Origin of the sequence: Ferranicluibacter rubi (assembly GCF_011603255.1) — a bacterium.
Lineage (GTDB): Bacteria > Pseudomonadota > Alphaproteobacteria > Rhizobiales > Rhizobiaceae > Ferranicluibacter > Ferranicluibacter rubi.
The window spans coordinates 230,687-287,427 of the sequence record NZ_JAANCM010000006.1; the positions used below are offsets into that span (position 1 = coordinate 230,687).

50 protein-coding genes and 7 pseudogenes (2 of these 57 running past the window's edge) are annotated in these 56,741 nt (G+C 60.2%); 29 read left to right on the forward strand and 28 right to left on the reverse strand.

Annotated features, from left to right (window positions below; all coding sequences use genetic code 11):
* Together G8E10_RS25980 and G8E10_RS13920 are read right to left on the reverse strand one after the other, a co-directional pair.
* A protein-coding gene (locus G8E10_RS25980) for an ABC transporter substrate-binding protein (protein ID WP_281517571.1) crosses the window boundary here: on the reverse strand, window positions 1–57 show its beginning. It extends 1,023 nt beyond the left edge of the window; only the first 57 of its 1,080 coding nucleotides appear in the window; its start codon is at window positions 55–57; the stop codon falls past the left edge of the window.
* A gap of 23 nt (window positions 58–80) precedes the next feature.
* A complete protein-coding gene (locus G8E10_RS13920) occupies window positions 81–1,010 on the reverse strand; it encodes a TauD/TfdA dioxygenase family protein (protein ID WP_167129753.1) in 930 nt (309 codons plus the stop codon).
* A 450-nt stretch (window positions 1,011–1,460) separates the two neighbouring features.
* Here G8E10_RS13920 and G8E10_RS13925 point away from each other — a divergent pair, with 450 nt between their 5' ends.
* From G8E10_RS13925 to G8E10_RS13955, 7 genes are all read left to right on the forward strand, one after another.
* Window positions 1,461–2,882, forward strand: coding sequence for an LLM class flavin-dependent oxidoreductase (locus tag G8E10_RS13925; RefSeq protein WP_167129755.1), 1,422 nt, complete (start codon window positions 1,461–1,463; stop codon window positions 2,880–2,882).
* Window positions 2,882–3,649 carry an ABC transporter ATP-binding protein gene (locus G8E10_RS13930; protein ID WP_110802011.1) on the forward strand — a complete coding sequence of 256 codons (768 nt, stop codon included), beginning with the start codon at window positions 2,882–2,884 and terminating at the stop codon, window positions 3,647–3,649. Before G8E10_RS13925 ends, G8E10_RS13930 begins: the two co-directional genes overlap by 1 nt.
* Before the next feature lie 9 nt (window positions 3,650–3,658).
* Window positions 3,659–4,540 carry a branched-chain amino acid ABC transporter permease gene (locus tag G8E10_RS13935; protein WP_092938088.1) on the forward strand — a complete coding sequence of 294 codons (882 nt, stop codon included), beginning with the start codon at window positions 3,659–3,661 and terminating at the stop codon, window positions 4,538–4,540.
* 26 nt (window positions 4,541–4,566) lie between these two features.
* The gene (locus tag G8E10_RS13940; protein WP_425530842.1) at window positions 4,567–5,595 is read left to right on the forward strand and encodes a branched-chain amino acid ABC transporter permease; all 1,029 of its coding nucleotides are present in this window, start codon (window positions 4,567–4,569) and stop codon (window positions 5,593–5,595) included.
* 78 nt (window positions 5,596–5,673) lie between these two features.
* On the forward strand, window positions 5,674–7,008 hold the full coding sequence (locus G8E10_RS13945; protein ID WP_167129757.1) for an ABC transporter substrate-binding protein: 1,335 nt from the start codon (window positions 5,674–5,676) through the stop codon (window positions 7,006–7,008).
* Window positions 7,009–7,047: 39 nt separating this feature from the next.
* Complete coding sequence (locus G8E10_RS13950) at window positions 7,048–7,818, forward strand: ABC transporter ATP-binding protein (RefSeq protein ID WP_167129759.1); 771 nt, start codon at window positions 7,048–7,050, stop codon at window positions 7,816–7,818.
* A gap of 20 nt (window positions 7,819–7,838) precedes the next feature.
* On the forward strand, window positions 7,839–9,068 hold the full coding sequence (locus G8E10_RS13955; protein WP_167129761.1) for an acyl-CoA dehydrogenase family protein: 1,230 nt from the start codon (window positions 7,839–7,841) through the stop codon (window positions 9,066–9,068).
* A 176-nt stretch (window positions 9,069–9,244) separates the two neighbouring features.
* Here G8E10_RS13955 and G8E10_RS13960 read toward each other — a convergent pair whose 3' ends face one another.
* Window positions 9,245–10,150: a LysR family transcriptional regulator gene (locus G8E10_RS13960; RefSeq protein WP_167129763.1), complete on the reverse strand. Its 906-nt coding sequence runs from the start codon at window positions 10,148–10,150 to the stop codon at window positions 9,245–9,247.
* Window positions 10,151–10,296: 146 nt separating this feature from the next.
* On the opposite strand from G8E10_RS13960, the gene G8E10_RS13965 reads away from it, so the two are divergent.
* The 5 genes from G8E10_RS13965 (at window position 10,297) to G8E10_RS13985 (ending at window position 16,052) form a co-directional block, all read left to right on the forward strand.
* Window positions 10,297–10,926, forward strand: a complete 630-nt coding sequence (locus G8E10_RS13965) for an RraA family protein (protein ID WP_110729065.1) — start codon at window positions 10,297–10,299, stop codon at window positions 10,924–10,926.
* Between the two features lie 48 nt (window positions 10,927–10,974).
* Complete coding sequence (locus G8E10_RS13970; protein WP_167129765.1) at window positions 10,975–12,504, forward strand: ABC transporter substrate-binding protein; 1,530 nt, start codon at window positions 10,975–10,977, stop codon at window positions 12,502–12,504.
* A gap of 78 nt (window positions 12,505–12,582) precedes the next feature.
* The gene (locus G8E10_RS13975) at window positions 12,583–13,500 is read left to right on the forward strand and encodes an ABC transporter permease (protein WP_110802004.1); all 918 of its coding nucleotides are present in this window, start codon (window positions 12,583–12,585) and stop codon (window positions 13,498–13,500) included.
* A 1-nt stretch (window position 13,501) separates the two neighbouring features.
* On the forward strand, window positions 13,502–14,428 hold the full coding sequence (locus G8E10_RS13980; RefSeq protein ID WP_167129858.1) for an ABC transporter permease: 927 nt from the start codon (window positions 13,502–13,504) through the stop codon (window positions 14,426–14,428).
* Window positions 14,421–16,052, forward strand: a complete 1,632-nt coding sequence (locus G8E10_RS13985; protein WP_167129768.1) for an ABC transporter ATP-binding protein — start codon at window positions 14,421–14,423, stop codon at window positions 16,050–16,052. Before G8E10_RS13980 ends, G8E10_RS13985 begins: the two co-directional genes overlap by 8 nt.
* 697 nt (window positions 16,053–16,749) lie before the next feature.
* Here G8E10_RS13985 and G8E10_RS13990 read toward each other — a convergent pair.
* On the reverse strand, window positions 16,750–17,400 hold the full coding sequence (locus G8E10_RS13990; RefSeq protein WP_167129770.1) for a TetR/AcrR family transcriptional regulator: 651 nt from the start codon (window positions 17,398–17,400) through the stop codon (window positions 16,750–16,752).
* A gap of 99 nt (window positions 17,401–17,499) precedes the next feature.
* Here G8E10_RS13990 and G8E10_RS13995 point away from each other — a divergent pair, with 99 nt between their 5' ends.
* The 4 genes from G8E10_RS13995 to G8E10_RS14010 all read left to right on the forward strand — a co-directional run bounded on the left by G8E10_RS13995 (window position 17,500) and on the right by G8E10_RS14010 (window position 21,530).
* Window positions 17,500–18,327 carry an alpha/beta fold hydrolase gene (locus G8E10_RS13995; protein ID WP_167129772.1) on the forward strand — a complete coding sequence of 276 codons (828 nt, stop codon included), beginning with the start codon at window positions 17,500–17,502 and terminating at the stop codon, window positions 18,325–18,327.
* Between the two features lie 294 nt (window positions 18,328–18,621).
* Window positions 18,622–19,911: an MFS transporter gene (locus G8E10_RS14000; RefSeq protein WP_165917039.1), complete on the forward strand. Its 1,290-nt coding sequence runs from the start codon at window positions 18,622–18,624 to the stop codon at window positions 19,909–19,911.
* A gap of 68 nt (window positions 19,912–19,979) precedes the next feature.
* Window positions 19,980–20,738, forward strand: coding sequence for an SDR family oxidoreductase (locus G8E10_RS14005; protein ID WP_167129774.1), 759 nt, complete (start codon window positions 19,980–19,982; stop codon window positions 20,736–20,738).
* Between the two features lie 27 nt (window positions 20,739–20,765).
* Window positions 20,766–21,530 (forward strand): SDR family NAD(P)-dependent oxidoreductase, encoded by a 765-nt coding sequence (locus tag G8E10_RS14010; protein WP_110808181.1) that lies wholly within the window; start codon window positions 20,766–20,768, stop codon window positions 21,528–21,530.
* Between the two features lie 86 nt (window positions 21,531–21,616).
* On the opposite strand, the gene mce is transcribed toward G8E10_RS14010, so the two are convergent.
* The 4 genes from mce to G8E10_RS14030 form a co-directional block, all read right to left on the reverse strand.
* Window positions 21,617–22,027 carry a methylmalonyl-CoA epimerase gene (mce, locus tag G8E10_RS14015; protein WP_167129776.1) on the reverse strand — a complete coding sequence of 137 codons (411 nt, stop codon included), beginning with the start codon at window positions 22,025–22,027 and terminating at the stop codon, window positions 21,617–21,619.
* Between the two features lie 6 nt (window positions 22,028–22,033).
* Window positions 22,034–24,175, reverse strand: coding sequence for a methylmalonyl-CoA mutase (gene scpA, locus G8E10_RS14020; RefSeq protein WP_167129778.1), 2,142 nt, complete (start codon window positions 24,173–24,175; stop codon window positions 22,034–22,036).
* The gene (locus G8E10_RS14025) at window positions 24,175–26,178 is read right to left on the reverse strand and encodes an acetyl-CoA carboxylase biotin carboxylase subunit (RefSeq protein ID WP_167129780.1); all 2,004 of its coding nucleotides are present in this window, start codon (window positions 26,176–26,178) and stop codon (window positions 24,175–24,177) included. Before G8E10_RS14025 ends, scpA begins: the two co-directional genes overlap by 1 nt.
* A 182-nt stretch (window positions 26,179–26,360) precedes the next feature.
* Complete coding sequence (locus G8E10_RS14030) at window positions 26,361–27,893, reverse strand: acyl-CoA carboxylase subunit beta (RefSeq protein WP_167129782.1); 1,533 nt, start codon at window positions 27,891–27,893, stop codon at window positions 26,361–26,363.
* Window positions 27,894–28,094: 201 nt separating this feature from the next.
* Between G8E10_RS14030 and G8E10_RS14035 the strand changes: the two genes are divergently transcribed.
* Window positions 28,095–28,505 carry a Fic/DOC family protein gene (locus G8E10_RS14035; RefSeq protein WP_110801990.1) on the forward strand — a complete coding sequence of 137 codons (411 nt, stop codon included), beginning with the start codon at window positions 28,095–28,097 and terminating at the stop codon, window positions 28,503–28,505.
* A gap of 653 nt (window positions 28,506–29,158) precedes the next feature.
* Window positions 29,159–29,923 (forward strand): BID domain-containing protein, encoded by a 765-nt coding sequence (locus G8E10_RS14040; protein ID WP_343289794.1) that lies wholly within the window; start codon window positions 29,159–29,161, stop codon window positions 29,921–29,923.
* A 69-nt stretch (window positions 29,924–29,992) separates the two neighbouring features.
* Here the strand turns inward: G8E10_RS14040 and G8E10_RS14045 are convergent, their stop codons facing one another.
* Entirely contained in the window at window positions 29,993–30,247 is a 255-nt protein-coding gene (locus G8E10_RS14045; RefSeq protein ID WP_110808186.1) for a hypothetical protein, read from the reverse strand.
* Between the two features lie 556 nt (window positions 30,248–30,803).
* Here G8E10_RS14045 and G8E10_RS14050 point away from each other — a divergent pair.
* Window positions 30,804–31,397, forward strand: a complete 594-nt coding sequence (locus G8E10_RS14050) for a DUF6088 family protein (protein ID WP_110803134.1) — start codon at window positions 30,804–30,806, stop codon at window positions 31,395–31,397.
* Window positions 31,390–31,590 (forward strand): annotated as a pseudogene (locus tag G8E10_RS25985) (nucleotidyl transferase AbiEii/AbiGii toxin family protein); the annotation flags it as partial. The gene G8E10_RS14050 and the pseudogene G8E10_RS25985, both read left to right, overlap by 8 nt.
* A gap of 42 nt (window positions 31,591–31,632) precedes the next feature.
* Here G8E10_RS25985 and G8E10_RS14055 read toward each other — a convergent pair.
* The 5 genes and pseudogenes from G8E10_RS14055 to G8E10_RS14075 all read right to left on the reverse strand — a co-directional run.
* On the reverse strand, window positions 31,633–31,932 hold the full coding sequence (locus G8E10_RS14055) for a hypothetical protein (RefSeq protein ID WP_343289795.1): 300 nt from the start codon (window positions 31,930–31,932) through the stop codon (window positions 31,633–31,635).
* A gap of 166 nt (window positions 31,933–32,098) precedes the next feature.
* Window positions 32,099–33,283, reverse strand: coding sequence for a GGDEF domain-containing protein (locus G8E10_RS14060; protein ID WP_132664661.1), 1,185 nt, complete (start codon window positions 33,281–33,283; stop codon window positions 32,099–32,101).
* A gap of 43 nt (window positions 33,284–33,326) precedes the next feature.
* On the reverse strand, window positions 33,327–35,114 hold the full coding sequence (locus G8E10_RS14065) for a methyl-accepting chemotaxis protein (protein ID WP_167129861.1): 1,788 nt from the start codon (window positions 35,112–35,114) through the stop codon (window positions 33,327–33,329).
* A gap of 309 nt (window positions 35,115–35,423) precedes the next feature.
* Complete coding sequence (locus G8E10_RS14070; protein WP_110808404.1) at window positions 35,424–36,155, reverse strand: helix-turn-helix transcriptional regulator; 732 nt, start codon at window positions 36,153–36,155, stop codon at window positions 35,424–35,426.
* Window positions 36,156–36,406: 251 nt separating this feature from the next.
* A pseudogene (locus G8E10_RS14075) lies at window positions 36,407–36,537 on the reverse strand (integrase); the annotation flags it as partial.
* 19 nt (window positions 36,538–36,556) lie between these two features.
* Here G8E10_RS14075 and G8E10_RS26295 point away from each other — a divergent pair.
* The 4 genes and pseudogenes from G8E10_RS26295 to G8E10_RS14095 form a co-directional block, all read left to right on the forward strand.
* Window positions 36,557–36,631: pseudogene (locus G8E10_RS26295) on the forward strand (hypothetical protein); the annotation flags it as partial.
* Window positions 36,632–36,968: 337 nt separating this feature from the next.
* Window positions 36,969–37,436 (forward strand): DUF2269 family protein, encoded by a 468-nt coding sequence (locus G8E10_RS14085; protein WP_167129784.1) that lies wholly within the window; start codon window positions 36,969–36,971, stop codon window positions 37,434–37,436.
* Window positions 37,433–38,800, forward strand: a complete 1,368-nt coding sequence (locus tag G8E10_RS14090) for an SDR family oxidoreductase (RefSeq protein WP_110803138.1) — start codon at window positions 37,433–37,435, stop codon at window positions 38,798–38,800. The genes G8E10_RS14085 and G8E10_RS14090 overlap by 4 nt, the downstream gene beginning before the upstream one ends.
* 79 nt (window positions 38,801–38,879) lie before the next feature.
* On the forward strand, window positions 38,880–39,305 hold the full coding sequence (locus G8E10_RS14095) for a thiol-disulfide oxidoreductase DCC family protein (RefSeq protein ID WP_110803148.1): 426 nt from the start codon (window positions 38,880–38,882) through the stop codon (window positions 39,303–39,305).
* A gap of 59 nt (window positions 39,306–39,364) precedes the next feature.
* Here G8E10_RS14095 and G8E10_RS14100 read toward each other — a convergent pair.
* Window positions 39,365–39,490, reverse strand: a pseudogene (locus G8E10_RS14100) (ATP-binding cassette domain-containing protein); the annotation flags it as partial.
* A gap of 408 nt (window positions 39,491–39,898) precedes the next feature.
* Here G8E10_RS14100 and G8E10_RS14105 point away from each other — a divergent pair.
* Window positions 39,899–41,824: a methyl-accepting chemotaxis protein gene (locus G8E10_RS14105; RefSeq protein WP_167129787.1), complete on the forward strand. Its 1,926-nt coding sequence runs from the start codon at window positions 39,899–39,901 to the stop codon at window positions 41,822–41,824.
* Window positions 41,825–41,866: 42 nt separating this feature from the next.
* On the opposite strand, the gene G8E10_RS14110 is transcribed toward G8E10_RS14105, so the two are convergent.
* Both G8E10_RS14110 and G8E10_RS14115 read right to left on the reverse strand, forming a co-directional pair.
* A complete protein-coding gene (locus G8E10_RS14110; RefSeq protein ID WP_110803139.1) occupies window positions 41,867–42,319 on the reverse strand; it encodes a type II toxin-antitoxin system VapC family toxin in 453 nt (150 codons plus the stop codon).
* The gene (locus G8E10_RS14115) at window positions 42,316–42,564 is read right to left on the reverse strand and encodes a FitA-like ribbon-helix-helix domain-containing protein (RefSeq protein ID WP_110803140.1); all 249 of its coding nucleotides are present in this window, start codon (window positions 42,562–42,564) and stop codon (window positions 42,316–42,318) included. The genes G8E10_RS14110 and G8E10_RS14115 overlap by 4 nt, the downstream gene beginning before the upstream one ends.
* Window positions 42,565–42,804: 240 nt before the next feature.
* Here G8E10_RS14115 and G8E10_RS14120 point away from each other — a divergent pair, with 240 nt between their 5' ends.
* Complete coding sequence (locus G8E10_RS14120) at window positions 42,805–43,083, forward strand: type II toxin-antitoxin system Phd/YefM family antitoxin (RefSeq protein WP_167129789.1); 279 nt, start codon at window positions 42,805–42,807, stop codon at window positions 43,081–43,083.
* Window positions 43,070–43,524, forward strand: a pseudogene (locus G8E10_RS14125) (plasmid maintenance toxin (PemK-like)). Before G8E10_RS14120 ends, G8E10_RS14125 begins: the two are co-directional and overlap by 14 nt.
* A 325-nt stretch (window positions 43,525–43,849) precedes the next feature.
* Here G8E10_RS14125 and G8E10_RS14130 read toward each other — a convergent pair.
* The 4 genes and pseudogenes from G8E10_RS14130 to G8E10_RS14145 all read right to left on the reverse strand — a co-directional run.
* Window positions 43,850–44,494 (reverse strand): DUF6904 family protein, encoded by a 645-nt coding sequence (locus G8E10_RS14130; RefSeq protein WP_110803142.1) that lies wholly within the window; start codon window positions 44,492–44,494, stop codon window positions 43,850–43,852.
* A gap of 35 nt (window positions 44,495–44,529) precedes the next feature.
* The gene (locus tag G8E10_RS14135; RefSeq protein WP_110803143.1) at window positions 44,530–44,952 is read right to left on the reverse strand and encodes a type II toxin-antitoxin system VapC family toxin; all 423 of its coding nucleotides are present in this window, start codon (window positions 44,950–44,952) and stop codon (window positions 44,530–44,532) included.
* Entirely contained in the window at window positions 44,949–45,215 is a 267-nt protein-coding gene (locus tag G8E10_RS14140) for a type II toxin-antitoxin system prevent-host-death family antitoxin (RefSeq protein WP_110803150.1), read from the reverse strand. Before G8E10_RS14140 ends, G8E10_RS14135 begins: the two co-directional genes overlap by 4 nt.
* Window positions 45,216–45,297: 82 nt before the next feature.
* Window positions 45,298–45,588: pseudogene (locus tag G8E10_RS14145) on the reverse strand (site-specific integrase); the annotation flags it as partial.
* Between G8E10_RS14145 and G8E10_RS14150 the strand changes: the two are divergent.
* Entirely contained in the window at window positions 45,577–45,906 is a 330-nt protein-coding gene (locus G8E10_RS14150; protein WP_281517592.1) for a transposase, read from the forward strand. The pseudogene G8E10_RS14145 and the gene G8E10_RS14150 sit on opposite strands and share 12 nt — an antisense overlap.
* Before the next feature lie 342 nt (window positions 45,907–46,248).
* On the opposite strand, the gene G8E10_RS14155 is transcribed toward G8E10_RS14150, so the two are convergent.
* The 6 genes and pseudogenes from G8E10_RS14155 to G8E10_RS14180 form a co-directional block, all read right to left on the reverse strand.
* Complete coding sequence (locus G8E10_RS14155) at window positions 46,249–47,415, reverse strand: site-specific integrase (protein ID WP_167129791.1); 1,167 nt, start codon at window positions 47,413–47,415, stop codon at window positions 46,249–46,251.
* Complete coding sequence (locus tag G8E10_RS14160; protein ID WP_110802934.1) at window positions 47,405–47,824, reverse strand: type II toxin-antitoxin system VapC family toxin; 420 nt, start codon at window positions 47,822–47,824, stop codon at window positions 47,405–47,407. The genes G8E10_RS14155 and G8E10_RS14160 overlap by 11 nt, the downstream gene beginning before the upstream one ends.
* The gene (locus G8E10_RS14165) at window positions 47,824–48,066 is read right to left on the reverse strand and encodes a type II toxin-antitoxin system Phd/YefM family antitoxin (protein ID WP_110802933.1); all 243 of its coding nucleotides are present in this window, start codon (window positions 48,064–48,066) and stop codon (window positions 47,824–47,826) included. The genes G8E10_RS14160 and G8E10_RS14165 overlap by 1 nt, the downstream gene beginning before the upstream one ends.
* A 278-nt stretch (window positions 48,067–48,344) precedes the next feature.
* The gene (locus G8E10_RS14170) at window positions 48,345–51,734 is read right to left on the reverse strand and encodes a DEAD/DEAH box helicase (protein WP_167129793.1); all 3,390 of its coding nucleotides are present in this window, start codon (window positions 51,732–51,734) and stop codon (window positions 48,345–48,347) included.
* A gap of 94 nt (window positions 51,735–51,828) precedes the next feature.
* A pseudogene (locus tag G8E10_RS14175) lies at window positions 51,829–52,749 on the reverse strand (site-specific integrase); the annotation flags it as partial.
* A gap of 34 nt (window positions 52,750–52,783) precedes the next feature.
* On the reverse strand, window positions 52,784–53,524 hold the full coding sequence (locus G8E10_RS14180) for a hypothetical protein (protein WP_167129795.1): 741 nt from the start codon (window positions 53,522–53,524) through the stop codon (window positions 52,784–52,786).
* 755 nt (window positions 53,525–54,279) lie between these two features.
* Here G8E10_RS14180 and G8E10_RS14185 point away from each other — a divergent pair.
* A complete protein-coding gene (locus G8E10_RS14185) occupies window positions 54,280–54,720 on the forward strand; it encodes a hypothetical protein (protein WP_167129797.1) in 441 nt (146 codons plus the stop codon).
* A 1,247-nt stretch (window positions 54,721–55,967) separates the two neighbouring features.
* Here the strand turns inward: G8E10_RS14185 and G8E10_RS14190 are convergent.
* A protein-coding gene (locus G8E10_RS14190) for a DUF4365 domain-containing protein (protein ID WP_167129799.1) crosses the window boundary here: on the reverse strand, window positions 55,968–56,741 show its 3' portion. 420 nt of this gene lie beyond the right edge of the window; 774 of the gene's 1,194 nt are visible here — the last part of the coding sequence; its start codon lies off the right edge, out of view — the gene reads right to left on this strand; the stop codon is at window positions 55,968–55,970.

Sequence of the window (56,741 nt, forward strand, 5' to 3'; positions counted from 1 at the left end):
GGCGAATGCCGAGGTGGCGACGAGCGCGGCGAGCGCCGCGACAATGAGACGTTTCATGGATCTGTTCCCTTTCCCGGCGCTCAGGCGGCTTTTGCCGAGGGCTTGGCGGCCTTCACATGCGTCACGCTGCGGCGGCCATCGACGCTGACCGGAACATCGCCATCCACCGTGGCGCGGCGCACGACGCGATGCTGGTCACCGTAATCGTTGACGGCGTAATGCTGGGTGGCGCGGTTGTCCCAGATGGCGACGTCTCCGGTCTGCCAGTGCCACCGCACGGTGTTTTCAGGGGCGGTGACATAGGACTGGAACACCTCGTAGAGCTTTGCAGAATCGCTCTTGGAGAGGCCAACAAGGCGCTGGACGAAATTGCCGAGCAGCAGCGAGCGCTCGCCGGTTTCGGGATGCACGCGCACGACGGGGTGCTCGGTCTCGTAGACCGTGGAGGTGAAGACTTCCTCGAAATGCTTCCTCTCGTCAGCGGTCGCGCGGGGGCGAACGGCCGCGTAATCGTAGGCATTGCTGTGGATGGCCCACAGCGTGTCGGCCAGCGACTTCAGCGGTGCCGGCAGGTTTTCATAGGCCGCATGCGTGTTGGACCAGATCGTGTCGCCGCCCGCCGCCGGAATGACCACGCCGCGCAGGACCGAGAACTTCGGATAGGCATCGACGAAGGTCACATCCGTGTGCCACTGGTCCGCCCGCCCGCCGCCACGGCTGGAGTCGAGATTGAGGATGGAGGCCGTGCCGGCCACCGGTCCCTGTGTCGGGTGCGGTACGAGATCGCCCAGACGCCGGGCAAACAGTTCTTGCTCCTGGTCGTCGAGATGATCCTGACCGCGGAAGAAGATGACCTTGTGCTTCAGAAGAAGCTGGTTGATGGCAGCGACCGTTGCATCCGAAAGATCTCCGCCGAGACGGATGCCCCAGATTTCAGCGCCGACACGGCCGGTCAGGGGCAGGATATCGGAGGTGGGGATGGTCTGGTTGACAAGGACTGGATTGCTCATGAAATCACTCCTGTTGATCTGGATAAAGGACAGCACATCGCGTCGGCCCCACGGCATCCGCCGGGCGTTGAACGTCTCATCGCTCGAAGTCGATGGCTTCATGAAATCAAGTAATCTATAAAAACTATAGATAAAATATTCTAATTATTCGGGAAGGGACGAAACATGTCGCTCCCGTTTCTGCAGTCCCGCCTTGGAATTCTCTCATTATTCGGTTCTCGGGAGAAACTGGCAGGAGCGGGTGCTCCGCAAGCCACCGACGGATCAACGTTCGGAACAGTCGCGCTGCTAGGCTCCGCGACAGGCTTCGATCTGCCGGGAACTGAAAAAACCGTCTTTGTTAGCAAAAAAATTCATTATTAAATCGGTAGACAATAGCGAATTTCTCGCGCCCATTCGCCCTGCTGCTAGATTGCCCGGCATCACTTACGTGCATCCCGGAGCGGATCGATGACCAGGCAGATACGGTTTAACGCCTTTGACATGAATTGCGTAGGGCACCAGTCGCCGGGTCTCTGGAAACATCCGCGGGATCGGTCCTGGAAGTACAAGGACCTCGATTACTGGCAGGATCTTGCGAGAACCCTGGAACGCGGCATCTTCGACGGGATCTTCATCGCGGATGTCATCGGCTATTACGATGTCTACAAGGGCTCGAATTACCATGCGATCGAGCAGGCGGCGCAGATCCCCGTCAACGATCCGATCCAGCTTGCCGCTCCGATCGCCCTTGCGACCGAGCATCTCGGCATCGGCATCACCGCTTCGACCTCCTTCGAGCATCCCTACACATTCGCCCGTCGGCTGGCGACGGCCGACCACCATACGAAGGGACGGGTCGGCTGGAACATCGTGACGTCCTATCTCGAAAGCGGCGCGAAGAATGTCGGCCAAGGCGGCCTGCGCAGCCATGAAAACCGCTACGAGGTCGCCGCCGAATATGTCGAGGTGCTCTACAAGCTGTTCGAGGGGAGCTGGGAGGAGGGCGCCGTGCAGCGCGATCCCGTCCGCGGGATCTTTACCGATCCGACCAAGGTTCACGAAATCGGTCACAAGGGCACGTTCTTCGACGTGCCGGGCTACCATCTGTCCGAGCCCTCGCCACAGCGCACGCCGGTTCTCTATCAGGCCGGGGCCTCCGGTCCGGGCAAGGCCTTTGCCGCAGCACATGCCGAATGCGTCTTCGTCGGCGCGCCCACCAAGGCGCTGCTAAAGGCCTATGTCTCCGAAATCCGGCAAAAGGCGGCGGCCAGCGGCCGCGATCCGAAGAAGGTGCTGATCTACAATCTGACGACGCTCATCATCGACGAGACGGACGAAAAGGCCCAGAAGCGGTTCGAGGAATATCAGAGCTATACATCCTATGACGGCTCCCTCGTCTTCATGTCGGGATGGAGCGGCATCGATTTCGGGCAGTACGCACCGACGGACGCACTCAAGAAGGTCGAGACCAACGCCATCGTCTCGATGGTTGAGCACTTTGCCGGCAAGGATAAGACCTGGACGGTGGAAGAGCTTGCCAAATGGGGCGGTATCGGCGGCGTCGGTCCGGTCTTCGTCGGCTCGCCCGGCACGATCGCCGATATCCTTCAGGATTGGGCGGAGGAAACGGATGTCGACGGGTTCAATCTTGCCTATGCCGTGACACCGGAAAGCTTCGAGGCGGCGGTCGATCTGCTCGTGCCGGAACTGCAGAAGCGCGGCGTCTATCCCACGGCCTACAAGCCCGGCACGCTGCGGGAGAAACTTTTCGGCGACGGACCCTACCTACCGAAGAACCACCCTGCCGACGCTTACCGCGACATCGAAGCCGTCAAGCGCCGGAATGCCGAACGCGCATCGGCCTCTGCGCTGCGGTCGGTCGTCGCCTGATGAGCGATCTCCTCCAGCTTCGCGACGTTTCGCTGTCCTTCAAGGGCGTGAAGGCGGTGAATGCCTTGAGCTTCAGCGTCGCCACCGGCGAGATCTGCGCCCTGATCGGCCCCAATGGGGCCGGCAAGAGCTCGCTCCTGAACGTCATCAACGGCGTCTACCGGGCCGATACCGGCGATATCGTTTTCAACGGCGCACGCTTCGGGGCGATCCATCCGCAGAAGGCGGCCTTGCTGGGTATCGGGCGAACCTTCCAGCACAATGCGCTCTTCCACCGCCTGACCGTGCGGGAAAACGTGCTGGCCGGCCTCTCGCGGCGGGGCACCGCGACGTTCCTCGAAAACATCTTCCGCTTCGGCCGGGATGGCGCGGAACGTCGCCGGTTCATCGACCGGGCGGACGAGATCATCGCCTTTCTCCATCTCGATCGGCATGCCGAGACGGTCGTGTCGAAACTCTCCTACGGCATGCAGAAGCGCGTCGATCTCGCCCGCGCGCTGGCGGCTGCGCCGAAACTCCTGCTGCTGGACGAGCCGATGGCCGGCATGAACCAGGAGGAAAAGCAGGAGATGAGCCGCGTCATCGCCGAGGTCAACCGCTCCTTCGGTACGACGATCGTGCTGATCGAGCACGACGTCGGCATTGTGCTGAACCTCGCCTCGCATGTCGTCGTCCTCGACTACGGCCGCAAGGTTGCAGACGGTACGCCGGACGAGGTGCGCAACAATCCCGATGTCATCGCCGCCTATCTCGGCACCGTTCATTAGAGATTTCCCATGTCCTTTTTTCTGGAAACCCTGATCACCGGCCTCTTCGCCGGGCTGATGTATGCGCTCGTCGCCATTGGGTTCGTGCTGATCTACAAGGCGTCGGGCGTCTTCAACTTTGCCCAGGGCGCAATGGTCTTTCTGGCGGCGCTCGCCTTCGTCACCCTCGTGGAGCACGGATTTCCGTTCTGGATCGCGTTCCTCGCGACGGCGGCGCTGATGGTCGTGGTGGCGATCCTGGTCGAGGCTCTCGTTCTCCGACCCTTGCGAAACCGGGATTCGCTGACCCTCTTCATGGCCACGCTGGGTCTCAGTTTCGTCATCGACGGCACCGCACAGTTCTTTCTCGGCACCGACGTGCACATGCTCGATCTCGGCATCGACGATATCGCCGAGGATTACGCCGGGATCCTGATCAGCCATTTCGACATCGTTGCCTCCCTGATCGTCGTCACCCTGGTCGCGGTCCTCGCCATCGTCTTCAGCAAGACCCGGATGGGCGTCTCGCTCAGGGCCGTGGCGGACGACACGCTCGCTGCCCAGTCCATCGGCATCCGGCTGCCGGTGATCTGGCGCATCGTCTGGAGCGTCGCGGGCCTCGTCGCGCTGGTCGCCGGGCTTCTCTGGGGCGCGCGACAGGGTGTGCAGTTTTCGCTCTCGCTGATCACGCTCAAGGCTCTCCCGGTGCTGATCATCGGCGGATTCTCCTCGATCCCCGGGGCGATTGCCGGCGGGCTGATCGTCGGCGCAAGCGAGGCGCTCGCCGATATCTATCTCGGGCCGTTGGTCAACGGCAGCGTCTCCACCTGGTTTGCCTACATCCTCGCCGTCGCCTTCCTCCTCATTCGGCCCGCCGGCCTGTTCGGCGACCGTGACATCGAAAGGGTCTGACCGTGACCTTGCTTCAGGATCGAACGTTGCCGTCCGGCCTCCTCTCGCGCCTCGACGCGCCCCTGTTGCCGATCGTCGCCGGGCTACTCGTCACGTTCGCCGTCATCCCGGCCATGGCGGACGACTATTGGCTCAGCTCCATCATCATTCCGACACTGGTCATGGGGCTTGCCGGCATCGGACTCAATCTGCTGCAGGGCTATGCCGGTCTCGTGTCCCTGGGCTCGGCGGCCTTCATGCTGATCGGCGCGTTCTCGGCCTATAATCTTATTCTGCGCGTACCCGGGCTGCCGCTACCCCTCGTGCTTTTGATCTCCGGGCTGATCGCTGCGGCGGCCGGCGTCGTCTTCGGCCTGCCGTCGCTGCGGATCAGGGGCTTCTACCTTGGCGCCTCGACGCTGGGCGCGCAGTTCTTCTTCGAGTGGCTGTTCAGCAATTTCACTTGGTTCTCCAATGACAGCCAGTCGCTGACCATATCGGCGCCACGGCTCGAGATCCTCGGCTACAGCCTGCAGTCGCCGCTCGGCCGCTATTTTCTCGCCGCCAGCGTCACGGTCCTGCTCATCGGCCTCGCCTTCCTCATCGTTCGCAGCCGGCTCGGGCGTGAATGGATGGCCATCCGGGACATGGAAACGGCAGCCTCCGTTCTCGGCATCCGGGTCGCCCGGCGCAAGCTGCAGGCTTACGCGATCAGCTCGTTCTTCCTCGGCGTCACGGGCGTGCTCTGGGCCTTTGCCTATCTCGGTACGTCGGATGCGCACACCTTCAACCTCGACAAGTCTTTCCAGGTTCTTTTCATCGTGCTCATCGGCGGCGTGGCGACGATCTTTGGCAATTTCCTTGGCGCCGCGTTCATCGTGCTGACGCCGATCCTGCTCGACCGCGTCGTGCTGGCGGCCGATCTCTCCTTCCTCGGCGATCAGGGCGCGCTGACCAACCTCCAGCGCATCATCTTTGGCGCCATCATCATCCTGCTCCTGATCAAGGAACCGGATGGCCTCTCCGCGCTGCTGCGGCGTGCGCGACAGGCCGTCCGAAACAGATACGCCGGATAACGACCCGAGCGGCGACGAGGCCTGCTCCATCCTCCCGAATCTCTCCCAACGCTCCATCAACGAACCCAAAGGACCGCCATGTCTCTTCTCTCGAAAACTCTTGCACTCGCCACCAGCGCCCTCATCGCTGCCGCCACGCTCACAAGTGTCGCACAGGCGGACGAGGCGACGGGTCAGCAACTCTTCCCGCTCTTCTCCTATCGTACCGGCCCCTACGCGCCTTCGGGCATTCCGCAGTGGGCGGGATACCGCGACTATTTCAACTACATCAACGAAAAGGGCGGCGTGAACGGCGTCAAGATCTTCGTCCAGGAGTGCGAGACGGCCTATACGCTCGAGCGCGCCTTCGAATGCTACGAGCGCTACAAGAACGGTTATGCCGGAGCACCGGTCGCCGTTCTCTTCACCACGTCCAGCGGCTTCGATGCCGCCATTTCCGACAAGGCGCGGCTCGACAAGCTGCCGATCATCTCGGTTGCCGGCGGACGGGGCGATGCGGTGGACGGGAGCGTCTTTCCCTACCAGTTCCCGCTTCTCTTCGATTACTGGACGGAAGCCTCGATCGTCATCGAGCACATAGCCAATCAGGCCGGTGGCTATGACAAGCTCAATGGCCTGAAGATTGCCACGCTCTACCACGACTCCGGCTATGGTCGCGAAACGATCCAGCCGATGGCCATCCTCTCGGAAAAATACGGGTTCGAGAACATCCAGATCGCGGTTCCGCATCCCGGCGAGCAGCAGCAGGCACAATGGCAGCAGATCAAGCGGGCCGGCGTGGACTGGGTGTTCTTCCGCGCCTGGGGCGTAATGTCGCCGGTCGGACTGAAGACCGCGGCGCGTGTCGGCTTCCCGGCGGATCGCATCATCGGCGACATCTGGACGGGATCCGAAGAGGATGCGCGGCCTGCAGGTGCCGCCGCCAAGAACTATCTCGCCGTGTCGGTTTTCCCGTCGGGCACGGATTTCGAGATCACCAAGGAACTGAAAAAGAACGTCATCGATGCCGGCAAGGGTGACCTGAAGGACGTCTCGAAATTCGGCTCGGTCTACTACAATGCCGGTCTCGTCCAGGCGATCATCTACACCGAGATCCTGCGTACCGGCCAGAAGAAGTTCGGAAACCGTCCCCTGACCAAGGAAGAGGGCCAGTGGGCCGCCGAGCATCTCGACATCACCGCTGAACGCATCGCCGAGCTTGGCGCGACAGGCCTGCTCAGCCCCCTGAAGATCACGCCGCAGGACCATGAAGGCGATCCGGCCGCCAAGATCGTTCAGTGGGACGGGCAGAAGTGGAATGCGGTGACCGACTGGCTGAAGGGCGATCGTCCCCTGTTCCGTGACGCGATCTACGCGCGCGCAGCCGCCTACGCCAAGGAAAAGGGCATCGAGCCGCGTCAGGCGCAGAACTGATCCCCCTACACGGACGGGCCAACATACGGAAACGATCATATGACCCTTCAGGACACCGGCTTTCTCGAGGTCAGGAATATCGAGGCCCTCTACGGTTCTGCGATCCTGGCCGTTCGTGACGTCTCCCTGACCGTCGGGAAGGGCAAGATCGTCGCCCTCCTCGGCGCGAACGGCGCGGGGAAAACCACGACGTTGAAGGCCGTCTCCAACCTGCTCGGGCCGGAACGCGGTCATGTCAGCAAAGGCACGATCCTCTGGCGCGGCATCCCGGTCGGGGCGCTCTCGGCCTCCAGGCTGGTGGCGCAAGGCGTCGTGCAGGTTCTCGAGGGCCGGCATTGCTTTGCACAGCTGACCGTCGAGGAGAACATTCTCTCCGGCGGCTACGTCCGCAAGCCCGGTCGGGCCGAACTCGCACGCAGCCTCGAGCAGGTCTATGCGTGGTTTCCGCGTCTAAAGGAGAAGCGCAAGGTCAAAGCCGGACTGACGTCCGGCGGCGAGCAGCAGATGGTGGCGATCGGCCGGGCTCTGATGACCAGGCCGCGCCTCGTCCTTCTCGATGAACCCTCCATGGGGCTGGCCCCGATCATCGTGCAGGAGATCTTCGAGATCATCCGGACGCTCAACACGCAGGCCGGCGTCAGCTTTCTCCTCGCGGAACAGAACGCCAACCTGGCGCTTCGCTATGCCGACCACGCCTATATTCTGGAAAACGGTCGTGTGGCCCTGTCGGGAACGGCCGAAGAGCTGCGCCGTCGCGAGGACGTTCACGACTTCTATCTCGGAGGGGCCCCGGCCTCCAGACCGAACTGACCCTTTCAAGGAATACATCGATGTCACAGATTGATCTGGCCTGGGGCGCAGGCCCGAGCCCGCGTTACGAAGAGCTTGCCGCCCGGTTCCGCCCGCTGTTTTCCGAGATCGCCAAGGGCGCGATCGCACGGGAGCTTTCGCGCACCCTGCCGGTCGATGAGATCCGGACGCTGAAGCAAGCGGGCTTCGGCGCGCTCCGCCTTCCGGAGGCCGAAGGCGGCTTCGGCGCCTCGATACCGGAACTCGCCAACCTCCTGATCGAGCTTTCGGAAGCGGATTCCAACATCACGCAGGCCCTGCGCGGTCATTTCGGCTTCGTCGAGGACGTCGTCGGCAAGCCGCAGGGTGACAGCCGCAAGCGCTGGGCGCAACGCATCGCGGCCGGCGAGATCGCCGGTAATGCCTGGACGGAGATCGGCGATGCCAAGCAGGATGCCTTCTCGACGCGCGTGTCGAGGAAGAACGACGGACTGGTCATCAACGGCACGAAATACTACACCACCGGCTCGCTGTTTGCCGACTGGATCGACGTCGGCGCCACCGGTCTGGAGGGGGAGGGCGTCGTGCTTCAGGTGCGCCGGGACGACCCCGGGGTCGATGTCGTCGATGACTGGGACGGTTTTGGGCAGACCTTGACCGCCAGCGGCACCACGACCTTTACGGATGTCGCCGTGGATCCCAAGGACATCGTGGCCGATCAGGAGAAATTCCGATACGGCGCCGCGTTCTACCAGATCGTGCATCTGGCGACGCTTGCCGGTATCGGCCGGGCCATCGCAGACGAGACGGCGGCGGCCGTCGGCGCACGCAAGCGTCATTACTCGAACGCGGCCGGCCCGAGTTCGCGCGAGGACCCGCAGGTGCTGCAGGTGGTCGGCCGTATCCGCAGCCACGCCTATTGCGCCGGCGCCATCGTGTTGCAGGTCGCAGCCGCGATCGAACGTGCATACCAGGCCCACTTCGCCGGTGACGCAGACGCCGAGGAACGCGCCAACGCCATTGCGGAACTTGAAACGTCGCAGGCCCTGAACGTCGTCACCAATCTCGTTCTCGAGGCATCGACGCTCCTCTTCGACACGCTCGGTGCCTCCGCGGTCAAGAAGCCCGCCGGTCTCGACCGCCATTGGCGCAACGCCCGTACCCTGTCCTCGCACAACCCACGCATCTACAAGGACCGCATCATCGGCGACTACGCCGTCAACGGTACGCCTCCGCCCTACCAATGGCGGATCGGGAAGGCGCCAAGCTGAGGTGACGGAAGCAGGCGGGGCAAACCTAAGGCATTGAATCCCGTCTCGCGCGTCAGTCGGACACCACACGCCGTGCGCCAGAACGCTCCAGCCCTCGCGTGCGATCTTGAGCGCGTGGGCCGACAGGGACCCGTCAACGCGGGCCGGGTTAAGTTTCAACCCAGTATCTGCTGGAGCTATGCCGTGGCTGCCAAGCTGTGTTCGAAGTCGCAAAGCTCTATCCCCAGCTGTGCAATCTCCTCGAAGAACAGGCTGTTGTAGTCGTTGCGGTAGGTGATGAAATATTCGAGCTTCGGCAGGCGGAGTGCGGATCTGATAATCCGCAGACGACCATCCGTGACGTAGCGGCTGAAGAAGGCCTTGGGCAGGATGGTGATGCCCAAGCCGTGGGCTGCAAGCTCGGCAAGGGCTGCCATGTTGTTGCATGAGATCGTCTTCGTGAACGGCATGCGCGGGTTGTCTATGACGTCCTGCAGGATGGGGCGCAGCATGGAGCCAGCCGACTGGATGAGCAGCGGGAACTTCAGCATGTCCTCGCGGCTGAGCTCGGCGCTGCCGCTGTAGAGCTTCGGGCTGCACATCCACACCAGCTCGATTTCCCCCAGCGGCATGTTCACGAATTGCGGATGCTGGATGAGGCGCGGGCAGATGACGAAGTCGATACGGCGCTCGTTCAGCCGCTCCAGCAGACCCGATGTCAGGTCGATTTCCGGTTCGAGCGAGATGCCGGGATAGCGTTCCATGATCGTTGCCAGAAGCTGCGGCAGCCACGAGAGCGCCACAAGGTCGGTCACGCCGAGCCGGAACCGGAAGGGCGGCGCATTGGCGGTGCGCGCGGTGAGCGTCAGCCGGTCGTTCAGTCGCAGCATCTGTTCGGCAATGTCACGAATGTCCTGCCCCTTGCTCGTCAGGATCGACTGGCGGCTGGACCGATCGAACAGCGGCACCGGGAACTTTCCCTCCAACTCTCCGATACGTTTGGAGATCGTCGATTGGGTCACGTTCAGATAGGATCCGGCGGCCTCGAAGCTGCCGAGCGTCGAGACCCAATAGAGAGCTTCCAACTGCTTCAACGTGAACATGGGCACCTCGCATGAAGAAAAGCGATATGGATAGAGGCAATTTTATCGCTTTTTTTCGGGATAGCGCAAGTTTAGGTTTTCGGCTGTCGGAGGGCCTTGGGAGAGGCCTTCATAAAGGTCCAGGCACCGAGCCTTCAGGAGGAGACATGACGATCGAAGAAAACGCAGCCCCGCAACCGGTAGATCCTAGCCTGATCACCGAGTATCGCGGCGTCGCCACGTCCATTATCAGTGACAACCTTTCCCGCCTGCCGGGTGCGACCGGCGTGCTGCCTTATCATGCCGGCGGCCCGCTCATCGGAACGGCGCTGACGGTGAAGACGCGCAACGGCGACAATCTCGCCATTCACGCCGCACTGAAGATGGCCCGTCGCGGCGATGTCATCGTGGTCGATGGTGGCGGCGATGTCAGCCAGGCGCTGATCGGCGAAATCATCCTGACGCATGCCGAGTCCATCGGTGTCGCCGGCTTCGTGATCGATGGCGCCATCCGCGACGTCTCGGCGATCCGCGCGTCCGACCTGCCATGCTATGCCCGGGGCGTGACCCACAAGGGACCTTACAAGAATGGTCCGGGATCTCTCAACGTTCCCGTGTCGATCGGCGGGCTGGTTGTCCATCCCGGCGATCTCATCGTGGGCGACGACGACGGCGTGGTTGCGCTGTCGCCACAGGTGGCCGTGGATCTGCTGCCGGGCATCCGAGCGCAGGAGGAGCGCGAACGGGTGAAAATCGCCAAATTCAAGGAGGCGCGGCTGCAGCTTGTGAGAGCCTGAGCCGTCTCACCGAACAGGTCCATTCGAACGACAATGAGGAGAACGTCGTTGAATTTCTGGAAATCCATCGCGCTGGTCGCGTCGACCGCTCTGATCGCCCCCGCCAGCCTTGCGCATGCGCAGGATGCGACGGCCGTCACCATCGTGCTTCCCGCAGGTCCCGACCGGCTCGACCCCTGCGAGACGCCTCGCTCCGTTATTGGCCGCATTATCAAGCAGAACGTCGTGGAGACATTGGTCGAACTGGACTATGCCAACCAGAAGACGCTGCCGCGGCTGGCGACAAGCTGGGAGCAGACGACACCGACCGAGTGGGTGTTCAAGCTTCGGCCCGGCATTGCCTTCCACGACGGTACGCCCTTCGACGCCAAGTCCGTCGTCCACTCGCTGGAGCGCACCAACGATCCGGCGCTGACCTGCATCACCCGCACCAAATATCTCGACGGTATCGACATCAAGGCCGTGGAGGTCGATTCGCAGACGGTGAAGTTCACGACCAAGACGGCGGTGCCAATCCTGCCGACGCTGCTCGCGCAGCTCACCATTTCCTCGGTCAACACACCGAAGGGCGAATACACCGCGAAGCCGATCGGCACGGGCCCCTACACCTTCGACCACTGGACGCAGGGCGAGAATGTCGGCCTGGTCAGAAACGATGCCTATTGGGGCGACAAGCCCGTGATCGACAAGGCGACCTATGTCTGGCGCACGGAGTCCTCCGTGGCGGCCGCCATGGTGGAGACCGGCGAAGCCGATCTCGCCTTCTCCATCGCGCCGCAGGATGCGACCAATCCGGAGACGGACAAGGTCTATCCGAACTCCGACAGCGCGCTGTTCCGCCTCTCCGTCGATATTCCCCCACTCAACGACGTCCGCGTGCGCAAGGCGATCAACCTGGCCATCGATCGCAAGGCGTTCCTTGGCAGCGTCATCAGCGACAAGGCGGAACTCGCCATGCAGCAGGTCGGCCCGAGCGCGCTCGGCTTCAATCCCAACCTGAAGCCCTGGGCTTATGATCCGGAACAGGCACAGAAGCTGCTCGCCGAAGCCAAGGCGGATGGCGTGGATGTCGATCGCGAGATCCGCATGATCGGCCGCCCGGCCATGTTTGCCAACTCGAACGAGTTCGTGGAGGCGTCCGCCGAAATGCTGCGGGCGGTCGGCTTCAACATCAAGCTCGAAAACCTCGAAATGACGCAATGGCTGAAGATGGCGAACAAGCCCTTTTCGCCGGACCGGGCGCCCAACATCTTCCTGACCATGCACGACAACAACAGCGGCGACGCTGCCTTCACGGCCTTCTTCAAGTATCACTCCAATGGCCGACAGAGCGAGTTGCACGACCCGGCGCTGGACGCCCTGATCGTCAGCGCCGGCACGAAATCCGGCGACGAGCGGGTGAAGGAATACAACGAGGTCTTCCGCAAGATTTATGAGGACGTCGTCGCCGACGTGCCGCTGTTCCACATGGTCAACTACATGCGCGTGGGCAAACGGCTGGATTTCACACCGACGATCGCCAATGCCGTCGAGCTGCAGTTGGCCCGGTTGAAACTGGCCGACAAGGCGACTGACTGATTATCCGGCGGCGTGCCTCCCTTCCAAGGGGGCGCGTCGTGTCCGACCATCGATCCACATCCGGCGGAGGAGGCTGATATGGGTTCTTTCATCTTCAAGCGATCGTTGCAGAGCGTGTTCTCGCTCGTGGCGCTGATCATTCTCATCTTCTTTCTGGCCCGCATGACGGGCTCGCCCGCGGACCTCTATCTGCCACAGGACGCATCCGCGCAAGCGCGCTTCCAGTTCAACGAACAGTACGGGTTCAACGACCCACTGATCGAACAGTTCGGTCGCTTCCTGTGGGGCCTCCTGCATTTCGACATGGGACAGTCGCTGCAGTTCTCGCGTCCCGCCGTGGATGTCGTGCTGCAGGCCTTTCCGACGACGCTGGCGCTGGCCGCCATCACCATGCCGCTCGTTCTGCTGGTGTCGATCATCACCGGCTCGCTCGCAGCCTACCGCCCCGGCGGCATTTTCGACCGGCTCGCCAGCATTCTCTCGCTGATCGGGGCAAGCACGCCGAACTTCTGGGTGGCGATCGTCGGCGTCCTCGTCTTCGCCGTCACGCTGCGGGTGCTGCCGACGTCCGGCACGGGAACGGCCCTCCATTGGATTCTGCCCGTCGGTGTTCTCATGCTGCGGCCGACCGGCGTGCTCGTTCAGGTCGTGCGGACGTCCATGATGACGGCCCTGTCCTCCACCTACATCAAGACGGCGCGCGCCAAGGGCGTCGGCTCCCGCGCCATCGTCTTCGTGCATGCGCTTCGCAACGGCCTGCTCCCCGTCATCACGGTGGCGAGCGACCAGGCGGCCGGCATCGTCAACGGCGCCGTCATCGTGGAAACCGTGTTCGGCTTTCCCGGCATCGGCAAGCTGATGATCGACTCGGTCCTGCTGCGGGACTTCGCCGTCATCCAGGCCGCTGTGCTCGTGACGGCGCTCGCCGTCTTCGTCATCAACATCATCGTGGATATCGCCTATGCCCTCGTCGACCCGCGCATTCGGTACAGCTGAGATGGCCGCGCCCGTTTCGCTCACCGTCAGGCCCGCCGCGCCATCCTCCGGCGTCCGGGAGATCCTCGGCCTTCTCTGGCAGGACAAGGTGGCCACCGTCTCGGCCGCGCTCCTGACCCTCGTCCTCGCCTGCGTCCTTCTCGGACCCTGGCTGCTCGCCGATCAGGCGCGCGCCCTCAATCTCATGGCGCGCAACGCCCCACCGTTCTCGATCGACAAGGGATGGCTGTTCGTGCTCGGGGCCGACGCGCTCGGCCGCAGCCTGCTCGCCCGTATCGTCGTTGCCAGCCAGAACACGATGCTGATCGCGGTCAGCGCGGTCGCCATCTCCGTCGCCATCGGCGGCATTCTCGGCCTGATCGCCGGCTACAAGGGCGGATGGGCGAGCGCCGTGCTCTTGCGGCTCGCGGATGCGATCATGAGCTTTCCGTCCATGCTTCTGGCGGTCATCGTGCTCTTCGTATTCGACCCCGGCGTCGTCAACGTCATTCTCGTGCTTGCCGTCTCCCGCATCCCGATCTTCCTGCGCACGGTGCGCGCCGAGGTGCTGGAGATCAAGGAGCGCATGTTTGTGGTCGCCGCCCGCGCCATGGGCGCCCGGACCGACCGCGTGCTCTTGCGCCATGTCGCGCCGATGATCCTGCCGACCATCATCAACCTCGCGGCCCTCGAGATCGCCTTCGTGATGCTCGTGGAGTCCGGCCTTTCCTTCCTCGGCATCGGCATCCAGCCGCCCGAGGTGACCTGGGGCCTGATGGTGGCCGACGGCCGCAACTATCTGGGCTCGGCCTGGTGGCTCGCCTTCTGGCCCGGCGTCGCGATCATGCTCGTCACCATGGCCCTCAATCTTCTTTCCAACTGGCTCCGCGTCGTCACCGATCCGGTCGAACGCTGGCGCCTCCAGACATCGGTAGGCAGACATGACTGATCAGCCGCTTCTCGACATCCGCAATCTCTCGATCGATTTCCCCAACCGCCACGGCGTCGTCCATGCCGTTGCCGACGTCAGCTGGTCCGTTAATTCCGGCGAAACGCTGGCGATCCTCGGCGAAAGCGGCTCCGGCAAGAGCGTCAGCGCATCGGCGGTGATGGATCTGGTCGATGCGCCGCCGGCGCTCATCACCAGCGGCGAGATCCTCTATCGCGGTCGCGATCTTTTGAAGACGCCGCGCGCGGAACGCCGCAAGATCAACGGGAAGAACATCTCGATGATCTTCCAGGATCCGCTGGCGGCCCTCAATCCGGTCTATCCCGTCGGCTGGCAGATCGCCGAGACGCTGCGGGTCCACGGCGTCGACAAGGCGACGGCCCACGCCCGCGTGATCGATCTTCTCGGCCGCGTCGGCATTCCCGACCCGGAACGTCGGGCGAAACAATATCCGCACCAGTTCTCCGGCGGCCAGCGCCAGCGCATCATGATCGCGTCGGCCATCGCGCTCGAGCCCGACCTGCTGATCGCCGACGAGCCGACCAGCGCACTCGACGTGACGGTCCAGGCGCAGGTTCTAAAGCTTCTGAAGGAGTTGCAGGCGGAAAGCGGCATGGGTCTCGTGCTGATCACCCACGATCTCGGCGTGGTCGAGAAGGTGGCCGACCGCGTGGTCGTCATGCAGAACGGCCGGATCGTCGAAGCGGGTACGGCAACCGCCATCATGACGACGCCGCAGCATCCCTATACCCGCAAGCTGATCGACGCGATGCCCGGGCGCCATGGCTTCCAGCCGCAACCGGCTGTTGCCGGAAGCGAGCGTCCCCTGCTGGAGGTACGCAATGTCTCACGGGTCTACGGCGTGTTACCCGGTGGGAAAGCCGAGATCGGCCCGAATGCCGTCAAGGCGGTGGACGATGCGAGCTTCGTGCTGAACAAGGGGGAGACGCTCGGCATCGTCGGCGAATCCGGCTCGGGCAAATCGACGCTCGCCCGCATGCTGCTCGGCCTCGACAAGCCGACGCTCGGCACGATCCGCTTCGACGGCCACGACCTCAACGCCATGTCGTCGGAGGAAACCTTCCGGGTGCGGCGGCGGATGCAGTTCGTCTTCCAGGACCCCACGGCCTCGCTCAACCCGCGCATGACGGTCGGCCAGATCGTGTCGGAGCCTTGGGCGATCCATGCCGACGTTCTGGAAAAGCCGCTCTGGCGCGACCATGCGATCGATCTTCTGGAGCGCGTCGGTCTGAAAGCCGACCAGATCGACCGGCATCCCCACCAGTTTTCCGGTGGCCAGCGTCAGCGCATCGCCATCGCCCGGGCGCTGGCGCTCCAGCCGGATGTCATCGTCTGCGACGAGGCGGTGTCGGCGCTCGACGTTTCGGTGCAGGCGCAGGTGATCGACCTCCTCAAAACGCTTCGTCGCGATTTCGGCCTCTCCTACATCTTCATCGCCCACGACCTTGCGCTGATCCGCGACTTCGCAACCTCTACCATCGTGATGTATCGGGGACAGATCGTTGAACAGGGACCAACGGAGGCCGTCTATCGAGATCCGCAGCACGCCTACACGAAGCGTTTGCTTCAGGCGAGCGACGCAAAACTCCCGAACGCGGCCTGAGCGTCGATGGCCGTTAAAAGGCGCAGAGCCTCCCCTCCGTTCGCTTGGCCCTCTGAGACCGAATGTCACAGCGAATTAACTTGGAATGTCGATTTTTTCGAAAAGATCCCGCTGCGGTTTTTCATTGACCTGACAGCCGCACTGATGGCTTCCTCTTCCGGATCCGAATGAATGGCGGGAGGGCCCAAGATCTATGTGGGGCAATGGGAAGCGGCCTTCAGCCGAGCCAGGTAACATATGGTAAGGGACAAGTGGTTCTGGGTATGGCTCTTGGTGCTCGCCGTACCCGTCACCTCGCTGATCACCGTTCAGATCGATACTCATTCCGGGGCCTCGATTGGCGGCGGAAGCTACGATCTCGGGCCATTCCTGTATTCCTGGGCGTTGATCATCGTAACGGCGGTATGGTCGCTCTGCGCTTTCATAGCGGCATTCCTTCATCGCAACCCGGCAGCGTCGAGACGGTCCTTCTGCTTGACAGCGATAGGGGGCGTGACATTCGGCGTTGTTCTGCTTCTTTATCGAAAGAACCTTTCTTAGAATGATCGGTAATCCGGCATTCGATCCGCGCTTGTATCTCCCGCGTCACCTTGCAAACCCAGATCGTGTCCCCGCTGCCGTTCATCTCGGCCGTCACGGTTGATCGCGCGCGGGCGCCGGATGCTGTGATGCGCCATCAACGTCGGGGACCAAACACCTAAAGCAGCCCCAGCCGCTTCTTCACGGCATCACGCGAAACCAGCAAAATGTCGCTCGCGCTGTCCGTGTCCAGGGTTGCGCGCGCCACGATCATCGCTCCCAGCAACTCGGAAACGGCCGAACGCGCGGCCCTGCGCGGATCCTCGTGGCCGATCTCGCGCAGCAAGCGCTCGATGCGGGCTGGAAAACGCTCAAGCCCCTCGGCGAAGCGTTCTCTTGCGAGAGAGGGAAACCGCGGCGCGTCGTTGGCGAGCGATGTCGATGGGCAGGATTTCTCGACGCAGTTCCGGCTTTCCAGGGATGCATACTGGTCGATTGCGGCGATCAGAGCCTCCCGCGGAGATCGGCCTTCCGTTGCTTTTACCATCGTGGCCGAGATCTCATCGAACGCATAGGTCACCGCCTCCGCAGCCAGATCGTCCTTCGATTTGAAATGCGCATAGAAACCACCATGCGTCAGATTCAGGCTCCCCATCAAAGAGGCGACCGACAGCCGCTCAAGGCCGAGCCGCCTCAGTGATGCGGAGGCCTCGGCCAGGATATTGCGTCGCGTCACTTCGGACTTTCTCAGTGTTGCGGGTTTGACCATCCACAATGCTCCATCGTCGTCAGGAATATGATGACTATCACATTCCGTTGTGAAAATCATCCTCACAAATTCAGAGGCTTGTCTTTGGCTATAAGATTTCTCTTGCCATAAAATATGATGAGCATCATATTATTGATATTAGAAACTTCGGGAGGACCCATGACCCACGACCCCATTCAGTACGCAGAAACGGCATTCGGCAAACTCGCCTATCGCATCGACGGTGCTGCCGATGCGGAGCCCTTGCTCCTGCTGCAACGATTCCGCGGCACGATCGAGGACTGGGATCCGCTGTTCATCGAGCGGCTTGCCCGGGACCATAAAGTTGTTCGCTTCGACAATGTCGGCGTTTCCCGTTCGCAGGGCGAAACGCCCGACAATGTTCCGGATATGGCCAAAGGCGCCCTCGCGCTGATGGATGCGATCGGGCTCGGCTCCGTCCACACGCTGGGATGGTCGCTCGGTGGCTATGTGGCGCAGGCCCTGGCGCTGCTCGCTCCGGACCGGGTCAAACGACTGGTGATCGCCGGTTCCGGACCGGGAGCCGTGACGGAGGGAACGCAAAAGCGTCACCCGCGGGTCAACGAGATCGCCCAGAAGAAAACGATCGAGGACGCCGATACGGTGTTTCTGTTTTCCGCCGATAGCGACAGCAGCCGGGCAGCCAGCCAAGCGAGCCTCGATCGTATCGCCAAGGCACGCACGGGAGACCTCGCCACGCAGGCGACGGCCGGCGCCCAGCTGCAGGCCATCATAAACTGGTCGGGAGGGCGGGATGCCGCAAGGCCGCGGCTTGGCGAACTGACGATGCCGATCTTGGTGGCCAACGGCACGACCGATGTCATGGTGCCGCCCTATGGCGCGTTCGTCATCTCGCAGGAAGCGCCGAACGCCAAGCTGGTTCTCTATCCAGACTCCGGCCATGGCTTTCTCTTCCAGCATATCGACGCCTTCGTCGACGAGCTGAAGGCGTTCTTTACCGCCTGATGGCAGTCGCCTGAAGAGAGTGTGGTTTCGGGAGAACACCGTGCCTCGGTAAATGAAGACGGCGCGGACATCGAGCCGCGCCGGACACTCGCCCGGGAGGAGCCGGCGACGAGAACGGGGCGCGTTGACCGCGCCGGATCAGCCTATCCAAAAACGAAGTTACGGATCGAGGCGCCTTGGCGCCTGAGCGAACCCTGGGAGGGGAAAATGGAACGCACGGACGGTCGATCGACGCTGAGAGCATCGGCTCAGCACATACTGGACAATCACCCGATGGGGAGACAGCGATGGCTCATGCTCATCGCATGCTTTCTGATCATCGCGCTCGATGGAGCAGACGTCCAATCCGCAAGCTTCATCTACCCGGAATTCGTCCGGCTATGGGGCGTGGAGAAGCCCTTTATCAGCGCCATCGTCGTCGGTGGATTGATCGCCATGGTCATCGGGGCCTCCATCGCCGGGCCGCTTGCCGACAGATACGGGCGCCGCAGCGTGGTCGGCTGGGGCGTGGCGCTTGTCTCCACGGGCACGTTTCTGGGCGCCTTCGCATGGGACGCCAACATCTTCCTGGTCATCCGGGCGTTCACATGCCTGGGGCTGGGCGCCATCATGCCGATCACGGTGGCCTTGATCAGCGAATTTGCCCCAACACAGAAGCGGGCACGGGTGGTGACGACGGTCTTTGCCGGCTACACGGCTGGCGCCGCCATTTCCGGTTACCTCGCAGCCGTGCTGATCCCGATGCTGGGCTGGCGCTGGTACCTCGTCGCCATCGGCGGGCTTTCTGCCGTTATGCTTCCTGTTTTCCTCAAGCTGGTGCCGGAATCCATCGGCTGGCTGGCGACGCAGCGCGATGGCGAAAGACGGGTTCGCGAGATCGTCCAGCGGGTTCTACCCGGCGCTGATATCGCAACCCTGAAGGGTACAGGCGGCGAACGCACCGAAGCGAAGGTCGGGGGTATCAAGCTGATCACCTCCAAGCGTTATCTGCCGATCATGGTGGGCATTGCGACCTGCTACTTCATCGGCCTGGCCGTCATCTATCTCTTCCAGACCTATTTTCCCTTGGTCATCACGCAGTCCGGGTTGCAGCTATCGCAGGCGGGCATCCTCGTTGCCGCCTTCAGCGTCGGCGGCGTTCTCGGCGCCTTGTTGATCGGTTCGGCCATGGACACGTTCGGACGGTTCAAGGTTCTCGCTGTCGCATGGCTGATCGCGATCCCGGCCATCTGGGCCGTCGCTTTCTCGACGCTGGATTACCAGACCCTGATCGTTCTCTCGTTCATTTGGGGCATCCTGCTGCAAGGCGTCAATTCCGGCCTGAACGCCCTTGCCGCCACCCTGTTTCCGGCGGACGCAAGAGCTACAGGCGTATCGTTCATGCATGCGCTGGGCCGTTTCGGTGCCATTCTGAGCGGCCTGGTCGGCGGCGTCGCGATCAGTCTGGGATGGTCGATCGGGAAGATCTTCTTCATCCTCGGATGCCCGCTCATCGTCGGTGTGGCCGCAATCATCTTCCTCAGTGTGGTCAGCGGACGAAAAGATGACGTCGTGATCGAAGATCCCGCCTTCCTCAAAGCCTAAACAGCCCCTTCAAACACGCAACGAACCCGGCGCTGCCGGCTTCGTTCGCCCATCATCAGGATGAAACAATGTCAGTGGATTTCAACGGAGCAGTCGTCCTCGTCACTGGAGCCAATGGCGGTCTGGGGCAGGAATGGATACGCCAGTCGCTTGAGCGGGGTGCAACAAAGATCTATGCCACCGACCTGCAACAACGCGAGTGGAACGACGAGCGGATTGTTTCGCTCGTGCTGGATATCACGGACAACGCATCGGTGACTTCCGCCGCACAGACGGCGCTGGATACGACCATCGTGATCAACAATGCGGGCGTGGCCTTTCGCGAGCCGCTGTTGACCACCGACGAGGAGACGATGCGGCGGGTCTTCGATATCAACTTCTTCGGTCCCGTGGCGGTATCGAAGGCATTCGCCCCTGTTCTGAAGAACAATGGCGGCGGCGCGATCCTCAATGTAACGTCCGTGCTGAGTTGGCTCGTCGTGCCCCCCGTTTACAGTTCCGCCAAGGCAGCGCTGTGGATGGCGACGAACGCCTTGCGCCTCGAGCTCCTTCCGCAGGGAACCGCGGTGGTGAGCCTGCATATGGGCTACACCGACACGCCGATGACGAAGGCGCTGAACGTTCGCAAGAACGATCCGGTCGATGTCGTGCGGGCCGGTCTCGATGGCATAGCCAATGGCGCATATGAGGTGCTGGCCGACAAGCTGTCCGTGCAGGTCAAGCGCGCGCTGTCGGAGCCGGTGGAGGTGCTCTATCCGCAACTGACGGGTTCTGCACTGCGCTTCGACCAACAGCCGCACATACTGGCCGAACAGGCCTCGGCTTAGGTGCAGCGCGTAAGGAGGGCAGCGAAGATGTACAAGGGCTTCGATTTGACGGGCAGAGTTGCGGCGCTGACGGGCTCGTCGAGCGGCATGGGGTTCGCGATCGCACGAGCATTGTGCGAATGCGGCGCGAAAGTGGTTCTTTCGGGTCATCTCGAGCCGGAGCTGGACGACGCGGTCGCGACATTATCCCGCGAGGGCTACGACGTTGCGGGCGTCGTCTGCGACATTACCCGCCCCGAGCACGTCGCCACGTTCGGAGAGCGCTCGATGTCCGCCTTCGGCAAGGTGGACATCCTGTTTGCGCTCGCGGCTCCCCAAGCGCCTGTCGGCCCGTTGCAGGCGATGACGCCGGACGCGTTCGAGAAACTATTGTCGGGCACGGTCGTCTCGAATTTCGCGCTCGTGCGTCAAATCCTTCCTGCGATGGTCGAGCGGCGCGACGGCAGTATCGTCTTCATGTCGAGCATAGCGGCAGAGCGCGCAAACCCGGTTCTCGGCGGATATGGCGCCGCAAAAGCGGCGTTGAACAGCCTCGTTCGCAACATCGCCGTCGAGGTCGGCGCCTTCAACGTCCGCGCCAACGCGATCTCACCGTCGATTGTTCGGACGGCGTTTTCGAAAGACATATGGAGCGACGAGGAGCGGGAAAAGGCGCTGCTGGCAAAAATCCCGGCGGGCCGCATCGCAACGGTTGATGACATCGTCGGCGCCGCTATCCTGCTCGCCTCACCGGGCGGCTCCTACATTTCCGGCCAGACCTTGTTGATCGATGGCGGGCGCTCGGTCTGGTAGGAGGGATCGTTCGTTCGTACGGGCCCCGAGGTATGGGCCTAAACGGATCCCGCGACCCAGACTGGCGGACTCGAACAGCGTTATCCTTACGGTCTTGCGACCTCTTCGAACTCCACCAGCGTTCCGAAGAAATCCTTGGGATGTGCAAACAAGACGGGAAGGCCATGCGCGCCGATCTTCGGCTCACCGGAGCCGAGGATGCGAACCCCGATGTCGTTCATTTCTCGGCCTGCGCCATCGATGTCGCTGACCTCGAAGCAAAGGTGGTGAATGCCACCCGACGGGTTCTTGGCAAGGAAAGACGCTATCGGCGAGTTCTCACCGAGCGGATACAGAAGCTCGATCTTCGTATTCGGCAATTCGATGAAGACGACGGTGACCCCATGTTCGGGCAGATCCTGTGGCTTGGATACCTGCGCCCCCAGAGCCTCGTAGAGCGCGATGGCCGCATTGAGGTCCGGGACCGCGATCGCGATGTGATTGATGGGTCCTAACATGCTGCCTCACTGGTTGCGCAATTTGCCCTGCATCAGATCGATCACCGTGCGGGCCGCCTCAAGAACGTTCGTGCCCGGCCCGAAGACGGCGGAGACACCGTTTTCGAGCAGGAATTCGTAATCCTGGCGCGGAATGACGCCACCGACGACGACGATGACGTTGTCGGCACCGCGCGCCTTCAGGGCCGCGACCAGCTGCGGCGCCAGCGTTTTGTGGCCGGCAGCCAGAGACGACATTCCGACCACGTGAACCCTGTTCTTCACCGCCATCTCGGCAGCCTCGTCCGGCGTCTGAAACAGCGGACCGACCAGCACCTCGAAGCCGATGTCGCCGAAGGCCGAGGCGATGATCTTGGCGCCGCGGTCATGGCCATCCTGGCCAAGCTTGGCGACCATGATCTTCGGCTTGACCGAAAGCGCGGCGGCGAACTCGCCGAGCCGGCCGACCAGCGTGGTATATTCCGGATCGTTCTCGTAGGCCGCGCCATAGACATCGGCGACGACCTCGGAAACGGCAGTGTGATCGCCGAAAACCATGCGCATGGCATCGGAGATCTCGCCCACCGTGGCGCGTGCCCGAGCCGCATCGACGGCGGCGGCCAGCAGATTGCCGTGACCCTGGAGTGCAATCCCGGTCAGTGCCGCCAGCGTCGCTTTGACCGCTGCCGGATCGCGGCGACGCTTGGTCTCCTCAATGCGCCGGATCTGGGCGATGCGCACGGCGGCATTGTCGATGTCGAGAATGTCGAGCGGGTCCTCGTCTTCGAGCCGGTATTTGTTGACGCCGACGATGACCTCCTCGCCACGGTCGACGGCGGCCTGCCGGCGGGTGGCCGCTTCCTCGATCCGGCGCTTCGGCATGCCGGTCGCGACCGCCTTGGTCATGCCGCCCAGCGCCTCGATCTCCTCGATCAGCTCCCAGGCCTTGGTGGCGAGCTCGTCGGTCAGGCTTTCGACATAATAGGAGCCAGCCAGCGGATCGACCACGCGGGTGACGCCGGTCTCGTGCTGCAGGATCAGCTGGGTGTTGCGGGCGATGCGGGCGGAAAACTCGGTCGGCAGGGCGATCGCCTCGTCGAGCGCATTGGTGTGCAGCGACTGCGTGCCGCCGAGCACCGCCGACAGCGCCTCGTAGGCCGTGCGGATGACGTTGTTGTAGGGGTCCTGTTCCTGCAGCGAGACGCCGGAGGTCTGGCAATGGGTGCGCAGCATCAGGCTTGAGGCCAGTTTCGGCTCGAACTCCGCCATGATGCGCGACCAGAGAAGGCGCGCGGCACGCAGTTTGGCTGCCTCCATGAAGAAGTTCATGCCGATGGCGAAGAAGAACGAAAGGCGACCGGCAAAGGCGTCGACGTTCAATCCCTTGGCCAGCGCGGCGCGCACATATTCGCGACCATCGGCCAAAGTGAAGGCCAGTTCCTGCACCAGCGTCGAGCCGGCCTCCTGAATGTGATAGCCGGAAATCGAGATGGAGTTGAAACGGGGCATCTCCTTCGCCGTGTATTCGATGATGTCGGCGATGATCCGCATCGAGGGCTCGGGCGGGTAGATATAGGTGTTGCGGACCATGAACTCCTTGAGGATGTCGTTCTGGATGGTGCCCGAGAGTTTTTCGCGCGAGACCCCTTGTTCTTCGCCTGCGACGATGAAACTGGCAAGGATCGGGATCACGGCGCCATTCATGGTCATCGACACCGACATCTCGTCCAGCGGGATGCCGTCGAACAGGATCTTCATATCCTCCACGCTGTCGATCGCCACGCCGGCCTTGCCGACATCGCCCTCGACACGGGGGTGATCGCTGTCGTAACCCCGATGGGTCGCGAGATCGAAGGCGACGGACAAGCCTTTCTGCCCGGCGGCAAGGTTGCGCTTGTAAAAGGCGTTCGACGCTTCGGCCGTCGAGAAGCCGGCATACTGCCGGATGGTCCAGGGGCGACCTGCATACATGGTTGCGCGTGGCCCGCGGGTAAAAGGTGCAAATCCCGGCAAGGAGTCCAGATGATCGACACCTTTCAGATCGGCCTGGGTATAGAGCGGCTTGACGTCGATGCCCTCGGGCGTGTGCCAGGTAAGCGTTTCCTCAGGGGCTTTCAGCTCGCGCTCAGCCAGCGCCTTCCAGTCGGCAACTGTTTTCGCATCGGACATCACTGGAACTCCATGATCAGTTCATCGACCGCAAGGCTCTGGCCGGCCGATGCGGCAATGCGCTTCACCGTCGCGCGTCTTTCGGCGCGCAAGGTATTTTCCATTTTCATCGCTTCGACGATCGCAAGCGCCTGGCCGGCCTCGACCTGCTCACCCTCCTGAACCGCGATCACGGTAATGATGCCGGGCATCGGGCAGAGAAGCATCTTCGAGGTATCGGGCGGCAGTTTGACCGGCATCAGGCGCGCGAGCTGTGCCACCCTCGGCTCTCTCACATGGGCCATCAGATCCATGCCTCGCCAGCGAAGACGAATTCCCACCCCGGAGTGGGAGATCTTGACGCCGATCTGCTCTCCATCCACCGAGAAATGGGCATGGCTTTGTCCCGGCTGCCACCGACCCGAGATCGTCGATACCGTTCCATCGGCGAACTGCACTGTCGTCGTCTCTGCAGAAGAATCCAGCGTTAGCTCGAACGTCTGGTCGGCAATCGTTGCCACCCAGTGTCGCCCAATAATCCGCCGGTGGTTGCCGATCGTTCCGGAGATCTGCGCGGCGCGGCTCTGGAGTGTGTGGTTGATGTGGGTTGCGATCGTTGCCAGTTTCCGGGCTGCCGTGGTGTCCGGCGCGACGCCGTGGAAACCGTCGGGAAACTCCTCAGTGATGAAGGCTGTGGTGATGTTGCCCGACCGAAACCGGTCATGCTGCATCACGGCCGAGAGGAAGGGCAGGTTGTGGCCGATCCCCTCGACCTCGAAATCATCCAGCGCAGCGCTCATCGCATCGATGGCCGCAAGCCGGTCCGGCGCCCAGGTGCAGAGCTTGGCGACCATCGGGTCGTAATACATCGAAATCTCGCCGCCTTCGAAGACGCCCGTGTCGTTGCGCACGACCGTGCCGTCCGGTCTCTTGCCTTCCTGCGGCGGGCGATAGCGTGACAGCCGTCCGATCGAAGGCAGGAAATTACGGTAGGGGTCCTCGGCATACAGCCGGCTTTCGATCGCCCAGCCGTTCAGTTTGACGTCGTCCTGGCCAAGAGACAGCCTTTCGCCCGCGGCAACCCGGATCATCTGCTCGACGAGGTCGATGCCGGTGATCAGCTCCGTTACCGGGTGCTCGACCTGCAGGCGGGTGTTCATTTCGAGGAAGTAGAAGTTTCTGTCGCCATCGACGATAAACTCGACCGTGCCGGCCGAGTGATAGCCGACGGCCTTCGACAGCGCGACGGCCTGCTCGCCCATGGCGCGGCGGGTGTCCTCGTTGAGGAACGGTGAGGGAGCCTCCTCGATGACCTTCTGGTTTCGTCGCTGGATGGAGCATTCACGCTCACCGAGATAGAGCACGGTGCCGTGCTTGTCGCCGAGCACCTGAATCTCAATGTGGCGCGGCTGCGTGACGAATTTCTCGATGAAGATGCGGTCGTCACCGAAGGAAGCCTTGGCCTCGTTCTTGGAGGACTGAAAGCCTTCTCGCGCCTCGGCATCGTTCCAGGCGATGCGCATACCCTTGCCGCCGCCGCCCGCAGACGCCTTGATTATGACCGGGTAGCCGATTTCGCCAGCGATCTTCACCGCCTCGTCGGCATCGGCGATCAGGCCCATATGGCCGGGAACCGTGGAGACGCCGGCTTCCGCCGCCAGCTTCTTCGAGGTGATCTTGTCGCCCATCGCCTGAATGGCGCCGACCGGCGGACCGATGAAAACGACGCCTTCCGTCTCCAGCGCTTCTGCGAAAGCGGCGTTTTCCGACAGGAAGCCGTAACCCGGATGAACGGCATCGGCGCCGGTCTTGCGGATCGCATCCAGGATCCTGTCGATGACGATATAGGACTGGTTCGACGGCGCTGCGCCGATATGCACCGCCTCGTCAGCCATCTTCACATGGAGCGCATCAGCATCGGCATCGGAATAGACGGCGACGGTGGCGATGCCCATCTTCTTGGCCGTCTTGATAACCCGACAGGCGATTTCACCGCGGTTCGCAATCAGAATTTTTTTGAACATGGGTTATCCCGCGACTGAAGCGCTGTTGAGGTTTGGCGACCGTTCCATCGTGATGGCCTTCGATTTGATCGACGATCCGACGACCGATGCCGTGCCCGTGGACATCCGGCATTCTTCCAGCCGCAGGGCGAATTCATCCTCCGCAACGGCGTCTCTCAGGTTCATCGTACTCGACACGGTACTCACAACGGTATCGTGTCGTGCTTGCGCCAATGCACATGGCTTTGCTTGTTGCGAAGCGAAGCGAAGGCCCGGGCAATGCGGCGGCGGGACGAATGCGGCATGATGACCTCATCGATGAAACCGCGCTCGGCGGCGACGAAGGGGTTGGCGAACCGCTCTTCGTATTCCTTGGTGCGCTCTGCGACTTTGTCGGGATCGCCAAGCTCCGACCGGTACAGGATTTCGGTGGCGCCTTTTGCACCCATGACGGCGATCTCGGCTGTCGGCCAGGCGTAGTTGACATCGGCGCCGATGTGCTTGGAGGCCATCACGTCGTAGGCTCCGCCATAGGCTTTGCGCGTGATCAGCGTGACCATCGGCACCGTCGCCTGACCGTAGGCGAAAAGCAGCTTGGCGCCGTGCTTGATGACGCCGCCATACTCCTGCGACGTTCCGGGAAGGAACCCGGGGACATCGACCAGGGTCAGAATGGGAATATTGAACGCATCGCAGAACCGGACGAACCGCGCCGCCTTACGGGCGGAATCCATATCGAGGCAGCCAGCCAGTACCATTGGCTGATTGGCGACGACGCCGACGGATTGCCCCTCTATGCGGATGAAGCCGGTGATGATGTTCCGGGCAAACGCCTCCTGGATCTCGAAGAAGTCGCCCTCGTCTGCAATCGCCAGAATCAATTCCCGCATGTCGTAGGGCTTGTTCGACGAAGCCGGGACCAGCGTGTCGAGGCGGTGCTCGATCCGGGCGGGGTCGTCGAAGAATGGGCGCACGGGCGCCTGTTCGCGGTTGTTGAGAGGCAGGAAGTCGAACAGCAGGCGGATCTGCTCGAGCGCTTCCACGTCGTTTTCAAAGGCGCCATCCGCGACGGATGATTTTGTGGTGTGGGTTCGCGCACCGCCCAGTTCCTCGGCGGTGACGATCTCGTTGGTCACCGTCTTCACGACGTCCGGGCCGGTCACGAACATGTAGGAACTGTCGCGAACCATGAAAATGAAGTCGGTCATGGCCGGCGAATAGACCGCCCCGCCGGCGCAAGGTCCCATAATCACCGAAATCTGGGGGATGACGCCGGAGGCGTCGACATTGCGCTTGAACACGTCGGCATAGCCGGCCAGCGACGCGACCCCCTCCTGAATGCGGGCGCCTCCGCTATCGTTGAGGCCGATCACCGGTGCGCCGACCTTGACCGCCATATCCATGATCTTGCAGATTTTTTGCGCGTGCGTTTCCGACAACGAACCGCCGAGAACGGTGAAATCCTGGGAGAAGACATAGACCTGCCGGCCGTTGATCGTGCCCCAGCCCGTCACGACCCCGTCGCCGGCAATCTTCTGACCGGCCATTCCGAAGTCAACGGCACGGTGCGTCACATACATGTCGTACTCTTCGAACGAGCCCTCATCCAAAAGAACCTCGATCCGCTCGCGTGCCGTAAGCTTGCCTTTGCCGTGCTGGGCATCGATGCGCTTCTGACCGCCGCCGAGCTTTGCTTCGGCCCGTCGCGACTCAAGCTGTTCAAGAACGGATCGCATGCCATCTCCCCTTCAAAGGCGTCACTGTTGACCGCATTGGTAACGTAGAAATGGGCTCCACAAAATACTTGATCGTGCATTCGGGCTGATCAACAAGCTCGATCTGCGTAGCCCGAATGACCTCGACGAGGACGAACTGGCGCTGTTCCTCATAAGGGCTGATGAAACGCCGCCGGCGGGCCGGTTTGATTATCTGCATACGTGGCCCTCCACCATCACCTCTTCCAGGACGTTTACGATTGGGCCGGGACAGCGCGGACTATCCGGATCGGCAAGGGTTCCAACTGGTTTTGCTATCCGGAGCATATCGACCAACAGATGAAAGCCGCGTTCGCAGCGCTTGAAGACCATAGTTTCCTCGCTGACAAGCGCCCCGCCGAATTCGCGGATTTGGCCGCTGAGATACTTGCGTGGCTCAACGCCATTCACCCGTTCCGTGCGGGCAATTGCCGAACCCAGCTGGCTTTACTGTCGATGTTGACCGAACAGGCCAGGCTTCCGTTCAATGATGACCAACTGGCCCGCGATCGCGTCATTGCGGCGATGATCGACAGCTTCGGCGGTGACGAAGACCCACTGCGCAAACTAATCCTCGATCTGTTCAGCGCCTGACACGCTACCCTAGTGACAGGCGTGCCTCGGAGGTCCTGCGAATGACAGGGTTGAACCATCAGCCGTGCCAAGGGCTGCCATGGTCCAGTTCTCAATCCGCCTGACGAGAGGGGTATGTAGGTTATTGCCCGGCTGTTGATTTTCCCATGTTCCGTCTGACGTCATCTCGGCCTGGGTGTGGTCGGGTTTTGCGTCGTGGCCTTTTCCCGTCAATCGGGCCGCCCGCTCCGTTCGCTGCGCTCCCGTGTGGCCCGCTGACCGTGAGCGGCGGAGTGCCGCCGCCTGAACTCCCAGACCGGCCTCGATGGACGTAGCCGGAGAAACCAAGGGAAAAAATCTTATGACAACCGAACCAACAAGCCCTCCCACGCCGTCTACCACGTCGAAGGCGAGCGCAAGAAAGCCTACTGGACCAAGATCGGCGCAGCCTGGTCGCACGAAGACGGCGAGGGGTTCAACATCCAGATTACCTGCCTGCCGATGAACGGCCGCCTCGTGGTCCGCAAGCCCAAAGCCGACGAGAACCAAGAGACGCGCGATGAGCGCGCTCCCGACCCAAGAGTAGCGGGTGTTCCTCGATATCTGGCACGTCTACGAAGTCACCGTTCAGTCAGGCGCACAATGCGTCCATTGAGCGGACCGAGCACTCCACAGTGTCCGAACGCCCAGCACCCCTCGTGCCCGCCGTCACCCGCTACGACCGCGGTATCGAGGACGTCGCGCGCGAGAAGGCCGCATCGGTGATCGAGCACACGTTCGGGACCGTCGCATCGCTCGTGCAGCAGGTGTTCCAGGATCCGGAAACCGTCACACGACAGCTGCGAATGGGCATCACCGAGAAGACAGGGAGGGGGGCGGAGCTCGCAACCCTCATGGCCAGACAGCTCGAGCGGTTCGGGGAGCTGCGTGGCAAGTCGGGGCTGCTTGGCGACAACAAGGAGCGCAGACAAGCGAGAGACATCGCAAACGCGGTCGCCGCCCATATCGGCCATGTCTCGAAAGCCTGGGAACGGCGCCTGGATGCGGAGCGGGCATCGGAAACCTGGCAGCGCGAGAAACGCGATGGCGTCGAGGTGCCTGGCCTGACACCTCGCAGCTTCGAGCTCATTGCCCAGGTGGAAAAGGCAGCGATCGACAAACAGGGTCCGCTCATCGATCAGTTGCGGTCAACGCCGGAGGGGAGGATCGCGCTGGAAGAGGCAAAGCGGGTGGCCGATGCGCTCACTCTTCGGTTCGGGCATTCCGATCCGCGGAACTTTTCCCCCGACCTTGAGAAGCGTCCCGAGCTTGCAAAACAGGCCGAGACGATCAAGAGCGTTGCCCGCATCGTGGAGCGCACCCGCATGGCGGAGCTCACGCGGGATCATACGTTAAAGCATCAGCTCAGCCGAACGAAGGGGCTCGGGTTGAGCCGGTAAGATGATGAGCGGACACGAGCTCGTGTTCACGGATTGGCCGAAAAGATGGCGTAGACGCTCTTAGCTCCGTCAAACGGTCCGGACCGGAAACATGTCCTCGCCATAGTGATGCAGGCGGGTGTGATGACGGCGGCACAGCCAGCGCACGTCGAGAGGGTCCTCGTACTGGTCGTGATGCGCGTCGACCGTGTCGATGCCGCAGACCTCGCAGGGTTGTTTGGCAAGATCCCCTGCCTTGACGGCTCGCTGCACGGCCAGGTGCGCATCGTACTTTGCCGGATTGGCCCGGCGCCAATTCGCCTGACGGGTGTCGGTCTTCAGCATCGCTGGTTCATTCCTTTGGCTGGCCACTGGCGAAGATCAGCTGATTTGGTGCGGCTTGCCATCTAGAAAAGCTACGTGTTCTCATAGTGGCGCGAATTTGAGATAGTCGCAAGTAGAGGATTTTGGGAAAGGAAGGTCACACGAGGTTGAATTGGAGATAACCGTTCAATTTTCGCCAGACGGCCTCTCTACGTCTGGATTTTTGCTAGCGTCGCGGTGCGAAAAATGTCGCGAGATCGGTGCTTACACGGGGTGTTGCTTCGTGGTTGCTGCGGGCCACCGGCAGGTGCAAACGATGAGAATGGTCACAGCACGATGATCATTTAAGCGAAGAGGTTAAGGCTCAACGATAGATGCGGAGCTTCCAGGCGCTGGACCAACACAATGTCGATGACGCCGCTGACGCCGTAGGGCTGACCACGATGCTGCCAAAGGCTGGCAGCACCAGTACCGGCAGAGAAGTTTCTTACAGATCGAGCAGGCTGCCTGACAGCTGCCCTTATGACGTCGCTTGTAGAGTGTCAAAAAATGCTTATATCTCTGACAGAGGAACGCCATGCAGCACCTTACATCTCAAATTCTCGGATATGCTGAGCAATTGCCAGAGGGTGCCGCCCTGTCCGCGAAAAGCCTGCTGCATCTCGGCAATCGTGCTGCTGTGGACCAGGCGCTGTCGCGTCTGCATGAGCGTGGAGAGCTGATCAGAGCGGGACGTGGTATTTACATGAAGGCTATCAAAAGCCGGTTCGGAAGCAGGCCACCGACTGTCGAGCAAGCCGCCGCGGCAGTTGCACATCAACGTGGCGAGGTTATCGTTTCAAACGGAGCAGCGGCTGCCAATGCCCTCGGGCTGACGACCCAGGTCCCTGTTCGCTCTATTTATCTGACCTCCGGCCGCAGCCGGACAATGAGTGTCGGAAGCCAGGAGGTTGAGCTGAAACATGCTCCTCCATGGCAGCTTTCGCTCGCCAACCGGCCGGCGGGGGTTGCTGTGCGCGCGCTCGCGTGGCTGGGGCCGGAAAGAGCAGAAGAGGCGCTCTCAAGCATCAAGCGGAAACTTTCACCTGAAGCCTTTACTGAACTCCTTGCTGCAGCACACCAGTTTCCCACGTGGCTTGCACGAAGCGTGGGAAAGGCCGCCCATGGCTGATCACTTCCTCCAACTCTCGATCGACGACAAGCATGTGGTTCTGGCGATCGCGTCAGACAGATCGCAGCGTCCAATACACCTGCTCGAAAAGGACGTTTAGGTCGTGTGGGCGCTCCAAACGCTCTACGCAACAGCCCCTGGCAAGAGCCTCGTCTTCGAGGGCGGCACCTCGTTGTCGAAAGCTTTCGGTGCTAGGCCCTCGCCTTCCGGCGTACCAACAACGTTCAGAATGCATTCATGGCGGCGGAAGGTTCAAAGTCCAGTGCTCCACATCCGGACTATCGATGTAACGGCCGAGTGAGCGCAGGTAGGCAACAATTTCTCGCCGCAGGTAATCCCGATCGCCAAATTTTCTGTTGATCTCCCGGAGTTGGGGAGCTGCAATCTCGTACTCTTTGTCCGACAGGTCGGCGTCTCCGATCGTGTAGATATTGTCACCGCAGGCGCAAATATCACAACCCGTATCAATAATCTCATCGACAAACGCCGGGATTTCAATCGCCTGCATCATGCGCAGCTTTGGTTTGCTGGTCATCCTTTGTACTCTGACTATCCACAAGTTTAATATAAGACGATCATCTCGGGCAGATGAAAGCAGCCATGGGTTGCGCGAAACAATCTACCAGCTGCGGTCACGGCAGCCTTGGGACTTTCAGATAGATCATGCCGCGAATATCCGGATGCATGGCATGACACACCGATCAAAGGACTGGGCGGGAACGAAATGTTCGATCACGAGGCAATGTCGATGCGCTGTGTGGGGAACCGATGAGGCCGTCCTGCATTTCAGCCTCCGCCCAGATGATGCGGGCCTTCCCCAACCGCTTCGCCAGATAGAGGGCTGCGTCAGCTTTTCTTAAGACTAGAGTCGCGTCATCTCCGAAGTCTATCGGAAGCAGGCCGGCACTAAAGGTAAACGGTACTGCCCCGCTCATGTCTTCGCGCACCTGTGCAAGGAAGCTTTCCATCGCAGCCATAGCGTCCGCGTCGGTAGGGCCCCCAAGCAGAACTCCAAATTCTTCGCCGCCGAGCCGGCCGACCTCTGTAGCTGAAAACATTTGAGTTGATTGACGTGCAAAAGCGACGAGAACGCGATCTCCCATTTCATGGCCGTACTTGTCGTTGATACCTTTGAAATTGTCGATGTCGATCATAGCAAAATAGCGCAGAGGACCCTTGGGCTCTGCAAGAGTAGACTGAAAGTGCTCCATGAAAGCGCGACGGTTGCTCAACCCCGTCAAGGCATCGACACTTGATAGTTTCTTGAATTTTTGTTTCGTAATATAGATCTCCCGGATGCAGTTCATAACAGCATGATTGAGAAGGCAACCAATCAAAACGGAGGAGACGATCGACAAAGAAAGAAGGGGAGCCGAGACGGTCGCAAAGTAGGAGCTTGGCTGCCCAGCAAATAAAGTCACAACCGATATGAGGCAACTGATCAGGTACTCAGCTCGACTATTGAAGACCAGTGCCGTTCCCAAGATTATTTCCACGGACACTACTGCAGCCCAGTAGGGACCCAGCTCTCCCATAGCGTCAAGCTGGATCCGAAACCCCAATGATAAGAGCGCCGTGTAGCTCATGCTCAGTGCCCTAAGAGCTCTGAAGTTGGTGACCCACACAATCGCGACGCACACCGCGCAAAGCAACATCGCAGTCGGCACAAATGCCATCGTAGGACGAACATCAAAACCCGGGTTGATCAGAAAGCTGATGACGAGTCCAGCGCAACCAACGCCGAAAACAATCTGACTATGCAGTCGTTTTCTTATTTCAGCTTCCTGTTTCGCATATTGATAGTGAGGCAAGATTACTGTGTTCCTTTGCATGGTGCGGGCGCTGTTGTCACCTCTTTGGGGGCCCATCGCCGGAGGTTTCGTCATGATGCATGAAGCATCAAGATTGTCCTCTCGTCGGGCTTGCCCATCAAAACTCTTCCCAGCTTTCTGATTTAACCGCAGCATTCCCACAGACAGCGTAGGCGACCTTCGAAGTCATCTGTCCTACAGGGGGAACAGATGACGGGATCGGGTCGACGCGCGACGCCGGCTGCGACGGGCGTATGGCTGTCCCAGCGCCGACATTGAAGCGTGAAAGAAGCTGAAACAGTTCCTCAGCTTCTCTAGCGAGGCCATGCGAGGCAGCAGACGTTTCCTCAACCATGGCTGCGTTCTGCTGAGTGCCTTGGTCTATCGTATTAACAGCAGTGTTAATTTCTTTCAGACCCGTCGCTTGCTCGCGTGACGCCTCGACAATGGCGCTGACATTGGCATCGACATAGATGACCTGCCCGACGATCTCTTCGAGAGCCTTGCCGGTTTCCCCGACGAGCGCAACGCCCTGCTTGACATGCTCGTTTGAAGCACCAATCAAATCCTTGATTTCCCGCGCAGCCTTGGCGGAGCGTTGCGCCAACTCCCGAACCTCTTGGGCGACAACCGCAAACCCTTTGCCTGCATCACCGGCTCGCGCCGCTTCGACGCCCGCATTCAAAGCAAGCAGGTTGGTCTGGAAAGCAATCTCATCGATCACACCAATGATGGTGGAAATTTCGCCGGCTGATTTTTCGATCTGGCCCATGGCATCAACAGCCTGTCGGACCACCGATCCAGAGCGCTCGGCGCTCTCTTTTGTTTTGCGCACAAGCTGCCCGGCGTCCTGCGCTCGATGGCTGGAGTCGGAAACTGTCGTGGTGATCTCTTCGAGAGCAGCAGCCGTTTCTTCAACCGAAGCAGCTTGCTGCTCCGTTCTGCCTGCCAGATCATCAGAGGCCGAGCGGATCTCTTGCGATGCGGAAGCAATGGCGGCCGCGTTCCGTGCCACCGCTTCCATCGCAACGCAGAGCTGTGATGTGGCGCTGTTGAAATCGAGACGAAGTTTGTCTAACGTCGGCAGAAAAGGATGTCCGAGCTGTTGTGTCAGGTCGCCTCTAGCAAGCCCCTGCAAGGCACAGGCGAGGCTATGGACGTTCTCAACGCGGGTCGTGACATCCGTTGCGAACTTTACGATCTTGAAGACCTTGCCGCTCATGTCGAAGATCGGGTTGTAGGACGCCTGGATGTGAACTTTCTTGCCGTTCTTACCGATGCGCAGGAACTCATCCGCAATGAACTCGCCTCCAGCCAGCCGGGTCCAGAACTGCCTATAGTCTTCGCTGCCCGCGTAAGTCCTGTCGCAGAACATCGAATGATGTTTGCCCCTGATGTCTTTGAGCTGATAGCCGAGCGTTGTCAGGAAGTTCTCATTGGCTGTAAGGATTTCGCCAGCAGGCGTAAACTCGATGACTGCCTGGGCACGCGACAGCGCATCGAGTTTACCCGCGTCTTCGACGGACTTCAGCTTCTGAGCGGTGATGTCTGTGGCGAACTTGATGATTTTGTAAGGCTTTCTGCCCCGAAAGACCGGATTGTAGGATGCTTCGATCCAGACTTCTCTGCCGCCCTTGCCGATCCGCCTATACTGGCGCTGGTCATACTTTCCCGCGGCCAAGGCATCCCAGAATTGGCGGTATTCGGCGCTGGTCGCTTCCGTCGGATCCACGAACATATGATGATGCTGGCCGACGATCTCGGTAAGCTCATAGCCAAGTGCTGTGCAAAAATTCTGATTGGCTTTCAGAATCTTCCCCGTGAGACTGAACTCGATGATTGCTTGAGCCTTGCTCACTGCGGCCAAGATATCTTCAGTATCGGACGAGAAACCAAACGAAATCATCCCCACGATATGCTCCTTCTTTGCCACAGAGCCTTCTTCTGAACCTCGGCGGCCCTTTGAGAAATGGACTGTGGCGTTTCGTTGTGGATCAGACCGGGGAGGTGCTATGCAACGGCTTGATGTCTCCGGCGGTCACTCCCAGTTTTAGGAGTGAATTCCAAACGAATTCTTAAAGCGTTGCACAATATTTCGGCGTTCGCTTGATGAGTGTGCATCTTGCCGCATCTTCAAGTTAAAGCAGCAAAGACTAATCAAAAAATCTCAGGGCGGATATGCTGTCTTTTGCTGCTTGATATTCGAAACAACTCGTTAGTGGATAAGTCCCCGGCGAATTGCCTCCGCAATGGCATGCACGCGATTGTCGGCACCGAGTTTACGAATGGCAGTCTTGATGTAGCTGTTTACGGTGTCGGACGTGTAGCCGCTCAACTTGGCAATCTCATCGGTTGTCTTACCCAAGCTCGCAAATCTTAGACAGATAAGCTCGCCGTCGATCAGTCTGAGCGTTTGTGCCGAGAACTTATCCATAATCGGTCGAGTGATCACGCGGTGCATGACGTCAGCCACATCCTGCAGGAAGTCCATTTCGTCCTGTGCAAATCGCGTCTGACGCGCGAAAGTGACGGCCCCGAAGACAACGTCTCCGCGCCGTACCGGAAAAAGCGTACGATTTACCACCCCGAACGCGTCAGTCAGATAGGTTAGACGCTGAGGTGGCGGCGTCTGCGCATACACCACGTCCTCCATGACAACACCTACCGCCAATCTCGATGCTTGCACGAATGGATCAACCGAAAGAAGATCGTCACCGTAATAGGCCTCCAGAAACGCTGGTGGGACGTCTGTGTCGATCGAGTGACCGCTGCCGAACCGGTATCCATCGAGATCAAGACCGGACACGGCAAAGAAGTCGAATGGGACTGCCGCGCGAATTTTTTCGACAAAAGGGTGAGCTGCGACATGCCTTCGCTTTGGCAGCGACCGGAGATCGGGTACCCCGTTGAGGGCTTCGCTTAATATGAAGGTGCTTGAAGACAGCAAACTCAGCTCTCCGATGTGAACGGCTGTGCGATTTGAAGGAGGTTCTCTGGTTCCTGCAACCAGTAAATGCAACGACGGACTGTTGGAAAGGATGGAAAGACGCGTTGGTGTTTCAATTTTGGGACGTCATCAGCAAAACTCCGGAGGCCGTTTCTCGTAAGAGCCGCGAAGAGGGGAAGATTCGCCGTCGGGATCACCAAAAGAAGTTCTTTCATCTGATCATGGTTGAGTAGCTTTGCATTTGGCTTCGCCCTCACAGATCGGAGCGGTCTCTTGACCGCTACGACCGGGCAGGTGGCGTCCGATGATCCACGACCAACCTCGACCCATCCGGTTTTCCACGCAATGTGACGAGCATGCCCTGATCGAGGATCTCGATCCAGCTCTATATGTAGCCGGTCAAATGGCTCCACGACGATCATGGAATGGTACATAGTCATGCCAACGCGCTTGTTGTCGATACGCTTCGCAAATAGCGACCGCCTTTCATTCCGTGTCGATCAAGACAAAGGGACGTCGCGACTGACAATAAGGGCGGAAGCCGAGACATCAACAGGCTCACGGTCTCTGCTTTGCATCGGATGCACGTCCTGAGCGCAGCATTCCCAGCCCGATGTCCTTAGCCAGTTCCGCGCGTTTCGCCGCATAGGCAGAGGCCACGATCGGATTGTCCTTTGACAAAACGCTCGTTCAGCCGCTCCGGCCCAGGCCCTTGTCCTGCTTTGGATTTACATTGCACAACCTAACGGTTTAAGCAGGATAGTGTGCGGACCCGCGATATCCCTGGGTCGGGCAGGATTCTGGCAGGCTGTATTGGACTATCTTCTCCTCAAATATCTGCATGTCCTCGGCGCGATCGTTCTTCTGGGCACGGGAACGGGCATCGCGTTCTTCATGCTGATGGCCCACCGCTCCGGAGACGCCGAATTTGTGGCGAAGACAGCGGGAGTGGTGGTCGTGGCGGATATGGTCTTTACCGCCAGCGCGGTGGTCGTTCAGCCGATCACCGGCTATCTTTTGGCGGATCTGATGGACGTTCCCCTGTGGGAAGGCTGGCTCGGGGTAGCGCTCCTGCTCTACGGGGTGGCCGGCGCCTTCTGGTTGCCCGTTGTCTGGATCCAGATGCGCATGCGTGACCTCGCGTTGGAGTCCGCCCGTGCTGGAACAGCGCTTTCCACGGCCTATCACCGTCTCTACCGCATTTGGTTTCTGTTCGGCTTTCCGGGCTTCGGCTCCGTGATGGCCATCCTCTGGCTCATGATTGCAAAGCCCGGACTATGACCAGGATATCCCACCCCCCCATTGTCGCCGTTCTCGGCGCGTCCGGTTTGATCGGTGAGGCGATCTGCGGATACCTTATGGCGCAAGGCCATAAGGTCGTTCCCGTCGCCCGTCGCTTCACGCCCGTGCAGAATGCCGCCTGGGAAGGTCTGGCCGTTCAAATGCCTCTTGTCGATGCGGAGAGACCGGCTTTACAGGCGGCGATCTCAAAACTGCAGGCCGACGTCATCGTCAACTGTATCGGTGCGCTTCAGGATGCGCCGGGTTCGCCTGTAGCGCGGGCCAACCGGGATTTCGTTGCCACACTCGTTGACGTTCTGCAGGACGAGACCAGCGAAAGCCATAGAGATGGGCAGCCGGGCCGAGATCCCCGGCTTCTCATTCATGTCTCGATCCCCGGAGATGGACGGGACGATCTGACGGATTTCAGCCGGGAAAAGCGAGCGGCGGAGGCGACTATCGCGCGGTCCGGCCTGCCCTTTATCATCCTGCACCCGGGCTTTGTTTACGCGGAGGCAGCCTACGGCGGTAGCGCCCTGATGCGCGCCTTGGCGGTTCTCCCGTTCGATCTGCCGGAGGCCCTCGCATCCCGCCCCTTCGCCGTGACGGATGCTCGCGATATTGGCCGTAGCGTGGAGGTCGTGCTGGCGGATTGGACAACAGGCCGGCGCGCGTGGCAGTCCCACTGGGACATCATGGAAACGGAGGCTTCGACGGTCGGTAGCGTGCTCGCGGGGTTGGCGCGCCGCCTTGCCGGGCCGAAACGACGGATCCGAGTGCCGGGCTGGATGCTCACGACCGCAAGCCGGGCCGGCGACCTGGTCTCCTGGCTCGGGTGGCGTCCTCCCGTCCGCTCAACGGCGCTTGTGGAGATGGCGCGCGGCGTCACCGGCGATTCTGCAACATGGCGCCGTGAAACCGGCCTTGATCCGCTGTCGGGGCCTCGCACGCTCGCGATGACGGCAGCGACCGTGCAGGAGCGCTGGTTTGCCCGCCTTTACATGCTCAAGGCGATGATCATCGGCATTCTCGTGGTATTCTGGGTCGTCTCCGGCGGCATCGCCCTGACGGTCGCTTTCGATGCGGCGACGCGTATTCTCACGGATCACGGCTTCGCCGAACCGTTGGCAAAGGCGATCACGATCGTCACCAGCCTGATGGACATCTCGATCGGTCTTGCGATCCTCCATCGCCGAACATGTCGCATTGGCCTCCTCGCAGGCATCGCGCTATCCCTTTTTTACATGATCTCTGCTGCCCTCATCACTCCAGACATGTGGATCGAACCCCTTGGCGCCCTCGTCAAGACAGGCCCGTCGATCATCCTGATGATGGTCGGGCTGGCTGTACTCGAAGAGCGGTAGAAATTCTTGCGGCAGGCAAAGCGGTTCATTTGTTGGAATGCACTTCTCAGCGGCCATCGAAATCGACTATACATCCGACATGATACCGACGCCTGATCTAGCGACGCTTTCCACCGGTCCCATCATTCTGTTTGATGCCGAATGCGTTTTGTGTTCGGCGAACGCGCAGTTCGTTCTTGAACGAGACCGCAAGGCCGTGTTTCGGTTGGCCTCCATGCAGAGCGAGATCGGGAAATCCTTGTATCGCATGCACGGAATGGATCCGGCGGATCCTGCAAGCTTGCTCGTTGTGGATGGAGATCGGATGCGGCGGGACAGCGATGCCGTTCTCAGCATTTACGAGACGCTTGGCTTTCCTTGGGCACTCGTCCGGGTGTTCCGGATCGTCCCTGTCGCCTTGCGCGATCCCGTCTACCGTTTCGTTGCGCGTCATCGCTATCGAGTATTCGGCCGGCGCGATACGTGCTGGATAGCCCCGAAACACTACAGGGACCGGATTCTCTGAGAGGTAGGACGTCACTTATCGAAACCCTTCCCGACCGAGAGATCTATCGATGACGGCCGTAGAAGACTAACAAGCGTCGTCTTGCCAGCCCCGGAAAGCCCGAAAAGGCCGACCTTTTTGCCAGGGCGGATGGTCAGAGAAAGATCGGTGATCACCGGCTTGCCGGACGTGTAGGCGAAACCGATCTCGGAAGCTGTCGGCATTGAATAAGCCTCGCCTCTTCTTCATCGTCTGTATCGAACAAACGCGCACCACCAACGATAGATTTCCCGTCATCGGACAGCCGTGCACCTGATGCTAACAGCTTCGTTCCGACGGGTGCCAGATGACGTCAGTGAGCGTCGCGGAGACGTTCGCGTTCCACCTCCCGTCCAGGGTGGTCCTAAGAGCTCTCGAAGTGCAGAACCCAGCAATGTTACATTAAGATTTAGTTGTTAGACATATACGGGCGACGGATGGGGTCCGGCGAGGGCGAGCGGTCCGAACGATCATTTGAGGTCGGAGCGCGACCGGACTCCGCCGAGGCGTCACACATTCTTTTTCCAGTGCCGCGTGTGGCCTCGCGGCGCGCAGATCCTCAGGTGAAATCCGAAATGCCCCATCCAAACATCAAACTGGCGATGAGCGCGATCTTTGGCGTCATCGGCCTCGTCATCGTGATGTTGTCCTGGCTGACGCTGAGCGGCCTTCAGTCCTTGAATTCGCGCACAATTGACGTCGCCGACAACTGGCTGCCGAAGACCGCGGCCTCCGGCCGGATCCAGACCGCGCTGAACGATGTGCGCGTCGCCTACGGGCAGCATCTTGTCGAGACCAACATCCACCGGATGAAAGACTTGCTCGCCCTTGCGCGCGAGAAGGAAGACGCTCTCCGGGCCTCGCTTTCGGCCTACGACGCGATGATCTCGACGGATCGCGAACGGCAGATCTTTGCCGCCATCCCGCCGGCCGTTGCTGACTACATCCAACACGGCAGCTACATGCTGGACATGTCCGGCGATGGTGCGAAGGATCTCGGCGGCTATCTCTTCGGCCACGGCATGCGCGACACTGCGAGCATTGTCGAAACCGCGACGGCGGCTCTCGTTGCCTATGACTCTCAAGGCGCGGCCGACTCGAAGGCCGAAAGCGGTATGACCTACGAATCCGTCATGTCAAAGATTTTTGGCGCTGCGCTGTTCGTCGGCTTCGTCCTCGTCGCGGCGGCCTTTTACGTGCTGCGCGGCATTGCCCGGCCGGTCAAGGTCATCACCCAGTCCATGACCCGTCTTGCGGGTGGCGATACGTCGGTGGCTATTCCTTATACGAGCCGCCCCGACGAGATTGGTCAGATGGCAGGCGCGGTCGAAATCTTCCGTCAGGCGGCGATCGCCAACAAACGTCTGGAAGAAGAAGCAGGAGCCGCTCGTGTTCAGGGTGAGGCAGATCGTATCCGTCTTACGGCAGAGGCGGAAGCTGCAGCCCAGGTTCGCCTCCAGGAAGCGATCGCAGGTCTTGCCACAGGTCTTCGCCGCTTGGCATCCGGCGATCTGAGCTTCCAGCTCAATGATGCCTTTGCTCCCGATTTCGACGCTCTTCGTCACGATCTAAATGGCGCCGTCTCGCAGCTGGCGGAGACCTTGCGTTCGGTTGCTCAGGCAACAACGCAGATTGACAACGGCTCCCGTGAGATCAGCCAGAGCACCGACGATTTGTCCAAACGGACGGAACAGCAGGCGGCATCGCTTGAGGAGACTGCAGCGGCCCTGGATCAGATTACGGCAAACGTCTCCAACTCCTCCAAGCGCGCCGACGAGGCGCGTTCGGTGGCCGTGCAGGCAAATGCAAGTGCTGTCCAGTCCGGCAAGGTCGTGGCCAATGCAGTCGATGCCATGCAGAAGATCGAGCAGTCCTCTAACCAGGTCTCCAACATCATTGGCGTCATCGATGAGATCGCCTTCCAGACCAATCTCCTCGCGCTGAACGCAGGCGTCGAGGCGGCACGTGCCGGTGAGGCGGGCAAGGGTTTTGCCGTCGTAGCCCAAGAAGTGCGCGAACTGGCCCAGCGCTCCGCTAAAGCGGCCAAGGAGATCAAGGAGCTGATCCGCAACGCCTCCGTCGAGGTGAAGAGCGGCGTCCAGCTGGTGAGCGAAACAGGTGATGCCCTTCGCACGATCGAAGGCTACGTTGTAACTATCAACCAGCACATAAATGCGATCGCTACGTCGGCACGTGAGCAGTCCGTTGGGCTTGCAGAAGTTAACACAGCGGTCAACCAGATGGATCAGGTGACGCAGCAGAACGCGGCGATGGTGGAAGAAAGCAATGCCGCGGGCGCCGCACTGGTTTCTGAGGCCGAGCGCCTTCGCGATCTGGTCGGGCAGTTCCAAGTTGGACATGCCTTGCGACAGACAGCAGCCGTCATGGCGGCAGGTTCCATGCATCGTCCCGTAGCGTCCCCGGCACGCAAGATTACAGGAAAAGTTGCCCGAGCCTTCTCAGGCAAGGCCGCAGTTAAAGAAGATTGGGAGGATTTTTGACGGACGTGAACCCCAGAGCGATCACGGGCGACACGTTCGAGATCATCGCGTTTCGCTTGCACGATCAGGAGTTCTGCGTGCCGTCCAAGGGTTGACGATCACCAGGCCAATGCTCTCGAAATCAGAGACATTGCGGGTCGCCACCGAGGCACCGCGCGACAGGGCGATCGCTGCGATCTGCGCATCGAACTGACTGATGGGTCGGCCTGCGCTGCGACGATCCGTGGCGATGGTGGCATAGAGATCCGCTGCGTCGCGATCAAACGGCAGCACACGTCCAGACAGATCCTCGCCGAAAATCGGCGAGATCGCCGCCTCCAGGTCGCGGCGTCGGCGGCCTTCAGGCAATAGCCGCAGCCCATAGAGGATTTCGGCCTCGGTGACTGCGGTCGTGAACACCGACAGAGGGGGCTGAGACGACAACCATTCGATAACAACCGTGCTTGGGGACGGCGTGAGCAGCTCCGAGATGACGTTGGTGTCGAGAATGATCACCGTCCAAAATCCGGCGCGTCGCGAATAGCCTCTCGGGCAGGGATTTCGAGGTCGACACCGCCGACCGGCGCCAGACGTGCGCGGATGGTCTCGGCGAGATTGCGAGCCGGCCTTTCGCTGGCAGCCAGTGCTACGCGGAGAATATCGCGTGCTTCATCCTCCATAGAGCGGCCGTGCGTGGCGGCGCGTAGGCGCAAACGCTGCTTTAGCGCATCATCGATATTGCGGATCGTCATACTTGCCATTCGGGCGCTCCATTCATCAATGATGGCATTGTAGTCATTGATTGCAGATTGTTCAATGTCACCTTTGTTCTACAAGGGATCCGCCATATAGGCCGTTGTCTGGTTCTCCGGCTTGCTTCAGGACGGTCTGATCTGCCGCAGGCACGATCTGCGATTTATGCTTCATCTACATGCCCTATCGACCGGGGGTTTGCGAAAGTTCCGGAAATCCCGTATATTCCGTAACAAAAGAGTTTTATCATGACATCCACGGTTACCGCTGCAACGGTTTCGAAAAATTTCGGGGCTTATCAGGATGCGGCCGTTCGCGAGCCGGTGATCATCACCAAGAATGGTCGCCCCCGCACGGTTCTGATCGCCTATGAGGACTATGTGCGTCTGGCAAAGCATGACCGCCGGGTCGAACTTTCGGTGATGCTCGGCGACGATGACCTCGCCGCCATTGAAGCTTCGCGAATGGAGCCGGGTCTGGATCATCTCAATGCCGAACTGTTGACGGAGAAGCATGCTGCCGACTGAACCAAAGGTCGGCTGGCTGTTTCGGTATTCGTATCTCTGGCATTGGCAGCATCTCGAAGGCCGGGAGGAAGGCGACAAGAACCGCCCGGTGCTGGTTCTGGCGATCGTCGTCACACGGGAAGACGGAACGCGGGCGGTGCGGGTTTTGCCTGTCACGCATTCGCCGCCGTCTGATCCGCAAGACGCTGTTGAAATTTCGGCGGCCACCAAACGTCGCCTGGGACTTGATGACGAACGCTCCTGGATTGCTCTGACCGAAAGCAACCGCTTCGTCTGGCCCGGACCCGACGTCAGGCGGATGGACGGTGAAACCGGCTATTACGGCGCGCTGCCACCAGCTATTACGGCGCGCTGCCACCAGCCCTGTTTGAAGAGATCAAGCGCCGGTTTGTCGAGCAGGCGCGGGCGCAACGTCATCGTGCGACGGCCCGAAGCGAATAGCTGCCCTGTGGCGGTGGGTCTGTTATACTGACCCCGTCTGTTGCCCGTCATTTTCCATCCCGTTCTGATCGTTGCAGCCGTGATTTGCCCCGACTTTACAGCGTCGGGGAGTCGAAATTCATGACTATCGATACGAGGTAGTTATCGATGGTTAGCACTCCAACCGGCGATCGTACCATGTGGCGAACCATTGTGGATTTTGGCTCTAGATTTCAATTGAAGCGCCAAGTGGAATATTCTTCCTTGGGTTTTTGATCTTGCGGGTTCAAAAACAGAGCAGGGGAGGGCGTCTATCCGGTTGATATCGCGATTGATGCGCCAAAGTTTACCATCGGGGATCCGGCCATTCGGCATTTTCCCAAGCAGCGAATTCTCCAGGAGATATCATGTTCTTTTCGCCGTTCCTCAGTCGCATGGGGTAGAAGCGGTCATACATCGGATCGAAACTGGAAAGGAGCGACGCAAAGCTGGCCTTACGTTGCGCTTTCGTCCATGAACAAAATAACCCCCCGCGGCTGTTGATCATCTCAAATACTGCAGCCTGTGCTGGATCAAGGCGCTGCCAAAGACTGATAATATGCTCAGTCTGCGCACCGAAATCTTCGCGCAGCGCCTCTTCGATCACTGCTTCCATAGCATAGGCAATAGATTGTGTTTTGGCCGTATGGCTGAGGAACGCGAGGGATTGCCTCAGCAGCCTTTGCTGCAGCAAAAGGACTGGCCAAAGGATCTGTACACCGTATCTAACGCCAATTTCTTCAAAATGCTTTGGCGGCTGAATAACCTCACGCTGCCGCTCAAACGCTTTGCGCACATCGTACGCCAAGCCAAGAAACGAGCCTTCTTTGTCGATGACAAGCGGTGAGCGGTCATTCACATCATGGACGACCTCATGCAGCCAGGTCAGGGATGTATAGTCTCCGACGAGCAATATGCCAGCGTGGTTTTTGAGCAAACTGTAGGAGAGCATTCAGACTGATCCTTTCCGTTGACGAAGAGGGCTGATCACGCCGTCCAGGGGTCGATGATATCTATTCCGAAGCCTCCGAAATCCTTGGTGTTGCGCGTCGCAAGGATCAATTGGTGAGCGAAGGCTGTAGCGGCTATCAAGCCGTCCATAGAGGCCAGCCCGCGACCACTTCGCTTGGCGAGCGCCATGAGATCACCCCAAGCCAAAGCGACAGGCCCTTCCACTGGAATAATCCGATTTTCGAAGCGTTGAGGCAGATCATGCTCGAGCCACTCGCCCAGGGTGTCGCGTTTCCGTCCGCTATCCATCAGAGCGACACCGCGGCGAATTTCAGCAATCGATACGATGCTGATGAACGTGCGGTCTTCGTCTAACCCATGGAGCCACTTCAGGACGCTCTCATCGGGGCGAGGTTTTGTAACTTCCGACAGAACGTTCGTGTCGAGGAGTAGTCTCATAGGGACAAGTCGCGCGGCTCGTCGTGTTGTCGCTCAATATCCAGATCGGCGCCACGCAGAGGCGATGCCAATAGAAACTCGGCGAGTGATCCCCGGCGCGCAGTCTTCTTTTGCCATTCTTCTGCAGAAACAACTACCACGCTCGGTTTCCCATTGCGGCTAATAGTCTGAGGCGCCAATTGCGCGCGCTCCATAACCTCTGAAAGCTTTGCTTTCGCGCCAGCGACTGTCCAGTTCATATCATCGTGCGTTGATGCTTGCATCGTCTCACCTATAACAAAAATGACTATCGTGACTATAATGTCCAAACGATCCTATTGCAAGCGCGTGGCGGAGAGGGGGCAACTAAAGCCCGGATGCCTTGGTCAGGTTTACACGGAAGCGATCGCGCCGTCGTTGATATCTCCGAGTCATCTCTGCGGACGCGTGCCCCAGTTGCTTCTAGACATATCGCTCATTGACTTTGGCAGGAGAAGCGAGGCCTGCCCGAATGGAATGACCGGAGAACTTGAACACACACTCGATCTCGCTGAGATCACCGCGAACGCCGGCCGCCATTGCGGCCCGCTTCACCAGCCGAGCCACTTCCTTGTCATTCAGCCTTTCTGGCCTAACCGCTTTGCCTTGTCCCGTGACCCAGACGCCTGCAAGGCGTGCCGTCTGCGCGAACGCTGCACCAAAAGCTTTCGCCGCGTGTCGCGCCTCAAGAACGAGGCGGTGCTCGACCGCATGGCGATACGTCTTGCCGCCCGGCCCGGCATTCTGGACCGGCGGCGCGAAAGCGTCGAACATCCGTTCGGCACCATAAAACAATGGATGTATCAGGGCGCGTTCCTGATGCGACGGCTGGAAAACGTCCGAGGTGAGTTCAGCCTGACAGCGCTCGCCTACAACATCAAAAGAGCCATCACCCTTGTCGCCGTCGCAGGTCTGATTGCCGCCGTCAGGACATAACAGCCCCACTGTGCGCACTTTCTGAACCAAATATGGATGTCAAAGTGCTCAGCAGTGCCTTATCGAGCTCGTTGGGTATCGAAATCCGGAAAATCTCGTCGCCCACTGAGTTTCGGCATTGAAAAGTGCATGCCATCATTCCTTCAAAGAGTTTTTGGACAGTCTGCCCAATGCGACACTTGTTTTCCTGACTTTTGCAACGTCGCAGAATAGGGAGTTTTGCGGCAGTCGCAATGATCGCAATCGTCCGCTGGAACCAATTCCCATACCAACGCTTCGTCCGATGGGTAGAGCCCCAGCGGAGTGGGTGGGTGACCCTGATGCGATAATGAGTTCTCTAAATCAAACGACCAACCGAGCAGCGCGTCCCATTTTGCGTTCGGAATTGTTGTAGTATCCAGAAGCTTGAGTGACCGACTTGTGCAGGGATTGCTGCATAGCTTCGGGCAATGGAATGCCGCGATTGGCAGCTTCTGTCAGGTACCCCGCGCGGATTCCGTGCGCTGAAAACTGCGCCGGATCGAGCCCGGCCTGCTTGATGCGGGTTTTCAGGATAAGGTTGACTGACTGCGGCGTCATCGCGCGCCGATCGAGATTGCCCCACTGGTCGATACGGCGGAAAACCGGTCCTGCTTCAATCTTCGCCTCTTCGAGCCAATGCCGGAGCGCGGTCACGGGGCGGCCGATCAGCACGACGTGTTCGTTGTCATCAGCCGACGTGGTTTTGGTGCGGCCGAGACGGATTGTCAGGCAGGGGAGGAGAGGGGAGTGCTCGTCGGTGGGATTGGTGCGGACCGGTTCCTCTTCGAAAAGGTCCTCAACACGGAGTCCCGCAACCTCGGAACGGCGTCTGCCGCCGGATGCGAAAGCCATCAGCAGCAGCGCCCTGTCACGTAGGTCGACCAGCCGATCGCCCGCGCAAGCCGCAAGCAGTTTGGCAAGGATATCAGCGGTGACAGCCTTCTTGCTCTTTCTCTGCCGGGGGCGATTGCTGGCGCGAACGGCAAGGCGAAGGGCACTTTTCAGCGACGGCGCCGAAAACGATCCGGTCAGCCCGCGCCAGCGCGTCAGGATCGACCAGCTCGTCAACCGGCGGCGAACGGTCGCCGGCGCATGCGGTCCGGTGCTTCTCAGCAAGCCCTTGAAGCGGAGCGCGATCGCGACGTCCTCAGGCATGCCATGTTCGACGTTGGTTTCCCGCTCTGCTGGGTCCCAAAGATGATGGGCGACGAATTTCAGAAGCAGACTTTCGGGGGCAGGCCAGGGGAGGGGAGTGCCTGTCGCCAGCACGCACCACGCCTCCAGATAGGCGAGATCTGATGCCAGCGCCCGCATGGTGTTGTCGCCCATGCCTTCGCTGGCCAGATGCTTGAGCGTCGCGTCGTCGTCGCTGGTCAGAAGTTCGGCGAGCTGGTCTCTGCGATCAAACGGCAAAATTGCGTCTAGTGCATCCAGTTCCTCGGCGCGCTTTAAAACGTCATTGCCTGAAGGCGTCAGCTCAGTGCTCATGTTCGAGTGGCCCAACAACGGTGATCCCCTCGCCGCGGGCGGCGAGGGCCATCTTTCGGTCCCCGGTCGCCAGAGGCAACCTTTGCGTTCTGGCAAGCGCGACATAGCTCGCATCATATGCGGTCAGCATGTACCGGGCTGCCAGTTCCAAGACCAGGCCGTCTCCGCCCGATCCGGCATCCTCGAGCGGCAGCCCTCGCAACTGTGTCATCAGCAGGATAGGTTCGCCGGGGCGAAGGCGGCCACGCCGTTCGGCCACCAGAAACAGATTGCGGGTCTCAAACCAGAACAGTGCCGGCACGAGACCGACCGTCGAGCGTATCTCCGACATTAGTCGATCGGCTGCGTCGTGTTGTTCGTCGGGCAGAAACCAGGCGGCGGCGATGGAGGCATCGAGAACGAAGGACATCAGTAACGGCGGCCTTCATCACGCCATTCGCGGATTTCATCCTGAGTGGTGACAGGCCGGCCGGCGCGCTGGGCCTTGATTTCGGCGATCAACGCATCGACGTCGTTGTCGCGGCGGATGCGCGTAAGCCGCGCGACAGGCGTGTTGCCGCGCGAGATAATCACCTCTTCGCCGGCTTCGACTTTCGCCAGCAGCTCGGACAGATGGGTTTTGGCCTCGGCGACCTTAACGGTAACGGTCATGACGGATGCTCCAGGGTTTGTCTCTCTCGTCGAGCAGATGGTGGCTGGCATCGTTTTTCGACATTCCGCGTGATCATACGGCAGTTTCCGCAAGTTGGTCAAGGTCCAACCAATTCACTATCGATACATGTAAAGTATCGATAGTGATGTACCGTAAATTATGGTGATTGGCATGAGATGGGGAGCTTCTGCGTCGCCCAAGGCTTTGTATGAACCCCCGAAACGTGCCGATGCATTCTACAATGATGGTAGCGTCGCTGATGATCGGCCATGATGCACTACCCGAGCAGCAAGTCGAAATCTGCCTCGGTCATGGCGAGGGTCGGTTGGCCGTCATGGTCGAATAGGCTATCAGCCAGCGCCCGTTTTTTGTCTTTGAGGACATCCATTTTTTCCTCGATCGTGTCGGCTGCGACCAGCCGGTATACGAAGACCGGCTTGTTCTGGCCGATCCGATGCGCGCGGTCGATGGCTTGTTCCTCCACCGCCGGGTTCCACCAGGGATCGTAGAGGATCACGGTATCGGCGGCCGTCAGGTTCAACCCGACGCCGCCGGCCTTCAGGCTGATGAGGAAGACCGGCAGCTTTGCGTTTTGGAAAGACGTTACCTGTGTTGCACGGTCGACCGTATCGCCAGTGAGCAAGGCATAGGCGATGCCTGTGTCGTCCAACTGCTGCCGGATGAGGTCCAGCATGGATGTGAACTGCGAAAATACGATCACTTTACGACCCTCGTCCACCAGACTGGCGAGCAACTCCATCAACCGTTCGAGCTTGGCGGACCCTGCCGGCGCCGATGAGGATCTTTTCGTCTGAGTGAGGTTCAGCAGGCGCGGATCGCAGCAGGCCTGACGCAGTTTCAGGAGGGCATCCAGAATAACGATATGGCTGCGGGCGAGGCCTTTCTCGGCAATAGCCGCCTGAACTTTTGCATGCATCGCCAGCCGGATCGACTCGTAGATCGCCCGCTGACCGGTCGCAAACTCCATTTTTTCGGTGATCACTGTTTTTGACGGCAGATCTCCGGCCACCTCTTCCTTGGTCCGACGCAGCAGGAACGGTTTGATGCGGGCCGCCAGCTGGCGGGAGCGCACCGTATCGCCCTTCTTTTCGATTGGTGTCCGCCACTGGCGGGTAAAACTCTTGAGATCACCGAGAAACCCCGGCGCGATGAAGTGAAACAGCGACCAGACCTCGCCGAGGTGGTTTTCCAGGGGCGTGCCGGTCAAGCAAAAACGATGTGCCGATTTGAGGCCGTGCACCAGTTTTGTCGTCGCGGCATTGGCGTTCTTGATCATCTGCGCCTCATCGAGGAAAATCATGTGCCAGTCGCGGTCGGCCAGAATGGCCTGGTCGCGCGCCAGCAGCGGATAGGTGGTCAGCACCAGATCGACGGTGTCGACGCTGTCGAAATGCAGTTTGCGGTCCGCCCCTTGCAGGATGAGAATGGATAGCTCGGGCGCAAATTTCTCCGCTTCCGACGCCCAGTTGACCATGAGGCTAGTGGGCGCGACGACCAGAACCGGGGCCGCCAGTCGCCCGGCCGCTTTCTCGATGGCGATCAGACCGAGCGCCTGCACCGTTTTGCCAAGACCCATGTCGTCGGCGAGAATACCGCCAAGTCCGGCGCCTTTGAGAAACGCCAGCCATGCCAGCCCACGCGCCTGATAAGGCCGCAATGTCGCGCCAAACCAGGGCGGCAGGTCGACATCGGGAATGCCGCCGTGGTCGCGCAGCTTTTGTCCCAATGCGCGCACCCCTTCGCCGCCTTGCCACAGGATGCCGGCGCCTGCAGCGGCTTCCAGATCGGCGAGGCTGGCGGCATCGAGTGACGACAGCCGCAACCGGCCGTCCTCTCCAAGACCTCCGGTCAGATTGAAGAGATCGAACAATGTCCTGACTAGCGGCAGAATGCTGCCGACCGGAACCGCCAGCACCTGGCCGTCTGCCAGCGGCAGGAAGAGCGGCTCATCCTCTTCCAGCAGGTCGAGCGTCTGCGGCTCGATCATCGACAGCAATCGGCTTAGTGGGCCGATCAAGTCCAGCCGTTCGCCTGCTACGATGATGCCGAGGTCGAATTCAAACCAGTCCAGGCCGGAGCCTTGGCTGAGGCGGGCTTCGAACGCTCCATCCCCGCGCAGTAGCCGATAGGGAAAATCCGACGCAATCTCGATCCGCCAGCCCTGTCGCTCCAGGGCGGGGATCTCTTGATACAGTGCGTCGTACCAGCCACTGTCGCCCTCATCGGGCAGGAAATCCCTTTGGTTGGCGGCAGGGACGCCGTCTCGCACTTTCGGGGCGGGCAGGAAATTGGCGAAGCGCAATTGGTTCAGCGCTGCCTTTTCCGCCTTGGTGCTGCGATGGACTTCGACGGGCGTCAAACCGTCCATATGCAAAACAATGGCCTCCGTCGCACTCGCCGCCACCTCCCATTTGCCATAGCGAAACGCCACGCGGGCGATGCCGACGGTTTCGGTTTGCCCAGAGGTATAGATACCGGGACGGTAGGGGAGGGGTATCTGGACCGTTATCACCTGCAGAACAGGTTGGAACGGCCCTTTGACGATCTCAGCTTGCGCTAGCTGCTGCGGTGCTGTCGCCGCCAACCGCGCCCCGGCTGCACGCAACTGCGCGGCAACGAGTGGGACCTGTGCTGCCGGAATATCCGGCCCGTCCAGCATCTCGTAAACGACCATGGGCGCAAGCGCGGTCTCGATCCGGCCGACGACACCTGCCGCACTATCGACGTAGACAGGCGGCATGGCGTTGAGAAGCAGAAGTTTCTCCGTCTGCGACGGATCCTCAAGCTGCAAAGCGGCGCGCAGCGATGCGCCCTGTCCCGGCGCCCAGTGGACGTGGCCGGCAATCACCTCACCCTGGGATAGGTCGATGCCGTCGATCGTCATCCAACGGGCGCGGCCGGTGGCGAGGATCTCATCTAGAACTTCCCCGCCTCGCTCGGTCGTCAGCGCAAAGTCATGGCCATGCACGGCGGAACGCGGAGTCGACGTAATAACCTGCAGGATCTTTCGGTCGGCATCGCGCAAGAACTTCGCTTCGGAGCGGGTATGCCAATTCTCCAGATTATAGGCGGTTGATGTCGCCGATATCGTTCCATCTCTCAGGGTCCGGCCGGATCGGATATCGAGCCGCAGGCGAGGCATGGCCGTGCGGCCCCGCTCCGGCGACAGAATATAGATCAGCCGTTGCGGAAGTTGGTCTTTGCCGCGTTGGCTCCGGGCATCGACCTGGCGCAGCCGGTTGAGCCAATCGGCAACGGGAGGCGACAGTGACAGTGGGGCAGCCGGGGCGCCCGGTGCAGTTGGACTGCGCGATGCCGTAGATGGTACCGGTGTCATCAGCGCCGGCAACGAAGCCTGCCTTGTAACTGTCACCAGGCCATGCAGCAGGCTTGCTGCGACGTGTTTACAATTGAAGGCAACGGGGCAGGAGCAATCCCCTTCGATGACCACCCGGCCTGTGTGGTTTGGCTCGATGGATATGTTCAACCGATACGGTTTGCGGTCCGATCCCTGCACTTGCGCGGCAATGCCGTCATCGCCGTGCCACTGAAATGCAATGACGCGCCCCTGCCGCTGATAGGCTTTCCCTGCCGAAAATGCATTGGCGCCAACCGCGCGCAAAATATCGCTGTCAGAATAATTCATGGTGCCGTCGTCACTTGAACTGCGGGTATTGGCTTACGATGCAATATCGACCGTGAATTGTGAATTGCGCTTTTCTGTCATGGGTGTCGGGGACCTATAGCCCGGCCGCCTTGGTGAGATTGATCCGGAAGCGGTCACGTCGGCGCTGATATCTGCACGTCATCTCCGCTGAAGCATGGCCGAGCTGCTTTTGAACGTAGCGCTCGTCAACATCGGCTGAGGAAGCCAGACCCGCGCGCAAGGAGTGGCCGGAGAACTTTAAGGCGCGCTCAAGTTCGCTCAGGTCGCCGCGAACACCGGCGGCAACAACGGCGCGCTTGACCAAGCGGGCGATCTCCTTGTCGTTCAGCCGCTCGGCGCCGATGGACTTGCCCTGTCCCGTAACGCGCCTGAAGAGGGGGCCGTGGCCGAGCTTTGCGAACCTGATCCATGTCTCGACGGCGACAACCGGGCAGGTGGCGTCGGATGAACCGCGACCGACTTCGACCTGACGCCATCCGGTCTTACCCCTCAGGGTGACGAGCATGCCCTTGTCGAAGATTTCGATCCAGCCTCGGCCGTCTTCGGTCTGATCGGCTTTCACGTCAAGACCAACGATTTCGGAGCGGCGTAGGCCACCGGCATAGCCGACCAGCAGCATGGCGCGGTCGCGCATGCCGCGTAGAGTGCTACGATCCAGCGTCTCGATCATCGCGATGATGTCCGCCGCCATCACCGCTTCCTTCTGCACAGGAGGCCGGGCGTGACTATTGCGGATCCCTGCCATGACCGTGGCGATATGGCGATCCTTGCGATCGAGATGTTGACCGCGCTGCGTATAATTCCAGGAAAGGGACGACAGCCTGCGCCCTATGGTCGATACGGAGTTGGGTTTTCCGCCACGCTCCGCCGTTCCGGAGGAACACGCGGTGATATACAGCCCGATGGTCTGCGGATGCGGGGGGAGGAGAGGCAGACTGGATCGCCTGCACCAGGCGGCGAAATGCTTCCAGTCCGAGGGATAGGACTTGCGGGTAAGTTGTCAAGCTTAGTTCAGCCATTGATTTCTCCTACTTGTCAATCCAGGATTTTAGAAGAATTACGATGCTTTCTTTCAATTCTTTCCATTTAGGTAGCCCGCTTCTCGGAATGTAACCGTCCATCGAGAAGCCGATATCAAATAGACGGAGGCTAAACTTACAGGCTGCATCCACAGAAGTTGCCTCATAACAATCTATAATGGCTTCGGATGTAGCATTTTTCTCGTATAGATTTGCCGTAGTAAGTCCGCTGCCGATTGCGGGTGTGACGCTCGTTAAACCCGTTCCAGCCAAATCCGGATCTAATGGCTTAATAAACTCGGGAACGATGTGATTAAATTGGGCACTCCAATCAATTGGCTGTGCAATTGCTATCTTTACTAGAAAACTGTTTAGCACAGGTGTCCGAGCTTGCTCTGTTGGACGCCAATCTGGATAGTTAAAAGGATCCTTTTCTGGAGGAGCGAGATCGGGGAACCACAACACAAAGTCTAGAAAATTCCGATCATTTCTGCAGGTCGTTAGATTGACCGCAGTACGCCCGAGAAAATATCCGTAAGGTACCTTCATGCTGATCCCGGCAAGTTTGAACGGGACTTCCAAATGGTTCGCTGGCTCGTTATTTCTGGATCCTAACGGATTGATCTGCGTGCCGGGTCGGCAGGTGAGCGTCGCAGCGCTAGCCGTTTCATCTATTGATGTGAAAGCAAGCGGTAGAGCTAGCACAACTGAAGCCCAGCGTACTGCAATCGAACTTCGGAGAATCATCACGAACTCACATTCGCCTCAATCGGCAAGGGCATTCAACCACGATCCGTTTTGCAACAACTTACGGTTACCCCAAAAAAGGGGTCGTGTAAATATGGCGGGGAACTAAATGTTATACTATGACAGTCATATGACTTAGGCTCTCAATAGCTGAGTAAAAGCTGACCACGGGACGGAGCAAAAGTCGGTCACTATTGCACTCGCCAGAGACCGCTGAGAGTGCGTAGCCCGAGCGGGGGTCAGGTGGGTATGCCTGTTTGGAAGCTCTCAGCATGCCTCTCGAGCGCGGCTTCGGGGGAGACGATATCTCTCTGTCGCCACGCAGACCCCGGACATGCTGGATGGGCGAGACTCGACGTCCAGAGGCGCCGCGTCCGGTATTGGCACTCTGGTTGAATAAAGCCGGTTCGCTGCCCTCACGAGGTTCGGCATGCCGTCGGTTATAAGGCGCCACTTGGCCATTTGCCCGTAAGGTGGCGCTTCATTACGTTGACTGCTCTGGGCGGTGTATTCGGCAACCAGCCGAATGGCGCCCGCCCAATCTTGGAGATCTCCAGCCGCCTGCGAAGTCGTGCGGTATTACGTCAGGAACGACCGCCGCCCCGTCCTCTTGTTATAGGCTCTTTGACGATTGACGCGTTTCTGGAGCACTGCGGCTTGAGCTGTTAGGATGCTACGGCTCTCGAATTGCGGCTTGGGGAAGGGAGGGGGTCATTCTAACGTCCCGTACCGGCCTGACGATCAAGGCGCTCCGAGCGATGACCTTCGAGGAAGTCGCACCTTATACTCTGCTGACAGTCGCGCTGAGTAGTCGATATGTTTGCCCCGGTTGCTCGCCCGGGATTCATCGGAAGGGCGCAGGGTACCCTTGGAACTTCTGGTGTCGCGAGCACGACCTTCGGCTTGATGCGCGCGGCGGCAGAAAACTGCAGGATTGGATGCCGGAAGCGGCGTTGGCGATGCTCGATTTCAACGCGCGTGACGGCGCGATGCGTTTGTCCGATTGGGCGCACGGGAGGGACGACGGCGTGCCCTCCTTACCGCAACTTCTGGATTTCTTGACGACACGCCACCGCAGATCTTCCCCGCTACCGCTCGCCGAACAGCCGATCCTGTCTCTGGCAGCCCGCCGGGCCAATCACGATTTCCTCACGCGTCCGATCGTCAGGCAAGCGTTGCTGATCATCGTGCCGGAGTAGTTCCTGGGCCTGACAGACACATGATGGAAAATGCCGTCTGGAACGAGGCAGTGCGGAGAGAGGTCGTGCTCCGCAGGCTGCTTGCTCTTGGTCGGCCCAGTCGTTCCAACTTCCACCAAACCTGGCGGGCAAATTATCGCGTCACATGGAAGGCCGTGGAGCGCGTTTCGAGGGTGAGAACGAGCGTTGATCGTCACATCGAGAAAATCGCCGTACGGACTCCTACGGCCGAAACTGCAAGACGCGCGTCTGGACAGCCTGTTGGCTGCGGGAAATTGACCACAAACCGTTTGACGGGGCATTTGCAGCCAACGGCATGCGCAAGATTTCGTCCGCTCCGCACGAATTTGATACTGGGCGTCGGGAGAGCCGAACCCATCCCAGGTCCGGTCCGGTATTTGAGCACGAATGAAGCCCGCTTAATAAGCGTGAATTCTCGTCGCCCTGTGTCAGCTGACCGTTTTTCGCAAGACTGGAATTCATTTGTTACCAATGGGTTAGCCGGTTCAGATTTCGTGAGACCGTTTCGGTTTCGTTGAGACTGAACTGTCACGCGATTCGGATTTGGTGAGACGCGCCCGAGCCATTAATTGTGAGACTGAGCGACAACAGGCTTCTCTGCACCAGTAGGTCGAAGAAATGAATAAGATCAGAGCCATAGCAAAGCTAGGCGAGCGTCTGCGGAGGATGGCGTTGCACAGGACCGCTTTGATGACGGCCGAGTCTCACGAATTCCGGTCAGCTGACATTCTGCTCGATGATTTGGGCCATTTCTCTATAATGAGCAATATGTCCGATAATGCTCCGCATAGTCCAAGAAGGTTCGCGACCGACCGTCTGCTTGGCGCCGAAAGCGGATGTTTGCCTTCGGCGGCGCGCTGTCTGATATGGACCGTTAGTCGACTGACCGCTTCCGGGTTCCGGACGTGGGAAGCGGACCTTCGTTCAGCTAGCCTTGGAGCCGGTAACGCCCGGTAGCAATCACTCTCCGGCTGCATCCCCGAAACGGGACGCTTGTTCATGGGGATCGACCATCCAAATTGACCGGCACACCCAGCTCGCAGGACAGCGAGAGTTGAGCTTTCTGCAAAATCGCATCTGATCCAACTGTCCTCATCGCCACCGCATGCTCCGCCATATAGGCGAAGAGAGCTTTGGAACGATCATGAAGCAGTTAAAGAAAGTCGGGCACTAGTCCCATCCGATGCTCCCCCGAAGCGTTGTCGCTCCACCCACCCATCATAACATCATGCCATCCCCATCAGCCACATGCTGGGTGGGATACCGATATGCTCGAACGCCATGTTGGCCGGTATTTCAGAGGCCTCTGCGTGCCCGATCAGCCGCAGAGCGAGGACCGGCAGGAACCGTCGCGCGACGACGTCCGGATCCAGGTCCCCGATCATCGTGCCACCCACCTCGCCCATCCGAATATAGACACGGTTGGCGTCGTTCTTCGCGTAAAGCGCCTCCATCGCGGTTACCGGTACGTCGAACGTGATGACGGGCCGCTCAACGCTGTAGGTCGGCCATGCCTGCAGCGCGACGTCGCCAGGCTCGCGATGTTGCGGATTGGGGTGCGTCAACCATCGAATTGCTTCAGCAAGCAGCCGGTCCCTGTAGCCGTAGAACTCGATAATCTGCTTCTCCGTCAGCAAGAGCTGGAGGGCGCGTTGAAGCTGGGCGGCCCGTTTTCGGTATCGGGCTAGGATGTCTTCGCGGATAAGCGCATCGCGGCGATCATCGAACGACGGGTTCGCTCGATCCCGGATTGCGTCGATGCTAGCTACGAGATCCGGCTCCTCCTCGACGTCGATTACCACCCGCCCCTTTTCGCCGCGCAGGACCGCACGACTAAACTCGAGCGCAGCGAGGCCAAGGTCGGCGTCGTTGACGCGAACGCCTTCTTGGATGCTATACGGCAAAAGGAATGTGCGCTCTGCGGGCGGCGCCACGCTCTTCCCGTCGGCGAGCGCCCTAATCGCGTCGAGGGACGTTCGCAATTCACTCTCGGGCGGAAG

Excerpts from the sequence above, each read along its gene's own strand:
- G8E10_RS13945 (WP_167129757.1), top strand. The coding sequence starts at position 5,674 with ATGTCTCTTCTCTCGAAAACTCTTGCACTCGCCACCAGCGCCCTCATC.
- G8E10_RS14165 (WP_110802933.1), bottom strand. The coding sequence starts at position 48,066 with ATGACCGTTACCGTTAAGGTCGCCGAGGCCAAAACCCATCTGTCCGAG.
- G8E10_RS14170 (WP_167129793.1), bottom strand. The coding sequence starts at position 51,734 with ATGAATTATTCTGACAGCGATATTTTGCGCGCGGTTGGCGCCAATGCA.
- G8E10_RS14090 (WP_110803138.1), top strand. The coding sequence starts at position 37,433 with ATGACCAGGATATCCCACCCCCCCATTGTCGCCGTTCTCGGCGCGTCC.
- G8E10_RS13925 (WP_167129755.1), top strand. The coding sequence starts at position 1,461 with ATGACCAGGCAGATACGGTTTAACGCCTTTGACATGAATTGCGTAGGG.
- G8E10_RS14130 (WP_110803142.1), bottom strand. The coding sequence starts at position 44,494 with ATGCTCTCCTACAGTTTGCTCAAAAACCACGCTGGCATATTGCTCGTC.
- G8E10_RS14115 (WP_110803140.1), bottom strand. The coding sequence starts at position 42,564 with ATGGCAAGTATGACGATCCGCAATATCGATGATGCGCTAAAGCAGCGT.
- G8E10_RS14135 (WP_110803143.1), bottom strand. The coding sequence starts at position 44,952 with ATGAGACTACTCCTCGACACGAACGTTCTGTCGGAAGTTACAAAACCT.
- G8E10_RS14155 (WP_167129791.1), bottom strand. The coding sequence starts at position 47,415 with ATGAGCACTGAGCTGACGCCTTCAGGCAATGACGTTTTAAAGCGCGCC.
- G8E10_RS14095 (WP_110803148.1), top strand. The coding sequence starts at position 38,880 with ATGATACCGACGCCTGATCTAGCGACGCTTTCCACCGGTCCCATCATT.
- G8E10_RS14060 (WP_132664661.1), bottom strand. The coding sequence starts at position 33,283 with ATGACGAAACCTCCGGCGATGGGCCCCCAAAGAGGTGACAACAGCGCC.
- G8E10_RS13950 (WP_167129759.1), top strand. The coding sequence starts at position 7,048 with ATGACCCTTCAGGACACCGGCTTTCTCGAGGTCAGGAATATCGAGGCC.
- G8E10_RS13965 (WP_110729065.1), top strand. The coding sequence starts at position 10,297 with ATGACGATCGAAGAAAACGCAGCCCCGCAACCGGTAGATCCTAGCCTG.
- G8E10_RS13985 (WP_167129768.1), top strand. The coding sequence starts at position 14,421 with ATGACTGATCAGCCGCTTCTCGACATCCGCAATCTCTCGATCGATTTC.
- G8E10_RS14005 (WP_167129774.1), top strand. The coding sequence starts at position 19,980 with ATGTCAGTGGATTTCAACGGAGCAGTCGTCCTCGTCACTGGAGCCAAT.
- G8E10_RS14010 (WP_110808181.1), top strand. The coding sequence starts at position 20,766 with ATGTACAAGGGCTTCGATTTGACGGGCAGAGTTGCGGCGCTGACGGGC.
- G8E10_RS13960 (WP_167129763.1), bottom strand. The coding sequence starts at position 10,150 with ATGTTCACGTTGAAGCAGTTGGAAGCTCTCTATTGGGTCTCGACGCTC.
- G8E10_RS13980 (WP_167129858.1), top strand. The coding sequence starts at position 13,502 with ATGGCCGCGCCCGTTTCGCTCACCGTCAGGCCCGCCGCGCCATCCTCC.
- G8E10_RS14105 (WP_167129787.1), top strand. The coding sequence starts at position 39,899 with ATGCCCCATCCAAACATCAAACTGGCGATGAGCGCGATCTTTGGCGTC.
- G8E10_RS13935 (WP_092938088.1), top strand. The coding sequence starts at position 3,659 with ATGTCCTTTTTTCTGGAAACCCTGATCACCGGCCTCTTCGCCGGGCTG.
- G8E10_RS13930 (WP_110802011.1), top strand. The coding sequence starts at position 2,882 with ATGAGCGATCTCCTCCAGCTTCGCGACGTTTCGCTGTCCTTCAAGGGC.
- scpA (WP_167129778.1), bottom strand. The coding sequence starts at position 24,175 with ATGTCCGATGCGAAAACAGTTGCCGACTGGAAGGCGCTGGCTGAGCGC.
- G8E10_RS13955 (WP_167129761.1), top strand. The coding sequence starts at position 7,839 with ATGTCACAGATTGATCTGGCCTGGGGCGCAGGCCCGAGCCCGCGTTAC.
- G8E10_RS14065 (WP_167129861.1), bottom strand. The coding sequence starts at position 35,114 with ATGATTTCGTTTGGTTTCTCGTCCGATACTGAAGATATCTTGGCCGCA.
- G8E10_RS13995 (WP_167129772.1), top strand. The coding sequence starts at position 17,500 with ATGACCCACGACCCCATTCAGTACGCAGAAACGGCATTCGGCAAACTC.
- G8E10_RS14025 (WP_167129780.1), bottom strand. The coding sequence starts at position 26,178 with ATGTTCAAAAAAATTCTGATTGCGAACCGCGGTGAAATCGCCTGTCGG.
- G8E10_RS13990 (WP_167129770.1), bottom strand. The coding sequence starts at position 17,400 with ATGATTTTCACAACGGAATGTGATAGTCATCATATTCCTGACGACGAT.
- G8E10_RS14045 (WP_110808186.1), bottom strand. The coding sequence starts at position 30,247 with ATGCTGAAGACCGACACCCGTCAGGCGAATTGGCGCCGGGCCAATCCG.
- G8E10_RS14185 (WP_167129797.1), top strand. The coding sequence starts at position 54,280 with ATGACCTTCGAGGAAGTCGCACCTTATACTCTGCTGACAGTCGCGCTG.
- G8E10_RS14120 (WP_167129789.1), top strand. The coding sequence starts at position 42,805 with ATGACATCCACGGTTACCGCTGCAACGGTTTCGAAAAATTTCGGGGCT.
- G8E10_RS14050 (WP_110803134.1), top strand. The coding sequence starts at position 30,804 with ATGCAGCACCTTACATCTCAAATTCTCGGATATGCTGAGCAATTGCCA.
- G8E10_RS14055 (WP_343289795.1), bottom strand. The coding sequence starts at position 31,932 with ATGACCAGCAAACCAAAGCTGCGCATGATGCAGGCGATTGAAATCCCG.
- G8E10_RS14140 (WP_110803150.1), bottom strand. The coding sequence starts at position 45,215 with ATGCAAGCATCAACGCACGATGATATGAACTGGACAGTCGCTGGCGCG.
- G8E10_RS13920 (WP_167129753.1), bottom strand. The coding sequence starts at position 1,010 with ATGAGCAATCCAGTCCTTGTCAACCAGACCATCCCCACCTCCGATATC.
- G8E10_RS14160 (WP_110802934.1), bottom strand. The coding sequence starts at position 47,824 with ATGTCCTTCGTTCTCGATGCCTCCATCGCCGCCGCCTGGTTTCTGCCC.
- mce (WP_167129776.1), bottom strand. The coding sequence starts at position 22,027 with ATGTTAGGACCCATCAATCACATCGCGATCGCGGTCCCGGACCTCAAT.
- G8E10_RS13975 (WP_110802004.1), top strand. The coding sequence starts at position 12,583 with ATGGGTTCTTTCATCTTCAAGCGATCGTTGCAGAGCGTGTTCTCGCTC.
- G8E10_RS14000 (WP_165917039.1), top strand. The coding sequence starts at position 18,622 with ATGCTCATCGCATGCTTTCTGATCATCGCGCTCGATGGAGCAGACGTC.
- G8E10_RS14030 (WP_167129782.1), bottom strand. The coding sequence starts at position 27,893 with ATGCGATCCGTTCTTGAACAGCTTGAGTCGCGACGGGCCGAAGCAAAG.